The sequence below is a fragment of the Streptomyces albiaxialis genome, assembly GCF_039530985.1.
Taxonomy (GTDB): Bacteria; Actinomycetota; Actinomycetes; order Streptomycetales; family Streptomycetaceae; genus Streptomyces; species Streptomyces albiaxialis.
Genome location: NZ_BAAAPE010000012.1, coordinates 1 through 57,042 on the forward strand (window position 1 = coordinate 1; position 57,042 = coordinate 57,042).

Annotated in this window: 45 protein-coding genes and 2 pseudogenes (1 of these 47 only partly in view); 18 read left to right on the forward strand and 29 right to left on the reverse strand. The window is 73.1% G+C overall.

Annotation, left to right across the window (positions count from 1 at the left end):
- Positions 1–102: 102 nt before the first annotated feature.
- On the reverse strand, positions 103–774 hold the full coding sequence (locus ABD343_RS22295; RefSeq protein ID WP_344530957.1) for a DUF4097 family beta strand repeat-containing protein: 672 nt from the start codon (positions 772–774) through the stop codon (positions 103–105).
- A gap of 234 nt (positions 775–1,008) precedes the next feature.
- On the opposite strand from ABD343_RS22295, the gene ABD343_RS22300 reads away from it, so the two are divergent.
- Together ABD343_RS22300 and ABD343_RS22305 are read left to right on the forward strand one after the other, a co-directional pair.
- A complete protein-coding gene (locus ABD343_RS22300; RefSeq protein WP_344530959.1) occupies positions 1,009–1,749 on the forward strand; it encodes a GbsR/MarR family transcriptional regulator in 741 nt (246 codons plus the stop codon).
- Positions 1,750–1,802: 53 nt separating this feature from the next.
- Positions 1,803–2,060: pseudogene (locus tag ABD343_RS22305) on the forward strand (hypothetical protein); the annotation flags it as partial.
- A 57-nt stretch (positions 2,061–2,117) separates the two neighbouring features.
- Here ABD343_RS22305 and ABD343_RS22310 read toward each other — a convergent pair.
- Entirely contained in the window at positions 2,118–3,077 is a 960-nt protein-coding gene (locus ABD343_RS22310) for a zinc-dependent alcohol dehydrogenase (RefSeq protein WP_344530961.1), read from the reverse strand.
- An 83-nt stretch (positions 3,078–3,160) separates the two neighbouring features.
- Between ABD343_RS22310 and ABD343_RS22315 the strand changes: the two genes are divergently transcribed.
- Complete coding sequence (locus tag ABD343_RS22315; protein WP_344530963.1) at positions 3,161–3,895, forward strand: TetR/AcrR family transcriptional regulator; 735 nt, start codon at positions 3,161–3,163, stop codon at positions 3,893–3,895.
- A gap of 21 nt (positions 3,896–3,916) precedes the next feature.
- On the opposite strand, the gene ABD343_RS22320 is transcribed toward ABD343_RS22315, so the two are convergent.
- Together ABD343_RS22320 and ABD343_RS22325 are read right to left on the reverse strand one after the other, a co-directional pair.
- Positions 3,917–4,108 carry a DUF397 domain-containing protein gene (locus ABD343_RS22320; RefSeq protein ID WP_344530965.1) on the reverse strand — a complete coding sequence of 64 codons (192 nt, stop codon included), beginning with the start codon at positions 4,106–4,108 and terminating at the stop codon, positions 3,917–3,919.
- A gap of 9 nt (positions 4,109–4,117) precedes the next feature.
- Complete coding sequence (locus tag ABD343_RS22325; RefSeq protein ID WP_344530967.1) at positions 4,118–4,969, reverse strand: helix-turn-helix domain-containing protein; 852 nt, start codon at positions 4,967–4,969, stop codon at positions 4,118–4,120.
- 228 nt (positions 4,970–5,197) lie between these two features.
- Here ABD343_RS22325 and ABD343_RS22330 point away from each other — a divergent pair.
- A pseudogene (locus ABD343_RS22330) lies at positions 5,198–5,584 on the forward strand (ATP-binding protein); the annotation flags it as partial.
- A 15-nt stretch (positions 5,585–5,599) separates the two neighbouring features.
- On the opposite strand, the gene ABD343_RS22335 reads toward ABD343_RS22330, so the two are convergent.
- From ABD343_RS22335 to ABD343_RS22350, 4 genes are all read right to left on the reverse strand, one after another.
- Positions 5,600–6,595, reverse strand: coding sequence for an aldo/keto reductase (locus tag ABD343_RS22335; RefSeq protein ID WP_344530969.1), 996 nt, complete (start codon positions 6,593–6,595; stop codon positions 5,600–5,602).
- A gap of 26 nt (positions 6,596–6,621) precedes the next feature.
- Positions 6,622–7,437, reverse strand: coding sequence for a VTC domain-containing protein (locus ABD343_RS22340; protein WP_344530971.1), 816 nt, complete (start codon positions 7,435–7,437; stop codon positions 6,622–6,624).
- Positions 7,434–8,060 carry a DUF4956 domain-containing protein gene (locus ABD343_RS22345; protein ID WP_344530973.1) on the reverse strand — a complete coding sequence of 209 codons (627 nt, stop codon included), beginning with the start codon at positions 8,058–8,060 and terminating at the stop codon, positions 7,434–7,436. Before ABD343_RS22345 ends, ABD343_RS22340 begins: the two co-directional genes overlap by 4 nt.
- A gap of 100 nt (positions 8,061–8,160) precedes the next feature.
- Positions 8,161–8,970, reverse strand: a complete 810-nt coding sequence (locus tag ABD343_RS22350; RefSeq protein ID WP_344530975.1) for a DJ-1/PfpI family protein — start codon at positions 8,968–8,970, stop codon at positions 8,161–8,163.
- Positions 8,971–9,144: 174 nt separating this feature from the next.
- Between ABD343_RS22350 and ABD343_RS22355 the strand changes: the two genes are divergently transcribed.
- Together ABD343_RS22355 and ABD343_RS22360 are read left to right on the forward strand one after the other, a co-directional pair.
- Positions 9,145–11,061: a protein kinase domain-containing protein gene (locus ABD343_RS22355; RefSeq protein WP_344530977.1), complete on the forward strand. Its 1,917-nt coding sequence runs from the start codon at positions 9,145–9,147 to the stop codon at positions 11,059–11,061.
- Positions 11,062–11,110: 49 nt separating this feature from the next.
- A complete protein-coding gene (locus ABD343_RS22360; protein ID WP_344530979.1) occupies positions 11,111–13,273 on the forward strand; it encodes a serine/threonine-protein kinase in 2,163 nt (720 codons plus the stop codon).
- Between the two features lie 97 nt (positions 13,274–13,370).
- On the opposite strand, the gene ABD343_RS22365 is transcribed toward ABD343_RS22360, so the two are convergent.
- Together ABD343_RS22365 and ABD343_RS22370 are read right to left on the reverse strand one after the other, a co-directional pair.
- The gene (locus tag ABD343_RS22365; RefSeq protein WP_344530981.1) at positions 13,371–15,050 is read right to left on the reverse strand and encodes an ABC transporter permease; all 1,680 of its coding nucleotides are present in this window, start codon (positions 15,048–15,050) and stop codon (positions 13,371–13,373) included.
- Entirely contained in the window at positions 15,047–16,015 is a 969-nt protein-coding gene (locus tag ABD343_RS22370; RefSeq protein ID WP_344530983.1) for an ABC transporter ATP-binding protein, read from the reverse strand. The genes ABD343_RS22365 and ABD343_RS22370 overlap by 4 nt, the downstream gene beginning before the upstream one ends.
- A 93-nt stretch (positions 16,016–16,108) precedes the next feature.
- Between ABD343_RS22370 and ABD343_RS22375 the strand changes: the two genes are divergently transcribed.
- Complete coding sequence (locus ABD343_RS22375) at positions 16,109–16,684, forward strand: GbsR/MarR family transcriptional regulator (protein ID WP_425578242.1); 576 nt, start codon at positions 16,109–16,111, stop codon at positions 16,682–16,684.
- Between the two features lie 67 nt (positions 16,685–16,751).
- Here ABD343_RS22375 and ABD343_RS22380 read toward each other — a convergent pair whose 3' ends face one another.
- Positions 16,752–17,339, reverse strand: coding sequence for a TetR/AcrR family transcriptional regulator (locus ABD343_RS22380; RefSeq protein ID WP_344530985.1), 588 nt, complete (start codon positions 17,337–17,339; stop codon positions 16,752–16,754).
- A gap of 58 nt (positions 17,340–17,397) precedes the next feature.
- Complete coding sequence (locus ABD343_RS22385) at positions 17,398–18,339, reverse strand: diacylglycerol kinase family protein (RefSeq protein ID WP_344530987.1); 942 nt, start codon at positions 18,337–18,339, stop codon at positions 17,398–17,400.
- Positions 18,340–18,580: 241 nt separating this feature from the next.
- Between ABD343_RS22385 and ABD343_RS22390 the strand changes: the two genes are divergently transcribed.
- The 3 genes from ABD343_RS22390 to ABD343_RS22400 all read left to right on the forward strand — a co-directional run bounded on the left by ABD343_RS22390 (position 18,581) and on the right by ABD343_RS22400 (position 22,379).
- Complete coding sequence (locus ABD343_RS22390; RefSeq protein WP_344530989.1) at positions 18,581–19,864, forward strand: adenylosuccinate synthase; 1,284 nt, start codon at positions 18,581–18,583, stop codon at positions 19,862–19,864.
- A gap of 86 nt (positions 19,865–19,950) precedes the next feature.
- A complete protein-coding gene (locus tag ABD343_RS22395; RefSeq protein ID WP_344530991.1) occupies positions 19,951–21,858 on the forward strand; it encodes a Uma2 family endonuclease in 1,908 nt (635 codons plus the stop codon).
- Between the two features lie 209 nt (positions 21,859–22,067).
- The gene (locus ABD343_RS22400) at positions 22,068–22,379 is read left to right on the forward strand and encodes a hypothetical protein (RefSeq protein ID WP_344530993.1); all 312 of its coding nucleotides are present in this window, start codon (positions 22,068–22,070) and stop codon (positions 22,377–22,379) included.
- A 60-nt stretch (positions 22,380–22,439) separates the two neighbouring features.
- Here ABD343_RS22400 and ABD343_RS22405 read toward each other — a convergent pair whose 3' ends face one another.
- The 9 genes from ABD343_RS22405 to ABD343_RS22445 all read right to left on the reverse strand — a co-directional run bounded on the left by ABD343_RS22405 (position 22,440) and on the right by ABD343_RS22445 (position 32,396).
- Entirely contained in the window at positions 22,440–23,717 is a 1,278-nt protein-coding gene (locus ABD343_RS22405) for an MFS transporter (RefSeq protein WP_344531310.1), read from the reverse strand.
- 94 nt (positions 23,718–23,811) lie between these two features.
- Complete coding sequence (locus ABD343_RS22410) at positions 23,812–24,525, reverse strand: alpha/beta hydrolase family protein (RefSeq protein WP_344531311.1); 714 nt, start codon at positions 24,523–24,525, stop codon at positions 23,812–23,814.
- Positions 24,526–24,539: 14 nt separating this feature from the next.
- Positions 24,540–25,766: a kynureninase gene (locus ABD343_RS22415; RefSeq protein WP_344530995.1), complete on the reverse strand. Its 1,227-nt coding sequence runs from the start codon at positions 25,764–25,766 to the stop codon at positions 24,540–24,542.
- A gap of 354 nt (positions 25,767–26,120) precedes the next feature.
- Positions 26,121–26,957, reverse strand: coding sequence for a tryptophan 2,3-dioxygenase family protein (locus ABD343_RS22420; RefSeq protein WP_344530997.1), 837 nt, complete (start codon positions 26,955–26,957; stop codon positions 26,121–26,123).
- Positions 26,958–27,135: 178 nt separating this feature from the next.
- Entirely contained in the window at positions 27,136–27,549 is a 414-nt protein-coding gene (locus ABD343_RS22425; RefSeq protein ID WP_344530998.1) for a DUF3151 domain-containing protein, read from the reverse strand.
- A 221-nt stretch (positions 27,550–27,770) separates the two neighbouring features.
- On the reverse strand, positions 27,771–28,928 hold the full coding sequence (locus ABD343_RS22430) for a MalY/PatB family protein (RefSeq protein WP_344531000.1): 1,158 nt from the start codon (positions 28,926–28,928) through the stop codon (positions 27,771–27,773).
- Positions 28,928–30,544 (reverse strand): maltose/glucose-specific PTS transporter subunit IIBC, encoded by a 1,617-nt coding sequence (gene malX, locus ABD343_RS22435; RefSeq protein ID WP_344531002.1) that lies wholly within the window; start codon positions 30,542–30,544, stop codon positions 28,928–28,930. The genes ABD343_RS22430 and malX overlap by 1 nt, the downstream gene beginning before the upstream one ends.
- A gap of 123 nt (positions 30,545–30,667) precedes the next feature.
- Positions 30,668–31,699, reverse strand: coding sequence for a class II fructose-bisphosphate aldolase (gene fbaA / locus ABD343_RS22440; RefSeq protein ID WP_344531004.1), 1,032 nt, complete (start codon positions 31,697–31,699; stop codon positions 30,668–30,670).
- 154 nt (positions 31,700–31,853) lie between these two features.
- Positions 31,854–32,396 (reverse strand): orotate phosphoribosyltransferase, encoded by a 543-nt coding sequence (locus ABD343_RS22445; RefSeq protein ID WP_344531006.1) that lies wholly within the window; start codon positions 32,394–32,396, stop codon positions 31,854–31,856.
- A 113-nt stretch (positions 32,397–32,509) separates the two neighbouring features.
- On the opposite strand from ABD343_RS22445, the gene ABD343_RS22450 reads away from it, so the two are divergent.
- On the forward strand, positions 32,510–33,958 hold the full coding sequence (locus tag ABD343_RS22450) for an arylsulfotransferase family protein (protein WP_344531008.1): 1,449 nt from the start codon (positions 32,510–32,512) through the stop codon (positions 33,956–33,958).
- A 353-nt stretch (positions 33,959–34,311) separates the two neighbouring features.
- Here ABD343_RS22450 and ABD343_RS22455 read toward each other — a convergent pair whose 3' ends face one another.
- The 7 genes from ABD343_RS22455 to ABD343_RS22485 all read right to left on the reverse strand — a co-directional run bounded on the left by ABD343_RS22455 (position 34,312) and on the right by ABD343_RS22485 (position 42,862).
- The gene (locus ABD343_RS22455) at positions 34,312–35,100 is read right to left on the reverse strand and encodes an aldose epimerase family protein (protein WP_344531010.1); all 789 of its coding nucleotides are present in this window, start codon (positions 35,098–35,100) and stop codon (positions 34,312–34,314) included.
- Between the two features lie 21 nt (positions 35,101–35,121).
- On the reverse strand, positions 35,122–36,102 hold the full coding sequence (locus ABD343_RS22460; protein ID WP_344531011.1) for an SRPBCC family protein: 981 nt from the start codon (positions 36,100–36,102) through the stop codon (positions 35,122–35,124).
- A gap of 60 nt (positions 36,103–36,162) precedes the next feature.
- Complete coding sequence (locus tag ABD343_RS22465; RefSeq protein ID WP_344531013.1) at positions 36,163–37,962, reverse strand: polyamine aminopropyltransferase; 1,800 nt, start codon at positions 37,960–37,962, stop codon at positions 36,163–36,165.
- An 84-nt stretch (positions 37,963–38,046) separates the two neighbouring features.
- The gene (locus ABD343_RS22470; protein ID WP_344531014.1) at positions 38,047–38,640 is read right to left on the reverse strand and encodes a DUF2617 family protein; all 594 of its coding nucleotides are present in this window, start codon (positions 38,638–38,640) and stop codon (positions 38,047–38,049) included.
- Positions 38,641–38,957: 317 nt separating this feature from the next.
- Positions 38,958–39,224: a hypothetical protein gene (locus ABD343_RS22475; protein WP_344531016.1), complete on the reverse strand. Its 267-nt coding sequence runs from the start codon at positions 39,222–39,224 to the stop codon at positions 38,958–38,960.
- A 192-nt stretch (positions 39,225–39,416) separates the two neighbouring features.
- The gene (gene sbnB / locus ABD343_RS22480) at positions 39,417–40,424 is read right to left on the reverse strand and encodes a 2,3-diaminopropionate biosynthesis protein SbnB (protein ID WP_344531018.1); all 1,008 of its coding nucleotides are present in this window, start codon (positions 40,422–40,424) and stop codon (positions 39,417–39,419) included.
- A gap of 149 nt (positions 40,425–40,573) precedes the next feature.
- The gene (locus ABD343_RS22485; RefSeq protein WP_344531020.1) at positions 40,574–42,862 is read right to left on the reverse strand and encodes an MMPL family transporter; all 2,289 of its coding nucleotides are present in this window, start codon (positions 42,860–42,862) and stop codon (positions 40,574–40,576) included.
- Positions 42,863–43,157: 295 nt separating this feature from the next.
- Between ABD343_RS22485 and ABD343_RS22490 the strand changes: the two genes are divergently transcribed.
- Positions 43,158–44,126, forward strand: coding sequence for an ATP-binding cassette domain-containing protein (locus ABD343_RS22490; protein ID WP_344531021.1), 969 nt, complete (start codon positions 43,158–43,160; stop codon positions 44,124–44,126).
- A complete protein-coding gene (locus ABD343_RS22495; RefSeq protein ID WP_344531023.1) occupies positions 44,126–45,031 on the forward strand; it encodes an ABC transporter permease in 906 nt (301 codons plus the stop codon). Before ABD343_RS22490 ends, ABD343_RS22495 begins: the two co-directional genes overlap by 1 nt.
- 100 nt (positions 45,032–45,131) lie before the next feature.
- On the opposite strand, the gene ABD343_RS22500 is transcribed toward ABD343_RS22495, so the two are convergent.
- Positions 45,132–46,163, reverse strand: coding sequence for a LuxR C-terminal-related transcriptional regulator (locus ABD343_RS22500; protein ID WP_344531024.1), 1,032 nt, complete (start codon positions 46,161–46,163; stop codon positions 45,132–45,134).
- Between the two features lie 194 nt (positions 46,164–46,357).
- Between ABD343_RS22500 and ABD343_RS22505 the strand changes: the two genes are divergently transcribed.
- The 5 genes from ABD343_RS22505 to ABD343_RS22525 all read left to right on the forward strand — a co-directional run.
- Positions 46,358–46,645: a hypothetical protein gene (locus ABD343_RS22505; RefSeq protein WP_344531026.1), complete on the forward strand. Its 288-nt coding sequence runs from the start codon at positions 46,358–46,360 to the stop codon at positions 46,643–46,645.
- 179 nt (positions 46,646–46,824) lie between these two features.
- Entirely contained in the window at positions 46,825–47,139 is a 315-nt protein-coding gene (locus tag ABD343_RS22510) for a hypothetical protein (protein WP_344531028.1), read from the forward strand.
- 54 nt (positions 47,140–47,193) lie between these two features.
- Positions 47,194–48,192: a 2,3-diaminopropionate biosynthesis protein SbnA gene (gene sbnA, locus ABD343_RS22515; RefSeq protein WP_344531030.1), complete on the forward strand. Its 999-nt coding sequence runs from the start codon at positions 47,194–47,196 to the stop codon at positions 48,190–48,192.
- A gap of 2 nt (positions 48,193–48,194) precedes the next feature.
- Positions 48,195–56,399, forward strand: a complete 8,205-nt coding sequence (locus ABD343_RS22520; protein WP_344531031.1) for an amino acid adenylation domain-containing protein — start codon at positions 48,195–48,197, stop codon at positions 56,397–56,399.
- 41 nt (positions 56,400–56,440) lie between these two features.
- Positions 56,441–57,042, forward strand: the beginning of a protein-coding gene (locus tag ABD343_RS22525; protein WP_344531033.1) for an amino acid adenylation domain-containing protein. It continues 6,628 nt past the right edge of the window; only the first 602 of its 7,230 coding nucleotides appear in the window; the start codon lies at positions 56,441–56,443; the stop codon falls past the right edge of the window.

Here is a 57,042-nt window from a genome sequence, read left to right on the forward strand (position 1 = left end):
CTCGGGCACCTCCAGATCGATACCGTCCAGCACGGCCTTCTCGCCGTACGACTTGCGCAGGCCCTTCGCCAGGATGGCCGGGTTCGTCATGGCAGGTGCTCCTCAGAGGCTGCGGGCGGTGATGTCGCCCTGGTCGGTGGTCGCGTGGAAGGCCAGCTCGGCGTCGGCGCCGGCGCTGTTCTTGAGCGCGTTGCTGACGCGGCCGTAGGAGGTGCCCGCGTCGAGGGAGGCGGAGACGCCCCGGGCGGCGCCGACGGAGATCGAGCCCTGGTGGGTGCGCAGGGTGACGGTGCCGCGTACGGCCTCGGTGACGGTCAGGTCGCCTCGGTCGGCGGTGATCTCGGCGGGGCCGTTGAGGCGGCCGATCTCGACGGAGCCGTCGTGCACGGCGAGCCGTACGTGCGCGGCCTCGTCGATCTTGACCGGGCCCTGCGCGCCCTCGAAGTCGACGTCGCCGAGCCGTCCGACGCCCCGCAGCTCGGCGGCGGCCGTCCGCGCCTCGACGCGGGACCCGGCGGGGAGCTGCACGGTCACCTCGACGGAGCCGGAGGAGCCGAGGACCCGGCTCTTCGCCTCGGGCGCCGCGACCCGCAGCACACCGTCCCCGTACTCGACGGTGACCTGCTCGGCGGCCTTGGCGTCGCGGCTCTTCGCGGGGTTGAGGGGGAGGACCTCGACGGCGGTGTCGGCGCGGTCCGCGGCGATGAGCTGGACGCGGCCGGCGGGGATGTCGAGGACGGCGGTGACGGGGGCGGGGGTGTCGAACTTCTGCATCGTGCTCTCCTGTGCTTCTCGGTTGCTCGCCGGTGTTTCCGACATGAGAAAAGCTACGTTGCGTTCGAGATCTCATCAACACCGTTGTTGCATTGGAGACGCATTCTCGCAGTTCAAAGCGCAGAAATCATTGCAATGGGTCCGAACCTAACGCAACAACAGAGGCCGGTACGTTGCAATGGTTCAGAGAGGAAAGCTACGCTGAGCCCGACGGACGTACGAGAGGAGCGCGCGATGCCAGGGGGCAGGCTCACCCAGCAGGAACGCCAGCGGATCGCGACGGGCCTGGCCGACGGCCTCGCCTACGCGGAGATCGCCCGGCAGCTCGACCGGCCGACGTCGACGGTCACGCGGGAGGTGATGCGGAACGGGGGCCCGACGGGGTACCGGGCCGACATGGCCCACCGCGCCACCGAGCGCCGCGCCCACCGGCGCAGGCAGCCCGCGCCGCGCGGGCCGGAGGCGTCCCCGCAGGAGCACGGGCGGGACCCCGACGCGGTGCGCGACTTCGGGGAGACGTTCACGACGGTCCTCATGGGCCAGGGCCTGCCCAAGATGATGGCCCGGGTGCTGACCTGCCTCACCCTCTCCGACACGGGCAGCCTCACCGCGTCCGAGCTGGTCCAGCGGCTCCAGGTCAGCCCGGCGTCCGTGTCCAAGGCCATCGCGTATCTGGAGAACCAGGGGCTCGTGCGGCGCGAGCAGGACGCGCGCCGCCGCGAGCGGTACGTGGTGGACGACGACGTCTGGTACCAGTCGATGATCGCGAGCGCCCGGGGCACCGCCCAGCTCGTCGAGATCGCCCGCGAGGGCGTCGGCGTCCTCCGGCCCGGCACCCCGGCCGCGGTCCGCCTGGAGAACATCGCCCGGTTCCTCGACTTCGTGTCCGAGAGCATAGCCCGCGCGGCGGAACAGGCCCGGGAGATCCTCCACTCCAACGCGACGGTGGCGAGCGGGAGTTCGGAGGACGCCTAGATGTCGCGGGCCAGGAGGTTGTCGACGCACCTGGCCGGTGTTGACCTTCAAGTCGCGTTCAGGAGCACCACGCCGGCCTTCACATCGCCGGCTTCTATCCGTCCCTGCACCTCGATCTCGCCGACAACTACCGCCGCCTCGGCTCCTTCGGCGCAGCTACCGAGCACACAGCCGCAGCCGAAGAGCACGCCCCCGACCTTCCCCAGGACGCGTACGGGGCCTTCCTCCGTACTGCCCTTGATGAGGTGGCAGAGGCCATCTCCGCGCGGGACATCGCCAAGCGAGCCTCCGCCCCGGGCCCCGCCGCATGACGCACCGGAACGCGCCCCTCACTCGGGTCAACCGGTACCGGCGCCCGCGAGTGCCGTTCAGGGGTGCAGGACGACCTTGAGGGAACCGGCGGCGCGGTCGGCGGCCACGCGGAAGGCCTCGGCGGCCTCGTCGAGGGGGAAGCGGTGCGTGATCAGCGCCTTCGCGATCCCGGGGTCCCCGGCGAGCAGCGCCGCCGCCGCCTCGAAGTCGCGGACGCCGTCGTGCCGTCCGTAGGCCATGGCGTGGACGTAGGTCAGCTCCTTGACGAGGCCCGGGATGCCCGGGAGGGGGACCGTGTCCTGGTACACGCCCAGCAGTACGACGCGGCCGCCGGGGCGGGCGAGTTCGGCGCACCGGGCGAGTCCGGCCGCGCTGCCGGCGGCGTCGATCACCACGTCGTAGCCGCCTTCCGCTTCCACCTCACCGGCTCCGAGGCGTTCCGCCGCGACCCGCTGGTGCTTGTGGCGCACCTCGATGTCGGCCTCGGAGCCGAGCTGCCGGGCCGACGCCGCGGCCAGCAGCCCGATGCTGCCGCCGCCGACGACCGCCAGCCGCTCCCCCGGCGCGAGCGCCGCGCGACGGACCCCGTGCCAGGCCACCGCCGCGGGCTCCACGAGGCAGGCGTCGCGCACGTCGAGCCCCGCCGGGAGCGGGACGAGCATGTCCTCGGGGACCGTGACGGCCTCGCACATGCCGCCGTCGCGGAATATCCCGAGCGTCCCGTGCTCCGGTGCGGCGCACCGCTGGATGTGACCGGCACGGCACTGCGCGCACGCCCCGCAGTGCACCGTGGGCTCGACGGCGTAGCTCCGGCCGTCCGCCGCCGTGCCCGCGAACTCGTGGCCGTACGTGTAGCCCTGAACGCCGCCCGCCGCGAAATTCACGTCCGTACCGCAGATGCCTGCGGAGGCGACGGCGAGACGCGTTCCCGGCACTCCTCCGGGTGCCTCCGGTTCGGCGGCCTCGCCGACCTCGGTGACGAGGATGCCCTGATCGGTGTTGCGTACGGCGCGCATGGCGCTCCCTCCCACTGCCCTTATGCGAACGTGGTTAGCTTAAGGTAAGCGAGCGGTGTTCGCCTTACGTCTACGCTTGTCCGGTGCGCGAACCGAAGACGACAGAGCCCGGGGCCGACCATCCGAAGCCGGGCACGGCGGCATGGTGGCTCGCCCGGGAGAACGAGCCCGCGCGGCCGCGGCGGCGCAGGTCGCTGACCCTCGACGCCATCCTCGACGCGGCCATGACCCTGCTCGACGCGCGCGGGGCGGGCGCGCTGACGATGCGCAACATCGCCGAGGCGCTCGGCTGCACGCAGGCGTCCCTCTACCGCCACGTGCGCAACCGCGAGGAGCTGGTGACCCTGCTGGTCGACCGGGCGGTCAGCGTGGCGAGCGCCGCGCCGCCCGAGGGCGCGGACTGGGCGGAGAAGGCGGCGTGGTCCGCGCGCCGCTTCCGCGAGCATCTGCTCCGGCATCCCGGAGTGGCCTCGCTCCTGCGCGGGACCGAACGGCTCGGCCCCAACTCCCTCGCCGGGATGCAGTACGCCCTCGGCCTGTTCATCGGCGCGGGCCTCAGCCCCCGCCTCGCGTCCGCCGCCGCGTCATCGCTGGCGACGTTCGTCCTGGGCTCGGTCCAGTTCAACCTCGGGCTGGACACGGCGGACCCGGAGGAGAGCCGCCACCGCCGCCTGCTCTACGGCTCCCGCGACGCCGGGGCCCTCCCCCTGCTCGTCGAACACGCCGACACTCTCGCGGCCGTCACCAGCGACGACGAATTCGAGTTCGGCCTCAACGCCCTGCTGACCGGCTTCCGCGCCCTGGCCGCCCCCTCATGAGCCGCACCCCGGCACCGGGGGTCACCCCCGCTCCTCCCCCTTGAGATGTGCCAGCAACCCGGACAGAGCCCGCGCCGACGGGGCCAGTACGTTTTCGGGCTCGTCGCTCTCGCGGAGGTGGAGCGTGTTGCCCGTACGGGCCAGTTCCACGCACGCGTTTCCGTCGTCTCCGCCGGAGAAGGAGGACTTCTGCCAGTGGATGGGAGCATTCATGGCCTGACCTCACAGTTCTTTGGCGACCTGGTGGATGAAGTCGTGTGACTGACGCGGGGTGAGCGCCGCCTCTTCCATCTTATGGAACAGCCCCTGCGCGCGGCGGAGTTGTGCCTCCGCGTCCAGGAAGTAGGTGCCGTGGGGCGTGTCACGAATCACCGTGTCGAGCCTCGGTACCGGGCCGCCCACGTACCCCATCGACCAACCGCCGCCGCCGAATCCCTCGCGTGCGAACGGGATCACCCGCACCGTGATGTGATCCACCGCCGACAAGGTCAGCATCCATTCGAGCTGCCTCCGGGCAGAAGCACGATCGCCGACGCGGATGCGGAGTGCCGCCTCATGGGTGATCGCGTCGTACCGGAGTGGTGCGTCACCCTCGATGAACTCCCGCCGCCGCATCCGGTGCTCCACTCGGGGCTGCAACTCGCTCTCGGGGAGCGGCGGGTACCGGTACCCGAAGATGGCGCGGGCGTACTCCTCCGTCTGCAACAGACCCGGCACGTGCATGAGCACCACATCCGAGCGATACGTCGCGTGATGCTCCAGCTCGGAAACGTCGAGGAATTCCGGGGGCAGCACGCCCCGGTACTCCTCCCACCAGCCCTTCGTGCGGTCCGTCGCCATGGCGACCAGCGCGTCGATGTAGTCGGTGTCGTCGCACGCGTAGTGCGCCGCCAGCCTGCGGACGCGTTCCGCGCTGACGCCTCCGTTGCCCGCCTCCATCTGGCTCATCACCGCGGAGTTGGAACCGAGGAGGCCCGCGACCTCGCGTGCGCTGAGCCCGGCGGCGTCCCGCAGGCGGCGCAGCTCCGCGCCCAGACGCATCTGCCGGGCGGTGGGCTGGCTCCTCAAAGGCATGCGGATCTCCTCGAACTCACCTGAGTAGCTGACCAGTTGAGCGCATCAGATTACGCGCGGAAGTTGCGGCGTAGCAAATTTATCGTCTACATTCGGTGACGCGTCGCACACGCTGCGAGACCGGGGCACCCGGAAGCGCACTGTTCCGTCATGCCATGGCGGAGCGGCCATGCCACCGCCCGAGGAACGCCGCGCCCCCCTGACAGAGACTCTCCTCGGAGTGGCCGTATGTCCGAACCCTGGGACTACACGCTGCACGTTCCCAACGATCCACGGGCCGTGGCGATCTGCCGTCACACCCTGCGCATGGTCCTCATCGCGCACGAGGTCGCCCACCTCGTCCCCGTCGCCGAGCTGCTCGGCACCGAGCTGGTCACGAATGCCGTGCGGCACACCAAGGGGCCCGCCGCCCTGCGGATCTGCTGGGACGTGGGGACCGGCACGCTGCGGATCGGGGTGTGGGACACCGACCCCACGCCACCCGGGCCAGCACCCGCGAGCGCCCTCGCGGAGGACGGGCGGGGCCTCGTCCTCGTACGCGCCTGCGCCGACAAATGGGGCTGGCATCGCCTCGCGTACAGCGGCAAGCACGTGTGGTGCGAGCTGGCCGACGCCGCTGAGGCGCGCGTCCTAGACCGGCACGCGGGAGTCCAGGAGCCCCTCTTCCTTCAGCGACGCCCACAGGGCGGCGGGGATCTCCGTGCGGTGCGCCGCGACGTTCGCCGCGACCTCCTCCGGGGTGCGCATGCCGACGACCACCGAGGCGACCGAGGGGTGGAGGAGCGGGAAGGCCAGGGCCGCGGCCGGGAGCGGGATGTCGTGCGCGGCGCAGACGCGGGCCAGGGCGCGGGCCCTGTCGAGCTGTTCGGCCGTCGCGGGGGCGTAGTCGTACGTGGCGTCCGGGGAGGGGTCGGGGGTGGCGAGGAGGCCGGAGTTGAAGACGGACGCGGCGACGAGCGAGACGTTGTGCTCGGCGCAGGCCGGGAGGAGGTCGTCCAGGGCCGAGTGGTCGAGGAGGGTGAGGCGCCCGGAGAGCATGACGACGTCCACGTCGGCCTCCCGTACGAGGCGGGTCAGCATCGCCGTGTCGTACATCCCGGCGCCGATCGCCCGCACCATGCCCTCCGCGCGCAGCTCGTCCAGCGCGGGGTAGCCGTCGCGGAGGGCCTCCTCGAAGTGCGCCTCCGCGTCGTGGAGGTAGAGGATGTCGATCGCGTCCAGGCCCGACCGGGTCAGGGAGTCCTCGACGGAGCGGCGGACGCCGTCCCGCGAGAAGTCCCAGACCCGGCGGTAGGTGGCCGGGACGCGGAAGCCCTCGGGGTCCTCGCGCCCCTCCGGGTCCTGGGGGACGAGGATCCTGCCGACCTTCGTCGAGACCGTGTACGCGGCGGGGTCGCGGCGGCGCAGGGCCGCGCCCGTACGGCGCTCGGACTGGCCGAGCCCGTAGTGCGGTGACGTGTCGTAGTAGCGGATCCCCGCGTCCCAGGCCGCCGCGAGCGCCGCGGCGGCCGTGCCGTCGTCGAGCGGGGTGAAGAGGCCGCCGAGCGGGCCGCCGCCGAAGCCCAGCTCCGTGACCTCCACCGTGCTGCGCCCCAGGTGGTTCGTCCTCAGATGGGTCGTCTCCATTCGCCGATGGTGCCCGGTACGCGGCCTCACTCCAACTGTTTCGACGGGAAAGTCTCGTGGAGCGAGCGGCGCCAGCGGTGGGCGGGGAGGCCGGGGCACAGCGCGCCGAGGGAGGCGTACTTGGTGAACTCGGCCGCCCGGAAGCCGTATTCGTGCAGCAGCAGGTCGGCCTCGGTGAGGTGGCCCGTCGACTTCGTCTCGACCAGGACCAGGTCGCGGGCCGCCGCCAGCTCGGTGCCGTCCCCGTCGCGGCAGACGAGGCCCGCGTCGCAGGTGACGCGCTGGCCCTCGGCGACGAGCGTCGCCCGGTCGTAGTCCGTGACCAGCGAGGGGCGCAGCTCCTCGGGGACCGGGAAGTCGTCCCCGTACGCCTCGGCGAGCGTACGGGCGAGGAAGTCGCGGTCGCGGCCCGTCAGGCCCTCCTCGTCGGAACGCCTGCGGCACTTCACCGTCTGGCCCCGGTTCCCCTTGACCTTGATCTCGAACTGGCGCTCGCCCGTGTCCGCGTAGAGCCGCGTACGGATCTTGCAGCGGCGCCTGCGGCCCTGCCGGTGGTCGTGGTACGCGCGCAGCCCCGGGGTGTCGTAGTAGACCGAGTGGTAGCGGAACCAGCGGCGCCCGTTGATCGACAGCGCGCGGAACGGCTCGTCGCGGTGCGGGTCGGTCAGCCGGGCCGCGACGGCCTGGAAGGTGTGCGCCGGCACCAGATAGCAGCGGTCGTAGCGGTCGAGGAGCTGGGCCCGTTCCATGACGGCGTCCAGGCCGATGGGGTGCGCGGCGAGCGCGGCCCGCGCGATGGCGCGGACGGCGGGGGCGACGCGGGCGGCTCGGGCGGCGGTCATACGGCGTTCTCCCTCATGCGTGCGGGGACCTGGGGGACGGGCGCGCGGTGGCCGGGGGCCGGCCGCCGCTCCTGCCGGTAGCGGACGTCGACGACCGTGACGTCACGGACGAAGTCGACCTCGGCGACCGACCACGCCAGCGGCTCGCCCAGCCGCGCCCGTACGTGCGCGCGCACGGCCTCGGGGTCGCTGACCGCCGCGTCGAGCGTGACGACGGTGCGGTACGTCCGGGCGAAGAGGCGCGGGTGGTCGGCCACGTAGATCACGGCGATCGGCAGCACGCAGAGCGTGGCCGCGATGCCGAACGGGAGGTGCGGCAGGCCCGCTATCAGCCCCAGGACGAGGGTGGTGAAGTAGTACGCCACCTCCTCGTTCTGGATGGACTCCGAACGCAGCCGGATCATGGACAGCACGCCGAAGAGGCCGAAGCCGAGCGCCATGCCGCCGCCCTCCCCCACCCGGGCGAGGGCGGCGACGACGGCGAACAGCGCGACGTTCAGCGCGAGATACGCCGGGAGCAGGTCTCTGCGCCGGTGCCTCGGGAAGTACACGGCGAACGTGAGGACCGCCACCGCGCCGAGGTCGAGCGCCAGTCGGCCGAGGAGCTGGCTCAGTGATTCCATGCCCCGCACGCTAGGGAGGCGCGGGTTAACGCGACTTCCCCGCGACGTTAAACGTCCCGCCGGACCCCTGGACCCCTCGGCCCCCGGGCCCCCGGGCCCCTCAGCGGGCCGCGTCGTCGATCAGCTTCAGGGCCAGCTTCTCCAGCTCCTCGTCCGCCTTCTCCGGACTGCCCGTGTCGTACGGCGGGTCGGGGTCGTACTCGATGCCGAGCTGCACCGCCTGGGCCGTGCGCGGGTCGGCGATACGGGACGCGAGGTGCAGGGCCATGTCCATGCCCGCCGAGACCCCCGCGCCGGTGAGGATCTTCCCGGCCTCCACGAACCGGCCGGGCGTGTACGTCGCACCGGCCTTCTCCAGATACGGGCGCGAGGCCCAGTACGTCGTCGCGGGCAGCCCGCGCAGCAGGCCCGCCGCGCCGAGGATCAGCGAGCCGGTGCACACCGAGGTCGTCCACCGGGTGTGCCGGTGGAGCGTCCGGATCCACTCGTGGACGCCCTTGTCCTCCATCATCGCGAGCGTGCCGCGGTTGCCCGCGCCCGGTATCAGCAGCACCTCCGTGCGCCGTACCTCGCGCATCGCGCGCGCCGCGACGAGCGACATCTCGCCGGTGTCGGTGAGCACGGGGCCGCGCTCGCGCGCCACCGTCGTGACCTCGACGCCGGGCACCCGGCACAGCACCTCGTACGGGCCGACGGCGTCGAGCGCGGTGAACCCGTCGTAGAGCAGGATGCTCACCCGGGTACGGGGCGGCTCCGCGCCCTTCCGCGCGCCCTCCGCGTGCGCGGGGCGGGCCCCCGCCGCGAGGCCCGTCGTCAGTCCCGCCGCGCCCAGTCCGCCCGCCACCGCGGACCGCAGCACCGTCCGGCGGCGGCTCCCCGGCCGCCCGCCGTCTCCGCTCATCGTCCTCATCTGCGCGCATCTCCCGTCGTGTCCGGTCATGCCGCGTCATCTCCCCGCGTCCGTACGGGAATCGGTCACCGCGGCACGTACCTCAGGGGTCGGGCGGATCCGCACCTGAGTTCCCACGCGGCACGGCCGCCCTCCTATCCTCGTGCGCACGGACATGGGGTGACGGGAGCACGTATGCAGGGACTGACCACCGACGATCCCGCCTGGATCGGCGGGTACCGGCTCCTCGGCAGACTCGGCGAGGGCGGCATGGGCCGCGTCTACCTCGCGCGGTCCGAGCGCGGCCGGACGGCGGCGGTGAAGGTCGTCCAGGCGGAGCTGGCCCGGCAGCCCGACTTCCGCCGCCGGTTCGCGCAGGAGGTACGGGCCGCGCGGCGCGTCGGCGACCGCTGGACGGCGCCCGTGCTCGACGCGGACACCGAGGCCGACACCCCCTGGGTCGCCACCGGTTACGTCGCGGGGCCCTCGCTGACCGAGGTCGTCTCCGAGCAGTACGGGCCGCTGCCGGTCACGTCCCTGCGGGCCCTCGCGCTCGGGCTCGCCGGAGCGCTCCGCGCCATCCACGACGCCGGGCTCGTCCACCGCGACCTCAAGCCGTCCAACATCCTCGTGACGATCGAGGGGCCGCGCGTCATCGACTTCGGCATCGCCCGCGCCCTCGACGCCGCCGTGCAGTCCGCGGGCGGCCTCACCCGCACCGGGGCGCTGGTGGGTTCGCCCGGCTTCATGTCCCCCGAGCAGGTGCGCGGCCAGCGGGTGACCCCGGCGAGCGACGTGTTCTGCCTGGGCACAGTGCTCGCGTACGCGGCGACGGGACGGCTGCCGTTCGGCACCCAGGACAGCGGGCTGCACGCGCTCCTCTTCCGTATCGCCGAGGAGGAGGCCGACCTCGACGGGATCGCCGAGCCCTGGCGGTCGCTGATCGCCTCCTGCCTCGCGAAGGCCCCGGAGGGCCGCCCCGGCGTCGAGGACCTCCGGGCCGCCGTCGAGGAGACGGAGGCGACGCCGGGCACGGGGCTCGGGGAGGCGTGGCTCCCGGCGGAACTGCTGGCCCACCTCGGGCAGCGGGCCGTACGGCTGCTGGACAGCGAGGACCCGCAGCGCTTCGGCCCGCCGGACCAGGGGGTTCCGGGCCCGTCCCCCGCGTCGCCCGCGCCCTTGGCGCCCTCCGCCCCGTCCGCGCCGCCCGCCCCGTCCGCCGTGGGGGCGCCCTCGCCGGTCCCTTCTCCGGCACCGGCACCTTCTCCGGCACCGGGCCCGGGCCTCACGGGCGCGGCGCCGCCCGCGTTCGGCGCCGCGCCGCCGCCGCACTGGCAGGGACCGGGGCCGGGACCCGTGCCGGGTCCGCACCCGGGGCCAGGGCCGGTTCCGGGCCCGGGTCCGGGCCCGGGGTCCGGCCCCGGTCCGCACGGCACGCCGCCGCCGCGCTTCCTCGTCGGGCACGCGGAGTCGCCCCGGGGCCTCGCGACCGCGCTGCGCGTGCTGCTCTGCTGCTACGGCGTCGCCTTGGCCTTCCACCTCTTCGTGCTCTTCGCGGTCGAGGGCTCGCTGAGCAGCGAACTCAGCTCCACCGTCCGGGGCGTCGGCGACTTCGAGGAGATGCGGCTGACGACCGTCGCGGCCGAGGGGCTCGCGCTGATGCTGGAGGTCGTGACCGGCGTCCTCTGGCTGTGCTGGTTCCGCCGTACGCGGCTCAACGCCGAGGTCTTCGCGCCCGGCACGCTCCGCGAGGCGCCCGGGTTCGCCGTCGGCGCCTGGTTCATCCCGTTCGGGAACCTCGTTCTGCCCAAGCGGATCGCCAACGACGTCTGGCGCGCGTCCGAGGGCGAGCACCCCGCCTCCCGGGGGATCCTGCAGGCCTGGTGGATCGGCTGGCTGGCCTACCTGCTGACATACCTGCTGAGCGAGATCAAGGGAAGCTGGTACGACACCGAGCAGGCCGGCTCCGCCTCGACGAGCCTGACGTTCGGTGAGATCAGCGACGTCACGGGGCTCGTCGCCACGGTGCTCACGCTCTTCTACGTCGCCCGTCTCACCTCGCTCCAGCAGGCCCGGCTGTCAAACAGAGGCCCGTTGGCTGCCAGGTCGTGACCTTGGTGACGGACAGTCGGAACACGAAGAAGAAACAGGGGGCGGGCAGATGGCAGACCTGGCACCGGACGATCCGGCTGAAATCGGCGGCTACCGGCTGCTGAGCAGACTCGGCACGGGCGGCATGGGCCGGGTGTACCTCGCACGGTCGGAGGGCGGCCGTACGGTCGCGGTCAAGCTCATCAAGAACGAGCTGGCCCAGGAGGAGCTGTTCCGCACCCGCTTCCGGCTGGAGGTCGAGGCCGCGCGGCGCGTCGGCGACCGCTGGACCGCGCCCGTGCTCGACGCCGACACCGATGCCGCCACCCCCTGGGTCGCCACCGGCTACATCGCCGGGCCCGCCCTCGACCACGTCATCGCCGCGGGCCGGCCGGGACAGGGCCGGGGCCACGGCCCGCTGCCCGCCGACTCACTGCGCGTCCTCGCGTACGGGCTGGCCTCCGCGCTGCTCGACATCCACGGCGCGGGGCTCGTCCACCGCGACCTGAAGCCCTCCAACGTGCTGCTCACCATCGACGGGCCGCGCGTCATCGACTTCGGCATCGCGCGCGCCCTGGACGAGGTGCCCGAGTCGACGCTGACGAGCACCGGCATGGTCGTGGGCTCGCCCAGCTTCATGTCGCCGGAGCAGATCAGGAGCGGCCAGATCACCCCGGCCAGCGACGTGTTCTGCCTCGGCGCGGTCCTCGCGTACGCCGCGACGGGACGCCCGCCGTTCGGCGCGGGCGGCGGCGCGGGCGGGGTGCACTCGGTGATGTTCCGCATCGCGTCCGAGGAGCCCGACCTGGAGGGCGTCGAGGAGCCGCTGCGGGAGCTGATCGCGGACTGCCTCGCGAAGGAGCCGGAGGCGCGGCCCGCGCCCGAGGAGATCGTCGCGCGGGTGCAGCCGGTCTCGTTCGGCGCGGCGGCGCCGCCGTGGCTGCCCGCCGAGCTGATCGCCGAACTCGGTCGGCACGCCGTCCAGTTGCTCGACACCGACACGCCGCCGTCCGGCTCGGGCGGCCTCCCGCCCACGCGTACGCCGGACACGGGCGCCGGGGCAGGGGCCGCCGTGACCGGTGCCGGTGCGGGTGCCGCCGTGACCGGGGCCGGTGCCGGATCCGGTGCCGCCGGGACCGGAGCAGGGGCCGCGGGCGCGGGCACCACGCCGCCGCCCGGACACGCGTACGAGCCCGCGGCGGCGCACGCCGCGGCCCCGGGCCGTACGGGCGGCCCCGGACCCGCTCCCGACCCCGACCCCGACCCCGCCTCGGAGTCCGTCACCTCGCAGGTCCCCCGCTTCCCCGCGCCGGGACCCGACCCGCACGGGGGCCTCGGCACGACGCCGCCGCAGACCCCGGCCCCCTCGTACGCGCACGCGTCGCCCCCGCCGCCCCCGCGCCGTTCGCGCCGGGCGCTGGTGGCCGTCGGCGCGCTCGCCGCCGTCGTCGTCCTCGGCGGCCTCGGCTACGCGGCGACCGGGTCCGAACTCCCCCTCATCGGCAGCAAGACGGGCGGCAAGGAGGCCCACGACACCGATGTGCCGCGCCCGTACCTGGGCACGTGGAGCGGCGCGGTCGAGCGGGACGGCGAGCCCACGGGCCAGTACCGGCGGTTCGTCATCACCAAGGGCGAGGTCGGCGAGGTCGTGGCGACGAGCCTCAGCCTCGGCGCGAAGTACGTCTGCGAGAGCGACGGCAAGCTGGCCGCGAAGCCCAGCTCCTCGGCCGGGCTCCGGCTGGACACCAAGGTCGTGAAGTCCATCCCCGCCGACAAGTGCTCGGCCATCGGCGAGCACACCCTCACCGAGGCGGGCGACGGGGCGCTGAAGTGGAGCGCGGGCGGCCGTACGGCGATGCTGCACAAGGTCGACGGGACCGAGAGGCTGCCCCGCGAGATGGCGGGGGAGTGGCAGCGCCCGCTGCCGGGCGGCGGACAGCAGAAGCTCACCGTCACCGAGGACGCCATGGAGGACGGCAAGGGCCTGACGATGGTCTCGGAGGGCGCCGAGCACTGCGAGGCCAAGGTGACCGTGTTCTCGGCGGGCGGCGCCGGTGAGGACGGCGGGAACGGCGAGGACGGCGCCGTGCGGCTGGCCCCGCCGGACGTCAAGCGCGACCGCTCGAACGGCGCCTGCGTCTCGGGCGGTTCCTCGACGCTGACGATGCAGGGCGCCTCGCTCGTACGGAAGTTCCCCGACGGGAGCACCCGCACGTACACGAGGCTGAGCTGAGTTCAGGGCCGGGCCGTCCGGCTCCGCTCCCCGCCGGGGAGCCGGACGACCGGCCCCTCAGCGGGGGCGCGGGCCGGTCGTCCGGGGCTGGGCGGGGTTACTTCATCTCCAGGTCCCGGCGCCGGAATCCCGCCGCGGCCGCGGCGAAGAGCGCGACGGCGATCAGGGTGAGAAGCAGCATCGGCGTCCAGCTCATGTCCTCGGCCGGAAGCTGCGGGACGTGCCCGAAGGGCGAGAGGTTCTTCATCCAGCCGGGGAAGTCGAAGAGCTGACCCAGATAGCCCGTGACGAATCCGTAGATCGGCACGATCCAGGCCACCGCCCCGGCCCTCGGCACCCAGGCGAAGAGCACCGCAGCGACACCGCCCGTCACCCAGAGCGCCGGTGCGTAGGCGAGGGAGGCGCCGAGCAGCTTGGGCAGCATGTCGGCCTCGCCCACCGAGGCGGCGCCCGAGGCGCCGATGCCGAGGCCCCCGGCCAGCAGGACGAGCGTGCCTCCGACGACGGCCATCGTCAGGTGGCTGAACATCCAGCGGGTGCGCGACAGTCCCGTGGCGAGCAGCGGTTCGGCGCGGCCCCCCGTCTCCTCGGCACGCGGACGCAGCGCGGCCATGACGACGTAGACGGACGCGACGACCGCGAGCACGATCATGACGGTCCCGGCGAAGGAGTCGGTGACCGAGCCGCCGAGCTTCTCGACCGCGTTCTTGAACTGGTCGATGTCCTCGATCATCTGCTCGACGTCGCTGAGCAGCGAGCCGTACATCATGCCCAGGAGCACCAGGCCGGCCGTGAACCCGGCCAGCAGCCCCCGGTGCAGCCGCAGCGCGAAGCCGAGCGGAGTGGTCAGGAAGTCGCTGGCGCGGGGCGCGCCGCGGCGCGCGGGCCGGAGCCCGGCACCCACGTCGCGACGGGCGCTGAGGCGGTATCCCACGGCACCGAGCACGAGCGCGCAGCCGAGCCCGAGCAGCACCGGCCACCAGCGGTCGTCGACGAACGGGTAGGCGCGCTGCGCCCAGCCGATGGGCGAGAGCCAGGAGAGGAACCCGTTCCCCACGTCACCGGCGGCCCGCAGGGCGAAGGCGGCACCGAGCACCGCGAGCGCCATGCCGGAGGCCGCCCGCGTGTGCTCCGTGAACTGCACGGTGATGGCGGCGACGGCGGCGAAGACGAATCCGACGACGGCGTGCACCGCCGCGTAGACCAGAGCACCCTGGGAGTCGATCCCGTCCAGGTTCAGGCCGGGCAGCCCCACGGCGAGGAGCAGCGCGAGGAGGACGTTCGCGGTGACGGCGACGGCGAGCGCCGCCGTGAGCGAGGCGTACCGCCCGACGACCCCGGCGCGGACCAGCTCGGCCCGGCCCGTCTCCTCCTCGGCGCGGGTGTGGCGGACCACCATGAGCACGCTCATCAGACCGACCAGCAGCGTGGTGTAGGCGATCATCTGGTGGCTGAGCATGGCGCCGAAGTCGTACGGCTCTTTCAGATAGTGGCTCGGGCCGGTCATCGCCCTGCCCGCCGGACTGTCCAGGGTCTCCGCGATGTTGGCGCGGTCCTTGGCGTCCGCGTAGGTCGCCTTGAAGTTGTTCGCCGTGCCGAGAGTGCCGAGAAAGAGCGCCAGGACCCAGACGGGCAGGCGCACGCGGTCGCGGCGGAGCGCGAAGCGGAAGAGGACGCCGGTCCCGGCGAGGGCGTTGCCCCCCGCGGGCTCCCGTTCGCGGCCCTGCCCGGCCCGGCGCCCGGTGTCGGGCGCGGTGGTGCGGGTCGTGCCGCTCATCGTCCGTTCCCTCCCGCGTCCACGGCGGTGTCCTCGTCGATCCCGGCCATGCCGTGCCCGTTCGCCGTCAGCTCGTCGCCGTAGTGCCGGAGCATCAGCTCCTCCAGCGTCGGCGGGTGGCTGGTCAGGCTGCGGATGCCGAGCGCGCTGAGGTGGCGCACGGCCTCGTCCAGGTGCGCGCCGTCGACGGCGAAGTGCACGCGGCCCGCGTCCGTACGGACGTTGTGCACGCCCGGCAGCGCGTCGAGGCCCTCGACGGGGCGGTCGGTCTCGGCCTCGATGGTGGTGCGGGTGAGATGCCGCATCTCGCTGAGCGTCCCGGACTGCACGATCTTGCCGAGCCGGATGATGCTCACGCGGTCGCACAGCTTCTCGACCTGGGCCAGGATGTGGCTGGAGAGCAGGACGGTCCTGCCCTCGTTCTTGGCCCGCATGATGACGTCCTGGAAGATGACCTCCATCAGCGGGTCGAGCCCGGCCGTCGGCTCGTCGAGGAGCAGCAGCTCCGCGTCGGAGGCGAGCGCGGCGATGATGGCGACCTTCTGCCTGTTGCCCTTGGAGTAGGTGCGGCCCTTCTTGGTGGGGTCGAGGTCGAAGCGCTCGATCAGCTCGTCCCTGCGCCCGGAGTCGATGCCCCCGCGCAGCCGCGCGAGCAGATCGATGGCCTCGCCCCCGGTGAGGTTCGGCCACAGCTCGACGTCGCCCGGCACGTACGCGAGGCGCTGATGCAGCTCCACCGCGTCGTCCCACGGGTCGCGGCCGAGCAGGGTGGCCTTCCCCGCATCCGCGCGGAGCAGCCCGAGGAGAACGCGGAGGGTCGTGGACTTTCCGGCTCCGTTCGGCCCGAGGAACCCGTGCACCTCTCCGGCCCTGACGTCGAGATCGAGCCCGTCGAGCGCACGAGTCCGGCCGAAGGTCTTGACGAGACCCGAAACGGAAATCGCGGTGGTTGTTGCCGTGGTCATGCTTCTGAAGCTACGCTAGTTTCACAAACTTGTGAAGTTAAGGAACCGTTAGGATCCCTCGTACGAGCGAGTGCACGAGGAGAAGCTGAGAACGTGGCAGCAGAACAGACCGCCGGGGACGACAGCGGGAGCGAGGCCCGCAGCGAGGCCCTGCGGGAGTACGAGGCGAGGATGTCCCCCTTCGTCGAGCGCTTCGCCGCCGACCTGACGGAGGCCGGGATGCAGCGGATGGCCGCCCGCGTCTTCGCCTGTCTCCTCGCCTCCGACGACGGCGCGCTGACCTCGGCGGAGCTGTCCGAGCGCCTCCAGATCAGCCCCGCCGCCGTCTCCGGCGCCGTGCGGTACCTCTCACAGGTGCGGATGGTCAGCCGCCAGCGCTCCCCCGGCTCCCGCCGCGAGATCTACATGCTGCGCCAGGACGTCTGGTTCGCCGCGATGACGGACCGCGAGCCGCTCATCAACCGCTGGACGGCGACGCTCGACGCGGGCGTCTCCTCCCTCGGCGAGGACACCCCGGGCGGCCGCCGCCTCCTGAAGACGACGGAGTTCCTCCGCTTCCTCCAGGGCGAGCTGCGGGATGTCCTGAAGCGGTGGCACGAGACCCGGGAACCGGACGGAGCGGGCTCCGACACCTCCGACACGGTCACGAACCCCGCGCCTTCTCCCTGAACGACTGAACAGGGGCTGCCTCTTGCGGCTTCGTCGCAGACCGCCGCGCAACGGCAAGGGGCAGCCCCTACTCGGGCGAACCGCCGGGCACATGCGCGTCGAGGGCGGCACGCAACAGGGGCTCGGCCTCTTCGGTTCCGGTCGCCAACTGGAGCGCTCCGCGCGACCGGAGCTGGGCGATCCCGTGCAGGTTCGCCCAGAACGCGCCCGCCGCCACCCGGGGGGACGGATGCCCGGGCCGTGCCACGGCCAGCAGGGACACCAACTCGTCGAAGAGCGGCAGGCTGGTCCGGCGCAGTCCCGGCCGCTCGCTCTCCAGCAGGTCGTGACGGAACATCAGCTCGTACATCCCCGGGCGCTCGCGCGCGAAGTCCAGATAGGCCCGGCCCAGCGCGAGGAGCCGGGCGCGCGGGTCGTCGCCGGGGGCTCCGGCGGCCTCCAGCTCGGCCGCGAGCGCGGTGAAGCCCTCCCTGGCCACGGCGGAGAGCAGCGCGAGATGCGTCGGGAACCAGCGGCGCGGCGCCCCGTGGGAGACCCCGGCCCGCCGCGCGATCTCCCGCAGCGACAGCCCCTGCGCGCCCTCCAGCGCGACCAGCTCGACCCCGGCCCGTACGAGCCGTTCCCGCAGCCCCTCGTCCTCGTGCCCCTCGTTCATGGCCACTGTCTACCAGCGAGCGTAGACACTGTCTACTTCAGCCGTCGGGCCTCACGCTTCACGCCCCGGGGAGCACCAGCCGCCAGCCCTCCGGCACCACGGTCCACGTACGGGTGCGCACCGGGCCGCCCACGCGGGCGTCCGCGCGGTAGCGGAACGCCGTTCCCGAGACGGTGACCACCCGCGCCCGCTCCACCACGGGCCCGTCCGGAGCCCCCGCCCCGGACCCCGCCCCGGACCCGGCCCCGGCCCCGGCCCGCACCGTCACCTCCGCGAGCCCCGGGCCCGCGGCCGTACGGACGGAGACCTCCGTCACCGGCAGGTCCAGGTCGGCCAGCACCCGGCCGTCGGCCTCGACGCGGAGCGCCTGGGCGACCTGCTCGCGCTCCGCGGGCTCCGTCAGCAGCTCCCCGGGCCGGTCCTCGCCGCCGCGCATCCCCTGCGGCAGCACCGTACGGGCGAAGGACCGGCACACCCGCCGCCACGGCGAACGGCCGTCCCCGTGCGCGCCCGCGTCGCGGGCGGGCGGCACCCCGCGCCGGCCCGCCCCGGGCGACGCCGGGATGTGCAGGCCGCCGAGGACGACCCCGCCGTCGTCGTCGACCAGCAGGTCGAGGCGGCGCTCGCCGCCGCCCAGCACGGCGCGGGCCGCGGAGACCGCGTCGGCGGGCACGCCCAGGCCCCGGGTCAGCGCCACTGTCGGCGCGGCGCCCACCGGCACCACCGCGAGCGCCGCCTCGGGCAGCCCCCGGTCGCGGTGCAGGAACTGGACGGCGCGCAGCAGCGCCCGGTCGTTGCCGACCAGCACGGGGCGCCTGCTGCCGCGCCGCGCGAGGGCCCGCGCGGTCTCCTCCGGGTCCTCCGGCAGGCACACCTTCACCCCGGGCGCGCCCGCGCACAGCACGTCGCGCGCGATGCGTACGGACTCCCCGTCGGTGAGCCTGGCCACGGGATCGACGACCACGAGGAGCGGTGTCCTCGCGGGATCTGGAGCCGACACCTCGGTCCTTCCTCATCGGAAACGGCGGCTGCGGCACGTCGCGCACAAGTCGCACACACGTTCGCCGCGGGGACTCCCTGTTCGTCACCCGAGAGAATTGTTCGGTAATCTCTCGGTGCAAGAGCCCCTGTCGCTGTTGCGCCAGGGGCTTCCTCTATCTGGGGCACCGGTCCGCGGCTCTTGCGATGGCGAAAAGCGCCATGCACGTGGGACATGCCCCGCCCGGAAGGGGTGTACGCCTGTGCCCGCACTCGTGCTGCTCGGTGCTCAGTGGGGTGACGAAGGCAAGGGAAAGGCCACCGACCTGCTCGGTGGGTCCGTGGACTACGTGGTGCGCTACCAGGGCGGCAACAACGCCGGTCACACGGTCGTCGTAGGCGACCAGAAGTACGCGCTCCATCTCCTCCCTTCCGGAATCCTCTCCCCGGGGTGCACCCCGGTCATCGGCAACGGTGTCGTCGTCGACCCGCAGGTCCTGCTCTCCGAGCTGAGCGGACTGAACGAGCGCGGCGTCGACACCTCCAAACTCCTGGTCAGCGGTAACGCGCACCTGATCACGCCGTATCACGAGACGCTCGACAAGGTGACGGAACGCTTCCTCGGGAAGCGCAAGATCGGCACCACGGGGCGCGGCATCGGCCCGTCCTACGCTGACAAGATCAACCGCGTCGGCATCCGCGTCCAGGACCTCTTCGACGAGTCGATCCTGCTGCAGAAGGTCGAGGCCGCGCTCGACTTCAAGAACCAGGTCCTCGCCAAGCTCTACAACCGGCGCGCGATCGTCGCCGAGCAGGTCGTCGAGGAGCTGCTGGGCTACGCCGACCAGATCAAGGGGTACGTCGCCGACACCACCCTGATCCTCAACAACGCGATCGACGAGAACAAGGTCGTCCTCTTCGAGGGCGGCCAGGGCACGCTGCTCGACGTCGACCACGGCACGTATCCCTTCGTGACCTCCTCGAACCCGACCGCGGGCGGCGCCTGCACGGGCTCGGGCGTCGGGCCGACGAAGATCAGCCGCGTCATCGGCATCCTCAAGGCCTACACGACGCGGGTCGGCGCCGGCCCCTTCCCGACCGAACTGTTCGACGAGGACGGCGAGGCGCTGCGCACCATCGGCGGCGAGTTCGGCGTCACGACGGGCCGCAACCGCCGCTGCGGCTGGTTCGACGCGGTCATCGCGCGCTACGCGACGCGCGTCAACGGCCTCACGGACTTCTTCCTCACCAAGCTCGACGTGCTGACGGGCTGGGAGCGCATCCCGGTCTGCGTGGCGTACGAGATCGACGGGCGGCGCGTCGAGGAACTCCCCTACAACCAGAGCGACTTCCACCACGCGAAGCCGGTCTACGAGTACCTGCCGGGCTGGACCGAGGACATCACGAAGGCCAAGACCTTCGACGACCTCCCGCCCAACGCCAAGGCCTACGTGAAGGCCCTGGAGGACATGTCAGGGGCTCCGATCTCCGCGATCGGCGTCGGCCCGGGCCGCGACGAGACGATCGAGGTCAACTCCTTCCTGTGACCCGCGCGTTCGGCCCCGGGCACCCTTCCGGGTGACCTGGGGCCGAATCGTGTCCGGGCGCCGCCCACCAGCCACACGCTCGCTCCATGGACGAGCGCACGTCTCACATGCGGGTCGAGGACTTCGAAGAGATCGCCTCCAGGGCCCCTGAGACCGTCACCCTGGAGTTCCTCGACGGCCGCATCACGGAGAAGGCCGCCCCGGACGGGAATCGCAGCACCATCCTCGCGTGGTTGACCAGGCGCTTCCTGCGGGCTCGCCCGGAGCTGTGGCTCCAGTCGGCCCCACGGGTCAAGGTGGGTGGACTCCGCAGGGCGAGGGCACGTCCCGACGGAGCGCTGACACCCGCGAAGTCTCTCGTCGAACAGGGCCCCTGGGCCGACCCCGACAGCGTCCTCCTGGTCGCCGAGGTCACCTCGTACGACGCCGACACCGACAAGCAGGACCGTGTCGAGAAGCCGCGGGCCTACGCCGAGGCCCTCATCCCCGTCTATCTGCTGATCGACCGGGACGCCGGTGAGGTCATCGTTCACAGCGAACCGGACGGAGTGCGTACGAGCGCATGGCGCGTATCCCGTTCGGGAAGAACGTCGAGCTGCCCGACCCCGTCGGCATCACCCTGGAAACCGAGCAGCTCAAGGAATGGGCGCGCTGAAGGCGCCTACGCTGCGGGCATGCCGCACCGAGGATCTCCGCACCCCGCACCGGAGGCGCCCGCCAGGGAGTGGGTCGCCCATGACGAGGCCGTACGCCGTGACACGTACCGGCTCCCCGCGCGGCCCGAGGACCCCGCCCTCGCGCTCTGCCACGGGAACGGGCGGGTCCGGGAAGCCGCCCTGCGCGGGCCCGGGGTGCCCCGCGCGCTGCTGCCGCTCGTCGTCGTGCGCTGCGCCGACTGGGCCGGGCCCGTGCGGGAGGCGGCGCGGGAGGTGCTGGACCGGAGCGGGGCCGGGGAGCTGGCCGCCGTCGCGCACGTGGTGCTGCGGCTCGCGGGCCGGCGGCACGGCGGGTACGCGGCGGAGCTGCTGGCGGCCCGGCTCGACGAGGACCCCGGGGTACGGGAGGCCGCGCTGCGGCACTCCGCGCGCGAGGTCCGCCGCTGGGCCTGGCGGCGGGCCGAGGAGCGGTGGGGCCTGCCGACGGAACGGTTCGCCGAGGGGGCGCTCCGCGACCCCGACGTCCTCGTCCAGGTGCGGTGCGCCGAGGCGGCGCTCCGGGCCGGGGCGCCCGTGCCCCCGGACGTCCTCGACCGGCTCCTCACCGCACGGGGCGCGCGCGTACGGGCCGTGGCCGTCACGGCGCTGCGGCGGCACGGCGAACCGGGCCGGGCGAGGGGTTGGCTCGACGACCGCTCGTCCCACGTCCGCGCGTGCGCGCAGTGGGCGGTACGGCAGGCGGGCGAGGACCCGCTCCCGCACTACCGCGAGGCGCTGGAGCACCCGGCCGCCCCGCCGAGCGCCGTCGCGGGGCTCGGGGAGTGCGGAGGCGCGGAGGACGTCCCCGTGGTACTGGCCTGCCTGGACGATCCGCGTCCCGCCGTACGCGGCGCCGCCGTCGGGGCGCTGCGGGCGCTCGGGGGCGTGTCCGTGGCGCGGGTGCTGCCGCTGCTGGACGATCCGTCGCCGGGCGTGGTCCGGCGTGCCGTCGAGGCGCTGCTGCCCGAGGCGGGGTCGCTGCCGGAGGCCGTGCTCGTGGCGCGGGCCGCGCCGGGGCGGGAGCCGCGTGCGCGGCGGTACGCGCTGCGGCTGCTCGACGCACGCGGCGGTCTCGCACCGCTGCGCGTGGCCCTCCGCCAGGCCCACGACCCGGACACCGGCCCCCACGCCCGTACGGTCGTCCGCCGCTGGACCCCGCGCGACGCGGGCGCGCTGGTGGCGGCGCTGCCCCCGTCCGAACGGGCCGCCCTGAACGCCGAGATCACCCGGGCCGGACCCGCGCTGACCCCCTACACGGTCCGCTACCTCCGCTGGATCACCGGCCTGCGCGACGCCTGACGACCCGTCGGTCTGACGGGCTGTCAGCGACCCCGGGGCCGCGCGTCACTCATGTGCAGGAGTCTGCCAGTGCCCCTCGTGCCCCCGGCCGGGCTAAATCCCACCACTTACGGACTATTCACGATCACATCCGATCAGATCGTGGGAATGGTTGGCCTCGCAAGGGCGCACTCCCTCCCGAGTGCCTCGACGAGCAAGGAGCACCACACATGCGATTCCGTACCGCCACCGCTGCCGCCGCCCTCGCCGCCGCCGCCGTCCTCGGCTCGGCCGGCAGCGCCTTCGCCTGGGGCAACAACGGCAACGACGGCCCCGGCCACGACGGCAACAGCAAGAGCCGCATCGCCACCATCAAGGACTACATCGACAACTACGAGGACGCGATGATCACGCGTATCTCGGAGCGCAGCGACAACGACTCCTCGGTCTCCTCGGAGTTCGAGAGCGAGTCGACCAACGTCGTCGGCAACGTCAGCAACGACCACAGCGGCGCCCGCACCGGCGGCATGTACTTCGGCTGACCCGCAGCACGCGCCACTCACGCGCCCGGCCCCGCCCGCACAGCGGGGCCGGGCGCGCGGCTATGCCGGGACCGAGGCGGTCCTCGGCTCCGGCCGGGTGTCCGGGAGCAGCGCGAAGCAGCCCAGGCTGAACAGCGCCAGCACCGTCAGATACGCGGCCACGCCCCACGGCGGGCCCTCGCCCGCGCCGTCCGTCAGCGCCGTCGCGACGAGCGGGGTGAGCGCGCCGCCCAGCACGCCCGCGAGGTTGTAGCCGACGGCGGCGCCCGTGCAGCGCACCCGGGGCTCGTACAGTTCCGGCAGATAGCCCGCGACCACCGCGAACATCGTGACGAACGCCAGCATCGCGCCGACGAAGCCCGTGACCATCCACACCGGCTCGGCCGTGTGCAGCAGTCCCGCCATCGGGAACATCCACAGCGCGCTCGCCGCGCAGCCCGCCAGGCACAGCGGCCGCCGTCCGTAGCGGTCGCCGAGCAGCGCGACCAGCGGGGTCGCCGCGCCCTTGAGCGCGACGGCCGCCATGACGCAGGCGAGCATGACGGTACGGCTCACGCCCAGCCGTTCCGTCCCGTAGGCGAGGGACCAGGTGGTCACCGCGTAGAAGACCGCGTACCCCGTGGCCAGCGCGCCCGCCGTCAGCAGCACCAGGCGCCAGTGGCGGCGCGCGACCTCCGCGAGCGGCGCCCCGGCGCGGGTGTCCGACTCGGCCAGCGCGGTGAACTCCGGGGTCTCCGCGACCGAGGTCCGCAGCAGCAGCCCGGCCACGGCCAGCAGGCCCGCCGCCCAGAACGGCACCCGCCAGCCCCACGAGGCGAACTGGGCGTCCGTCAGCGCGGCGGACAGGGCCAGCGTCACGCCGTTGGCCAGCAGGAAGCCCACCGACGGGCCGATCTGCGGAAAGCTCGCCCACAGGCCCCTGCGGTGGGGCGGCGCGTGCTCGGCCGTCAGCAGCACGGCCCCGCCCCACTCGCCGCCGAGGCCGAGCCCCTGGAGGAAGCGCAGCACGAGCAGCAGCGCGGGCGCGGCGATGCCGAGCGTCGCGTACGTCGGCACGCAGCCGACCGCGACCGTCGCCGCGCCGGTGAGGACGAGCGAGGCGAAGAGGACCGGGCGGCGTCCGTAACGGTCGCCGATGTGACCGAAGACGACCGAGCCGAGCGGCCGGGCGACGAAGCCGACGCCGAAGGTGCCGAACGCCGCGAGGGTGCCGGCCAGCGGCGAGAACGTCGGGAAGAAGAGCGGCCCGAGGACGAGCGCGGCGGCCGTCCCGTAGATGAAGAAGTCGTAGAACTCGATGGCCGTGCCCACGAGGGACGCCGAGGCCAGGCGCAGCAGGGTGGGGGGTTTGTTCGTTTTGCGCATGCCGCCGCCCTACCCCCGTACGCCCCCGCGAGCCGTGGCCCACGGGGGCGTACGGGAGTGCGCGGCGCTACTTCAGCGCTGTGACCAGCACCTCGAACGCCGGGGTGCGAGGCGTGAAGGGCGCGAAGTGGCCGACACCGGGCAGCAGATGGAGCCTGCCGCCCCAGTTGTTGCAGTACCGCCGGGACTGCTCGATCGGGACGTCCGTGTCCGCCGTGCCGTGCAGGATCTCGACGGGGATCCGCGGCAGCAGCCGCATCGGGTCCGCGTCCCACATCAGCGAGGACACCTGCTCCTCGCCGCCCAGGAACTCGGCGACGGCCCCGTCGCTGAGCCGCTGCTCGTGCGCCAGCGCCAGATCGGCGACGGGCGCGACCACGACCGCGCGGCCCGCCGCGCGCTCCCGCCTGGACGCCGCCCACAGCGCGAGGTGCCCGCCCGCGGAGTGGCCGAGCAGCACGCTCGGGGGCGTGCCGAGGTGTTCGAGCGCGGCGTCGACGTCCTCGACGGTCGTGGGCCAGCCGCCGCCCCCGCCCACCCGGCGGTACTCGATCAGGTCCACGCGCATCCCGCGCCCCGCGAGCGCGGCGGCGAACGGCGAGAGGTGCGTGCGGTCCCACGCCTCCCGCCAGTAACCCCCGTGCAGCAGCGCGATCCTCGGGCCCGTGGCCTCCGCCCCGTACACGTCGACGACCTGGGACGGGTGCGGTCCGTACCGCTCCACGGCCTCCGGGCGCACCGGCTCCAGGGTCAGCAGTGCCTTTTCCTCAGCGTCGCTCATCATGGCCCCCCGCCTTAAGTGAGCGTGTCACGCAGAATCTCCCCCAGGACGCGTGCGGCTCGCTCCACGTCCCTGAACGCAGTGTAGAGCGGGGTGATGCCGAAGCGGAGTACGCCGGGACGACGGAAATCCCCGACCACGCCGCGCTTGACGAGCGCGTCCATCACCGGGCCCGCCGCGTCGGCCGGTTCGCACAGCAGCGAGACCTGGCTGCCGCGCCGCCCGTGCTCCACGGGGGTGAGCGGGGTGACGGCGCCCTCCGGGACGTACGTACGCACGCAGCGCAGGAAGAAGTCGCCGAGCGCGAGGGACTTGGCGCGGACGGCGTCGATGTCCACGCCCTCCCACACGGTCAGCGCCTCTTCGAGCGCGGCCATGGAGAGGATGTCCGGCGTGCCGACCCGGCCCCGCGTCGCGCCGTCCGCCGGGACGTAGGCGGGCGCCATCGCGAACGGGTCGGCGTGCCCCGTCCAGCCGGGCAGCGGCGAGTCGAAGCGGGGCTGGAGGCCGCGCCGTACGTAGAGGTACGCGGGCGAACCCGGCCCCCCGTTGAGGAACTTGTACGTGCAGCCCACGGCGAGGTCCACGCCGTGCGCGTCGAGCCCGACGGGGAGGGCGCCCGCGCTGTGGCACAGGTCCCACACGGTGCGGGCGCCCGCGGCGCGGGCCGCCGCGGTGATACCGGGCAGGTCGTTCAACTCGCCGGTGCGGTAGTCGACGTGGTTGACGAGCAGGGCCGCCGTCGCCGGGCCCAGCGCGTCCGGCATCGCGGCTGCGGGCAGCGCGGTGAGGGTGGCGCCGGTCATTCTCGCGGCGGACTCCGCGAGGTACCCGTCCGTGGGGAACGTCGCCTCGTCCACGAGGAGTTCGGTACGGGCCGGGTCGTCGGCGGCGGCGAGGCGGAGGGCCGCGACGACCGCCTTGAAGACGTTGACGCTGGTGGAGTCGCCGACGACGATCTGGCCCTCGGCCGCGCCGACGAGAGGGGCGATCCGGTCGCCGATCCGCTCCGGCGCCGTCCACCAGCCGGACTCCTCCCAGGAGCGGATGCGGAGTTCGCCCCACTCGTGGGTGACGACGTGCGCGAGCCTCGCGCCCACGCTCTTGGGCAGTGCGCCCAGGGAGTTGCCGTCGAGATAGACGGTGCCGTCGTCGACCTCGAACGCGCCCCGCTTCGCCGCGAGCGGATCGGCGCCGTCCCTTTCCTGAGCCTCTCGTACGAGTTCATGCTCTGTGGTCACATCAGCCCCTTCCGCTGGTCCGGCGAACCATGCCGCCCCGGCATGGGGGCCTGCGCTTGCCAGCCCTGCGCCTTGCGCAGACCTCCCAAGCGCAGCAGGGAGAAGCGAACGTGCCCCGTCAGGGAGTGCCCCGTCAGGGGCGCGGGACTGTGTCCACGTGCGGCTCCGCCACGCGGGCGCGAGCGCGCGCAGCGCAGCGGTTCCGGGTGCGGGAGGTGCCCCGTCAGGGGCGCGGGGAACTGCGCGATCAGCCACGACGCAGGCGCGGGCTGCGATGCACATGGCCGGGCAGACGGGTTGCAGCCCCGAGGGGCGGCGGGGTCGGAGGGGGCGCAGCGCATAGGTGCGGTGCGGTCAGACATGGCTGCGGGCCGTCCACAGCTCCGGGAACACCTGCTTGGCGGCGCGCTTCTCCAGCCAGGCGACCCCGGCGGAGCCGCCCGTGCCGGTCTTGGCGCCCATCGCGCGGCGCGTCGCGACCAGGTGGTCGCTGCGCCATCGCCACACCAGCTCGGCGACCTCGGTGAGTCCCTCGCCGAGACGGTGCAGGACACCCTCGGAGTCCCCGGTGTAGATCGCCACCCACGCTGCCTCGACCGCCGGATCCGGCTCGTACCGCTGCGAGACGTCGCGGCGCAGCACATGCTCGGGTATCTCCGCGCCCTGCCGGGCGAGATAGCGCAGCGCCTCGTCGTAGAGGCTCGGCTCGTGCAGCGCCTTCTCCAGCTCGGCGTGGACGCGGGGCGCGCCCCGGTGCGGGACGAGCATCGACGCGGACTTCTCGCCGAGCAGGAACTCCATGCGCCGGTACATCGCCGACTGGAAGCCGGAGCCCTCGCCGAGCGCGCTCCGGTACGAGTTGAACTGGACGGGTGTCAGGTGGGCGAGCGGCTCCCAGGACGCGTTGAGCGACTGCATCTCGTACGTCGAGCGCTTGAGCGCGGCGAGCGCGGTGTGCGGGTCGTCGTCCCGCAGGGCCTCGGCCGCCGTGTGCCACTCGTGCACGATCACGGTGAACCACAGCTCCATGACCTGGGTGGTGACCAGGAAGGCCATCTCTCCGGGATCGCTGGAGAGGGGGTGCTGGAGGTGGGTGAGGACGTCCGCCTGTACGTAGTCCTCGTAGGGGGTGGTGCCTGCGAAGTCCAGATTCGGCGCCTGGGCGGGCTGGACATCGGAGTCGTGCGACATCGCTGTCTCCATCGACGTGAGCTACCGGGTAGCGGTCCGCTCCTTCCTGACGGCGTCGGAGCCCCGGTCCCCTCGGGCCCTCATGGGGGCCCACAGCGATGATGCGCGAGGCCCGCTCGCGGCGGCAAGCGGGCCTTCGGCATATGCCCCGGTGATCAGGACGTGATCAGGGCGGGGATCAGGACAGGGTGGCGGCCGCGGTCGGCGAGCTGTCCTTCAGGAACTGGGTGCAGCGCTCGTGCTCCTCGTCCTCCCCGATCTCCCCCGCGGCGCGCGCGAGGGCGTGCAGGGCACGCAGGAAGCCGCGGTTCGGCTCGTGCTCGAACGGCACGGGGCCGTGCCCCTTCCAGCCACTGCGGCGCAGCGCGTCGAGGCCCCGGTGGTAGCCGGTACGGGCGTACGCGTACGACTCGACGGTGCGGCCCGCCTGGAACGCGTCGTCGGCGAGCTGCGCCCACGCCAGCGAGGACGCCGGGTACCGCGCGGCGACCTCGGCGGGGTCCGTGCCCGCCGCCAGCAGCTCACGCGGCTCGGGGTCGTCGGGGAGATGGGTGGGGGGCGGTCCCCCCAGGAGGTTCTCGTGAATGGACATACCCCCAAGTGTGCCGCTCGCTACCACGGGGGTGTCAGCCGGATCATGGCTCGCCCCCCGCTCCGGGGTGCCCGGCGCCCGCCCCCGGGCAGGGGCTGCCCCTTGCCGTCCCGCTGCGGGCCGCACGTGCGTCGTGGCTCGTCGCGCAGTTCCCCGCGCCCCTGAAGCGCCCCTTCGGGGCTGCTTCCGGGCGCGGAGCGCCCCCACGGGGCAGTCTCTGGTCAGGCGAGTCTGCCGAGTGAGTGGACCAGGGCGGTCACGCCGGCCTCGGCCTTCGTGCGGGGGCAGCCCACGTTGAGGCGGACGAAGCCCGGCGCACCGTACGTCGTACCCGGCATGATCGCGACGCGCTCGCGCTCGATCAGGTCGCGCTGGAGCGCGTCGTCCGCGACGCCGAGGGCGCGGACGTCGATCCAGGCCAGGTAGCCCGCCTCCGGCGGGACGAAGGCCAGGCCGGGGAAGGCGGACTCCAGGCGGTCGGCGACCATGCGCAGGTTGCCGTGGACGTACGCGCGGAGCGCGTCGAGCCAGGGCCCGCCCTCGCGGTACGCGGCGATGTGGGCGACGAGCGAGAGCACGGCCGGGGAGGAGAGCCCGTCGGCCTCCTTCAGCGCCCGCAGGTAGGCGTCCCGTGACTCCGGGTCACCGACGATCCCGTAGCTGCCGGTCAGCGCGGGGATGTTGAACGACTTCGACGCGGAGGTCAGCACGGCCCAGCGCCCGCCGGGCGCCCCGTGCAGCGTCCACGGCCGGTGGACGTACGGCGGGTGGGCGAGGTCCGCGTGGATCTCGTCGCTGATCACCGCGACGCCGTACCGCGTGCAGAGCGCGGCCATGCGCTCCAGCTCCTCGCGCCGCCACACATGCCCGGTCGGGTTGTGCGGCGAGCACAGCAGCAGCACGGAGGTGTCGGGCAGGGCCAGCAGCCGTTCCAGCTCCGCGTCGTCCCCGAGGGGGCAGCCGCGCAGCTCGCGGCCGTGCGCCGCCAGCACCTTCGGGAACGCGTCGTACGACGGGGTGTGCACCACCACCCCGTCGCCCGGCTCCGACCACAGCCGCAGGAGCTGCGAGACCTGGTAGACCACCGAGGGGCCGTAGACGACCGAGCCGGGGTCCACGTCCGCGTCGTACCGGTGCGCGAACCATCCCGTCACGGCCGACAGGAAGTCGTCGTGCCGCCACCGGGAGTAGCCGAGGACTCCGTGGCCGAGGCGGGCGCGGAGCGCGGCCAGGACCTCGGGCGCGGTCTCGAAGTCCATGTCGGAGATCGTGAACGGCAGCAGGTCCGGGACGCCGAAGCGGTCCTCGACGTAGTCCCACTGTGTGCACCAGGTGCCGTGCCGGTCGACCGTACGGTCGAAGTCGTAGCCCCCGCCCATCAGTCCGCCGCCGGGAGCAGCGCGTCGATCGCGTCCTTCACCTGCTGCACCTGGGGCCCGATGACGACCTGCGCGGTGTTGGCGTCGAGCTTGACGACGCCGACGGCGCCGAGCTTCTTCAGCCGGGCCTCGTCGAGCTGTTCGGCGTCGTCCACGGTGAGGCGGAGGCGGGTGATGCAGTTGTCGAGGGTGCGGATGTTGGCGGGGCCGCCGAGCGCTTCGAGGATCGCGACGGGATCGTACTTCCCGGCCACCAGGGCGACGGGTTCGGCGGGAGCGGTCTCGGCCTCGGCCGCGTCCTCCTCCGGCTCGTCCCGCCCCGGCGTCTTCAGGTCGAAGCGGCGGATCGCCCAGCGGAAGAGGAAGTAGTACGCGGCGAACCAGACGGCCGCGATCACCGGGACCAGATACCACTTGGTGGTGCTGCCCTGGAGGACGCCGAAGACGAGCCAGTCGATGACGTTGCCGTCGGTGTTGCCGATGAAGACGCCGAGGACGGCGGCCGTGAGGAAGCCGAGGCCGACGAGGACGGCGTGGATCAGGTAGAGCCAGGGCGCGATGAACAGGAAGAGGAATTCCAGCGGTTCGGTGATGCCGCCGACCACGCAGGCGACGACGCCGGAGACGAGCAGCGCCTTGATCTCGGGCCGCATCGCGCGCCGCGCGCAGTGGTACATCGCGAGCGCGGCGCCGGGCAGCCCGCCGAGGTAGGCGGCCATCTTGCCCTGGGAGAGGAAGTGGGTGGCGCTGGTGACGTCGCCGTTCGGCGCGGCGTCGCAGTTGATCTGGGCGTAGAACATGTTGAGGGCGCCGGAGACGTGCTCGCCGCAGACCGCGCCCGAGCCGCCGACGTCGGTGAAGCGGAACATCGCGACGAGGACGTGGTGCAGCCCGACCGGGCGCAGCAGGACCTCGCCCATGCCGAAGAAGAACGGGCCGAAGACCCCGGCGTGCCCGATGGCCTCGCCGATGTCCTTGATCCAGCCGTTGAACGTCGGCCAGACGAGCGGGATGAGCAGCCCCGCGGCGCTCAGCACCAGCGCCGAGATGATCGGCACGAAGCGGAGCCCGCCGAAGAACGCGAGCGCGTCCGGCATCCGCTGGGTGCGGAAGCGGCCGTGCAGCCAGGCCACGACGATGCCGACGGCGACGGCGCCCAGCAGCCCGGTGTCGATGGACTGGATGCCGAGCACGTCGGCGATCCCGTAGTGGGCGATCTCCTTCTTGTCCTCCAGGTCGACGCCCTTGGTGGTGAGGAAGAAGTTCACCGCGAGGTTCATCGCGACGTAGCCGACGAAGCCGGAGAAGGCCGCGACGCCCTTGTCCTCGCGGGCGAGGCCGAGCGGGATGGCCATCGCGAAGAGGACGGGCAGGAAGGTGAAGGCGACCTGCCCCGTGTTGGCCATCCATGTGAAGACGACATGGAAGCCCTGGCCCTGGAGGAAGGTCAGGTTGTCCGTGACGGCCTCGCTGGAGAGCGAGGAGCCGATGCCGAGCATGATGCCGCAGAACGCCAGCAGGGCGACGGGGAGCATGAACGTCTTGCCGAGGCCCTGGAAGAACTCCCAGAGGGAGGACTTGGCCTGCCGTATCCGCTGTGTCCGCGCGCTCGTCATCGGGCCAGTCTGCATGTCCTGACATCAGGATGTGCAGGGGGCAACGAGTTACGAATTCATAGCGGAGGGCCTGGTTCCACGGGCGGGAACCAGGCCCTCACACCAGGTGACGGACGGACGCGGTTACTTGAGCTTCGTGCCCGTCGAGCGCAGGTTCGCGCACGCGGTCAGCACGCGCTCGGCCATGCCCTTCTCGGCGGCCTTGCCCCAGCTCCGCGGGTCGTAGACCTTCTTGTTGCCGACCTCGCCGTCGATCTTCAGAACGCCGTCGTAGTTGCTGAACATGTGGTCCGCGACGGGACGGGTGAAGGCGTACTGGGTGTCGGTGTCGAGGTTCATCTTCACGACGCCGTTGTCCAGCGCGGTGGCGATCTCCTCCTCCGTGGAGCCGGAGCCGCCGTGGAAGACGAAGTCGAACGGCTGCGCGCCGGCGGGCTTACCGAACTTCGCGGCCACGCCCTCCTGGAGGTCCTTCAGCAGCTCGGGACGGAGCACGACGTTGCCCGGCTTGTAGACACCGTGGACGTTGCCGAACGAGGCGGCCAGCAGGTAGCGGCCCTTGTCGCCCAGGCCCAGGGCCTCGGCGGTGCGGATCGCGTCCTCGACCGTGGTGTACAGCTCGTCGTTGATCTCGTGGGTGACGCCGTCCTCCTCGCCGCCGGTCGGGGTGATCTCGACCTCAAGAATGATCTTGGCGGCAGCGGCGGCGGCCAGCAGCTCCTGGCCGATCTCCAGGTTGTCCTTGAGCGTCTCGGCGGAGCCGTCCCACATGTGGGACTGGAACAGCGGGTTCTCGCCGCGGTTCACGCGCTCCTGGGAGAGGGCGATCAGCGGGCGCACGTACCCGTCGAGCTTGTCCTTCGGGCAGTGGTCCGTGTGCAGGGCGATGTTGACCGGGTACTTCTTCGCGACGATGTGCGCGAACTCGGCCAGCGCGACCGCGCCCGTGACCATGTCCTTGCTGTACTGGCCGCCCAGGAACTCCGCGCCGCCCGTGGAGATCTGAACGATGCCGTCGCTCTCCGCCTCGGCGAAGCCGCGGAGCGCGGCGTGCAGGGTCTGCGACGAGGTGACGTTGATGGCGGGGTAGGCGAACGTGCCTGCCTTCGCCCGGTCGAGCATCTCGGCGTAGACCTCGGGGGTTGCGATGGGCATCAGACCGCTCCTTGGGTGTGTGGTTCGTCCGGGTACCGGCTCGACGTCATCGTCGGCCCCATCTTTCCAGACAGGGTCGAATGCTCCAGCCCCGGGGTTTCACAAGTTCACGAGAGGGGACTCTGGGTGGTTTCACGTGAAACCGGCCGGAGTCTCAGTCGAGCCCCAAGTCACCGAGATCGAACGCATGTACGTACGGGACTCCGGCACGCTCCATCGCGGGGGCCGCGCCGCGCTCGACGATCGTCGCCACCGCGACGACCTCGGCGCCCGCCTCGCGCGCCGCCTCCACGGCGGTGAGCGGCGAATTGCCCGTCGTGGACGTGTCCTCGACGATCAGCACCCGGCGGCCCGCGATGTCCGGGCCCTCGATGCGGCGCTGGAGGCCGTGCGCCTTGCCGGTCTTGCGCACCACGAACGCGTCGAGCTTCCTGCCGCGCGCGGCGGCGGCGTGCAGCATCGAGGTCGCGACCGGGTCGGCGCCGAGCGTCAGCCCGCCCACCGCGTCGTACTCCAGATGCGCCGTGGCGTCCAGCATCACCTGGCCGGTGAGCGGAGCGGACTCGCCGTCCAGCGTGATGCGGCGCAGGTCGATGTAGAAATCGGCCTCCGCGCCGGAGGAGAGGGTCACCCGGCCGTGCACCACGGCCTTGTCCTTGATCTGCCGCAGCAGCTCACTGCGCACGTCATCGCTCATGGGTCCCGAGCTTATGCGGTGTGCGGGGACGCTCACCCACATGCCTTCCGCCTCGCACGGCCACGTCCTACGATCCGCCCCTCACCGGCCTCACCCCCACCATGGAGGTCCCCATGAGAAGACGTACGACGCCGACGGCCCTGACCGCTCTGGGTGCCGCCGCGTTACTCGTACCGCTCGCGCTGGTCGACGGCGCGAGCGCCGCCGACGACGAGGGGCCGTCCCGCGCGCCCCGCCCCGAGAAGACGCACGAGACCTTCCTCTCCCGCCCCGGCCTCGCCGCCGAGGCGCCCGCGCTCTCCACCATCCGCACCGGCAAGGAGGACCCGCGCCCCCTGCTCACCACGCCGGGCACCACGGCGCAGGGCGGCATCGGGATCTACGACAACAGCGGCCAGTTGATCTACTGGAAGGACGGCAAGTACGCCGACCTCAAGGCGGCCACGTACAAGGGCAAGCCCGTCCTGAGCGTCTTCACGGCGACGTCGGAGAACGACGGGAAGTACGTGCTGCTGGACAGCTCGTACCAGCAGGTCGCCGAGTTCGCGGTGAAGGGCTACACGACCGACCCGCACGACTTCCAGATCAGCCCCGACGGCAAGCGGGTGCTGCTGCTCAGCTACCACCCCGTGAAGAAGGACCTCAGCGAGTACGGCGGGCCGAAGGACGCGACCGTCACCGACGCGGTCGTCCAGGAGCAGGACATCGAGACCGGCGAGGTCACCTTCGAGTGGAGCGCGCTCGATCACATCCCGCTGACCGAGACCCAGGTCCGGCTCGACGAGAAGGACGTCGACTACGTCCACTTCAACTCGCTCGCCTACGAGAAGGACGGCACGCTCCTCGCCAGCGCGCGGCACAGCAGCACCGTCTACAAGATCGACACGGCCGACGGGAAGATCAAGTGGCGGCTGGGCGGCGAGAACAGCGACTTCGCGCTGCCGAGCCTCGGTGACGCGTTCAGCTTCCAGCACGACGCGCGGCGGCTGAAGGACGCTCCCCCTGGGCCTGGCGGCCCGGGAGGTGCCCCCCGCATCTCCGTCTTCGACAACGGCAACCTCGCGAATCCCCAGCGGTCGCGCGGCGCCGTCTACACCCTGGACGAGGCCGCGAAGAAGGCCACCCTCACGCGCGACCTCCAGCCGGACCCGCCGCAGTACGGCTCGTACGTCGGCTCCAGCAACGAGATGGCGAACGGCAACCAGCTCGTCAGCTACGGCAACACGGGCGAGATCGCCGAGTTCCAGGGCGAGGCCCCGGTCTGGGCCGGGGCGTTCCCCGAGAACTACCTCACGTACCGGGCGCAGCGCGCGGACTGGAAGGGCACGCCGTCCTCGAAGCCCTCGGCGGTTCTCCGGGGCGACCGTGTGGCGATGAGCTGGAACGGCTCCACGGAGGTACGGCGCTGGCGCGTTGTTGCCGGGGGCAAGACCGTGAAAGAAGTCGAGCGAATGGGCTTCGAGACCCGCACGACGGTCCCGGAGGGCACGAAGAAGGTCCGGGTCGTCGCCGTTGATGCGAAGGGCGAAGAACTGCGGGCCCGCACGGTCACAAGGCACTGAGCCAGCTCACCCGGCATGGGGGGCTGCCCTTGCCCACCCTGCGCCCCTGGCGCAGACTGCCCAAGCTTCGCGGAAGAGCTAAGGGGCGCGGGGAACTGCGCGACCAGCCACGACGCTCGCGCGCCCCGCGAACCACAGCCCGGGGCACCCCGAACCCGGCTCTTGTGCCGGGGCACCCGGCGAAGGGGGCTGCGCTTGCCAACCCTGCTCCCCCAAGCTCTTCGAGCAGGGGGTACCCCCAGTGGCAGACTTCCCAAGCACAGTGGGGGGAAGAGCGGGGCTCGCCCTTTCAGGGGCGCGCAGACCTCCCACGCTTCGCGGGAGGGAGGAGCAAGGGCCTGCCCCCCTGGGGGTCAAAGGCGGCGCCAGGTCCAGGTCGTCGAGAGCTCCAGCGGGTCCACCGGAGTGACAAGGCGGGGGTGGGAGTTGAGGCCGTTCGGGGGGCCGGACTGGGGTTCCACGCAGACGCCCTCGCGCTGCTCGTCGTAGATGACGACCCATTCCGCCCGGCTCCTGACGCGCAGCGACAGCTCCTCCGGCCACGTCAGGGTGACGTCCACACCGTCCGGCATGCCGAAGCAGTCGTCCCACGGCCCGGGGCGCGGGGCGATCCGCTTGCCCGTCGGGATGTGGTCCTCGCCCCGCTCCTCCTGCCACTCGGCGGTGAAGTCGATCCGGACGTCCTCGCCGCCCGCGCCGAGGTTGCGGAGGAACCACGGGTGCCATCCGGCCTGCGCGGGGAACGACGCGTCCGGCGTCTCGACACCCAGCGTCAGCGTCACCCCGCCGCCGTCCTCGGCGAGTTCGACGACCTGGGTGACCCGGCCCTCCCAGGGCCAGGGGTCGGTCAGGTCCAGGACGAAGGACGCCGTGCGGCCGTCGCCCCGCACCGTCCGCCACGCCGCGTGGCGGACGGTGCCGTGGATGGCGTTCGGGCCGTCGTTGACGGGGAGCTGGAAGAGTTCGCCGCCGTTGCGGAAGCGGCCCTCGGCCGTACGCCCGCACCAGGGCACCATCACGAACGAGCCGTACTTGTCGCCCTGGCGCAGCAGTTCCGTGCCGCCCACCTTCAACGAGGCGATCCGGCATCCGTGCTCGGGCTCGACGGTCAGCTCGGTGTCTCCGGCGCGCAGAACAGTCATACGGCCGACCCTAACCGCGCCTCAGCGCCGTCGCCGCAGGACCCGGCCGATCACGACGGCCCCGGCGACGACGACGGCCGCCGCGGGCGCCGCCCAGCGGAGCGTGGCGGTGGCGGTCGCGGGCTCGGGGGCGGGGACCGGCGCGTACCGTCCGCGCGGCGGCGCGTGGTCGACCTCCTCGGCGCTGCGCCCGATCATCGTGCGGCGGGCGTGCGCGGCCTCGGCGGCGAGCGGGTCCTCCGGGTCGAGCGGGTCGCGGCCTGGACCGTCCCCGGTGCCGGTGCCGGCGGCGTCCTCCGCCTCCAGCGACGACGGCGGGATCTCCGTCTCGAAGACGCTGGCGTGCTCGGTCTCTCCGGGCCGTTCCCCGGACCGCTCGCCGGACCGGCCCTCGGGCTCGGCCCGTTCCTCGGGCTCGGGGATGCCGGGGATCGCGCGCTCGTTGTCGCCGGGGGCGCCGATGCCGCCGGTGACCGGCGGCGGGTCGTCGCGCAGGCTGTCGGTGAGCGCGGCGCCGAAACGGTCCAGCAGCCGGATGCCCGCGGACGCCGCCGCCTTGGCGTCGGCGTCCCCGATCCGGCCCGTGCCCGTCACGGTGCCCGTGCACAGCAGGTGCGAGCCCTCCTCGCCCTCGGTCTCCGGGCTCTCGGCCGGTCTCGGCACGACGCTGAGCACCAGCTTCACCGAGCCGCTGCCGCGCGCCTCGCTGCCGGTGCCCTCGACGGAGAAGCCGTCGGCCACTCCGCCCGCGGCCTCGCGCGGGGTCAGCGTCAGGCTGCCCCGGTACGTGATGGTCGAGCCGCCGATACGGACCCTCATCCGGCCCGCCACGGTGCCGGGGTCCGGGGCGCCCGCGCCCTCGGTACCGCTCTCGGCACCGCTCGCGGCACCGCCCTCGGCGTCCTGCTGAAGGCCCGGTACGCAACGGGCCACGCGCTCGCGGTCGGCTAGTGCGGCTCGTACAGAGCCGATGGGAAACGGAACGTACACCTCGTGCTCCATGGTGCGGAGCCTATTACTGATGCCTTCAGCGCACATATGACTGGGCCCGGATCGGTCCCGTCAGCCGGGATCGGCCGCCAGGTAGCGGGGGTGCATCAGGGTGGAGGCCGGGAGTCCGCTCAGCCGACCGGCCTCGGCGCGCTGCCGGGCCTCGGCGAAGCGGCGCGGGGTCAAGACCCGTGCCGGGGGGAGCTGTTGTCCCGTTCCCGCGAGCCGCAGGGCCGAGGTGCCGCCGCCCGCGCCCACGCCGCCGCCCATGCCCCCGCCGGTTCCACCGCCCGTACCGCCGCCCGTACCGCCGGGCGCGCCGGGCTGCGGCGAGGCGAGGACGAAGCCCCAGCCGTGCGGGCCGCCGCGCCCGCCGTCCTCGCGCTGGGCGGAGCGGTCGGGCCCGGAGGTGAAGCGGGTGCGGTGGCCGTCCACGACGTACGGCCGGGTGTGCAGGCCCGCGGAGCGGAGGGTGGCCTCGACCGTCCAGTAGACGCGCGGGCGGCTGCCGGGCGACCCGGCGTGGACCGCGAGCCGCCCGTCGCGGGTGAGGGCGCGCGACGCCAGCCCGTAGAACTCCTGCGAGTAGAGCTTCGTGCTGGTGGTGATGCCGGGGTCGGGGAGGCCGGAGATCACCACGTCGTACGGCTCGCCCTCGCGCTTCCTCAGCCACTTCCTCAGCCAGGCGAAGGCGTCGCCGGTCTCCACGCGCACCCTCGGGTCGTCCAGCGAGCCGCCGTTGAGCGCGCGCAGCCCTGGGTCGGTGCGGCCGAGCCGGGTCAGGCCCGGGTCCCGCTCGACGACGGTGACCTCACGGACGCCGGGGAAGCGCAGCACCTCGCGGACCGCGAGGCCGTCGCCGCCGCCGAGGACCAGCACCCGGCCGTGCGGCAGGCCCTCCGCCATCGCGGGGCGCACGAGCGCCTCGTGGTAGCGCGCCTCGTCGGCGCCCCGCACGCGCAGCCGCCCGTCGAGGAAGAGCCGCAGCTCCTCGCCGCCGCCCGCGCCGTCCGCGAGGTCACCGGCCCCGTCGCCCGCGCCGCCCGTGCCGCCGACGTCCCCGGTGAGGACGATCTCCTGGACGCCGGTGCGCACGGCGACCCGCAGTTCGTCCCCGTAGACCGCGTTCCGCGCGGCGCGTTCGAACGGGTCGACGAACGCGGTCCCGGCGAGCAGCACCAGCGCCACCCCGCCGTTCGCCGCCAGCACCCACCAGCGGCGGCGAGGGCTCAGGTCGCGGTGGAAGAGCCACAGCACGACGACGCCGCCCGCCAGCGCGTTCACGACGCCGGTGAGCAGCCCGCCCGTCAACTGGCCCAGCAGCGGCAGCAGCAGAAAGGGAAAGGCGAGGCCGCCGACGAGCGCGCCCACGTAGTCGGCGGCGAACAGGTCGGCGACGGCGCCGCCCGGGTCCTGCCTGCGGATGCGCTGGATGAGCGTCATCAGCAGCGGCATCTCCGCGCCGATCAGCACCCCGATCGCGAACGAGATGACCACGAGCGCGATCCGGGCCTCGCCGAACCAGGCGAACATCGCGTACAGCCCCATGGCCGAGCCGCCGCCGACGAGCGCGAGCAGCGCCTCGACGTACCCGAAGGCGGAGGCGGCGTGGCCGCGCAGCCGCTTGGCGAGGAGCGAGCCGACGCCCATCGCGAACACCATGACCGACAGGACGACGGAGGCCTGGGTGACCGAGTCGCCCACCAAGTAGGAGGCGAGGGCGACCAGTTCCAGCTCGTAGACCAAACCGCAGGCGGCGCACATGAAGACGGAGGCGAGGACGAGCCAGCGCCCGACCGCGGCCGGGACGGGCAGCCGGACACGGTCCTCGTGCGACTCGTGGCCGAAGCGCTCGTAGGGCCGGTCGATCATGCGTGCACGCTACGTGACATTGATGGAACCCCTGGTCACCCACACGAGTGCTCTCGGAGGACGAAACGCCCCGCGCGACCCCTTTCAGGCCAACGCGCGGCCCCGCCTCCCGGGGTCCGGGGACGGAGCGGGGGACGGTGCGGGGGACGAGGAGGACCGTTCCGGCGGGTCGAGCGCGCGGACGCCCACCCGGGTACGCGTCGCCACCAGCCGGCCCTCCTGCGGGTACGAGTGCCAGGTACGCCAGTGCACCTGCCCCTCGTGCCGCTGGACGAGCAGCGCGGTGAACGCGTGCGGGGCGCCGGGGAAGGTGCCCGCGAGTCCGTTCGGATGGTCGGAGACCAGTGCGAGCAGCTCCGAGGCGCGCCCGGCGAACGAGCCGCCGGACAGCGTCTCGACGCGGGCCGCGAACTCGTACTCCCACTCCCCGAACCGCTTCGACACGCCCAGCGGGAGCGGGGTGCTGCTGCCCGGCATGCAGGCCACGGTCTCGGAGCAGCTTCCGTACTCCTCGTCGAGGAGCACCTGGTGGGAGGCGCCGAGCAGCCGCAACTGCACGTGTGCCCCCGCGAGTTCGAGATCGAGGGCCGCGAGCGCCGGGAGCGGCTCTCGGCCCAGCGCCCAGGCGAGGTCGCCCGCGCGGGTGTCGGAATAGGCGGTCTTGAGTGTGGTGAGCATGGGTCGGCTCCGCAAACACGCAGTGGAGGGTGGGCCGGCCCACCCCTCGACAAGGGACCAGAGCCCGGGGACGCGAAATCACCGAATCATGGAATGCGCCGCGTCCTCAGCGGTTTTACCCAACTTCTCCGGATTTCCATCCCATAGGTGCGGGACAGGTCATGTGTTCACCCACAAAGCCCACGGGAGAGGAACGGAATCCCCACGAAACATACGGAAGTTGAGCCCCCGCGCGCAGCAGGCCGGCCCCCGGCGGAGTGCCGGGGGCCGGAGAGAGGTGTGATGTGTGCGCCGTGGCGCGGGGCTCGCGCGCGGGCTCAGCCCCCGCCGCCACCACCGCCACCACCGCAGCCGCCGCCCCCTCCTCCGCCGCCGCCCCCGCACGAGGAGCCGCCGCCGCAGGAGTGGCCGCCGTGATGACCGCCGCCGCAGGACGAGCCGCCGTCACCGCCGCCCGCCCACCAGGACGCACCGTTGTTCGGTCCGCCGCCCGCCGAGCCGCCTCCGCCGCCGGTCTTCGCGACCGCGACGATGAGCACCACGATGACGGCGATGACGAGCAGAGCTACCAATGTGATCGCCATGTGCGGTTCCCCCTTTGGTCAATTGCTGTTCCGCACACTTGTGTTGACGCCGTAGCGGCGTGAACGGCTCCTGCCCGGGGGGAATCCGTTCCAAAGCGGAGTTGAGGAACTTCAGAGGTTCGGCGGCCCGAACGGTTCCCGGCGCCGCTCACCGGCAGCTCACCGGCAGCTCACCAGCGGCTCACCAGCGGCTCACCAGCGGCTCGTCTCTCCGAAGAAGCCGTCGACCGTGAGGGCCTCGTTCGCGGTGGTGGCCGCGTGGTGGACGTGGAGGCCGACCGCGAGGTCGAGGACGCCCAGGCCGAAGGGGGAGAAGATGACGGGCTTCGTGGTGTCCGTGCGTACGGCGCCGGTGAGGTGCTGGGCGAGGGTGCCGGTGATGAAGTCGCGGTTGCCGTACTTCTGTTCGGCCAGGTGGGGCGAGGTATTGGCCTTCAGGCAGTGCTCGACGTCGTCGACGATGTTGTGGGCGCCGTGGACGATCTCCGGGCCGATGTCGCGCAGCGAGATGTTGAGGACGGTCTGGCCGGGCGCGAAGGCCGCCGGGTCGAGGATGTACGGCTCGCCCGCGGTGGTCGCCAGGACCACCAGGTCGGCGCCGCGCACCGCCTCGTCCAGCCCGCCCTTCAGCTCCGCCGGGCAGCCCAGCGTCTCGGCGGCGTGCGCGGCGAGGGCCTCGCCGTAGGCGGGGACCCGGTCGTGGACGTCGAGGTGGCCGAACGTCCAGCCGTCGGCGGCGAAGAACTCCAGGATGTTGCGGGCGATGATCCCGGCGCCGACGACCGCGACGCGCTCCGCCGTACGGCCGCCCGTCAGCTCTCGGGCGGCGAGCACGGCGGACGCCGCCGTACGGGCCGCGCTGATCTGGGACGCCTCCAGGAGCGCGAAGGGGTAGCCGGTCGCGTAGTCGTTGAGGAGGAGGGCGGCGGAGGCGCGCGGGATGCCCTCCTCGATGTTCGCGGGGAAGCTGCCGATCCACTTGATGCCCGCCACGCCGTGGCCGCCGCCGAGGTAGGCGGGGAGCGCGATGATGCGGGCGTCGGGTTTCTCGGGGAAGCGCAGGAAGTAGCTGTCGGGGTTCACGGAGTCCCCGGCGTCGTGCGTGAGATAGGTCCTGCGGACCTCTTCGATGATCTCCGGGCGGGTCCGGTCGATCACTGCGCGGGCGGTGGTGCCGGTGATGACGCTGAACTCGAACACGTCGGTCCTCTCGGTATACGCGGATACGGGTGGCATGCGGGCGCGTGCGGGGGGCGTGCGGAGAACGGAGGGGCATACGGCCCGGCCCCGCCCCTCGCCCGCCCCGGCCGGGTGCCGGGGGAGGTGAGGGGCGGGGCCGGGTGCCGCGCTCAGTGGGTGACGGGGACGCGGTCGCCGCCGGACGGCTCGGCCGGTGCCGGGGCCGGGGAGGTGGCCCCGGACGCCGCGGGCGCCGCCGGGCGGCGCTTGCGCGGGAACCAGTTGGCCTCGCCGAGCAGGGCCATGACGGACGGCAGCAGGATCGCCCGGACGACCGTGGCGTCCAGCGCGACCGCGACGGCCAGGCCGACGCCGAGCTGCTTGAAGTCCTGCATGGACAGCGTGCCGAAGACCGCGAAGACCGCGACCATGATCAGGCCGGCGCTGGTGACGACGCCCGCCGTGGAGCGGATGCCGTGCGCGATGGCCTGCCGGGTCGGTGCCCCGTTGTCGTACGCCTCGCGGATCCGGGAGACCACGAACACGTGGTAGTCCATGGACAGTCCGAACAGGACGACGAAAACGAACAGCGGCATCCAGGACTCGATCGCGCCCGGTGCCTCGGTGCCGACCAGGCCCGCGCCCCAGCCGTGCTGGAAGACGGCGGTCATGACGCCGTAGGCGGCGCCGACGGACAGCAGGTTGAGGACGATGGACGTGAGCGCGATGACGGGCGAGCGGAACGAGACGAGCATCAGCAGGAAGGTCACGCCCATGACGAAGGCGAAGACCGGGACGATGCTGTCGCTGAGCTGGTCGTTGTAGTCCTCGGAAAAGGCCAGGTCGCCGCGGACCAGCGACTCGGTGTCCTTGAGCTTGCCGAGGGTGTCGGGCACGGTCTCGCCGCGCAGGGTCTCCAGCGCCTTCTTTGAGGTGCTGTCGGTGCCGTTGCCGATCAGCGGGACGCTGATCTCGGCGATGTCCTCCTTCTTGTGGACCTTGACGTCGATCTGCTTGCCGGTCCGGCCCGAGGCGAGCGCGGCCTTCTTGAAGTCGGCGATGGCGCCGGTGACCTCGGGGCCGGTGATGTCGTCCGCCTTGACGACGACGCCGGCGGGCGCGGGCGCGCCGGGGAACTCCTTTCCGATCTTCTCGGAGACGGTGACCATCGGGCTGTCCGGCGGGAGGAGCTTGTCGGTGCCGAGCTTCTCGGTCTTCATGCCGAGCGCGGGCGCGGCCAGGACGAGCAGCAGCGCGGCGCCGAGGGCGGCGAAGAGCGCGGGGCGCCGCATGACGCCGCGCAGCAGCGCGTTCTCCTTGCGCGGGGTGCCGGACGCGGAGGTGCCGGAGGCGGAGGTGCCGGACGCGGCGGCCTCCTGCGCGGCCTTGGCCGCCGCCGCCTCGCGGCGCTTGCTCAGGAACGGGACGCGGCCCTTCTGGACGCGGTCGCCGAGCCAGGCCATCGCGGCGGGCAGCACCGTCATCGAGCCGATCACGGAGATCAGCACGACCTCGATGGTGGCCATCGCGAAGCCCTCGAAGACCGTCAGGCCCGACAGGAACATGCCCGCCATGGCGACGACGACGGTCAGGCCGGAGATCATCACCGAGTGGCCCGAGGTGGTCGCGGCGATGTGCAGCGCGGTCGCCCGGTCGCGGCCCTTGGCCCGCTCCTCGCGTTCGCGCCGCAGGTAGAAGAGGCAGTAGTCGACGCCCACGGCGAGGCCCATCAGGAACATCACCGAGTTGGTCATGCCGTCGACGGGGACGAACTGGCTGGAGACGGCGAGCAGTCCCATCGCTGCCACGCACGCGGTGACGGCGAGCACCACCGGCAGCAAGGCGGCGACGAGCGCGCCGAAGACGATGAACAGGATGCCGAGGGCGACGGGCACGGCCGTCAGCTCGGCGCGCATCAGGTCCTCGCCCAGGCTGTCGTTGATGCCCTTGAGGCCGGTCGCGGCGCCGTACTGGCCGAGGGTGACCTCGCCCTGGGCCTTGTCGGTCTTCTCGACGGCGTCGATGACCGGCTGGATGCGGTCGGCGGCGGTGTCGGGGTCGCCCTTGACCTCGTACTGGATCAGGGCCGAGTGCTTGTCCTCGGAGTAGAGGCGGGTGGTGTTGGGGTCCTTGAGGTTCTGCGCCAGGCCGGTCTTCTCGATCGCCTCGACGGTCGCGGCGACGGCGGACCGGAAGGCCGGGTCGTCCGCCGTGAGCTTGCCGCCCTCGACGAGGACGAGTTCGCCGGCGGGGGGCGCGAGTCCGGCGTCCTGGAGGATGCGCTCGGCCTTGCCCGAGTCACCCGTGCCGTAGTCGGCGTTCGTCATGGTCTTCTGGCCTGCCGACCCGCCGAGGACGGTGACGAGCACGACCAGGACCAGCCAGCCGAAGATTGCTGTCTTGCGGTGCTGCGCGCTCCAGTCACCGAGCGCGGCGGCGAAGTTCCGTTTGCTTGCCATTACCTCTCCTGCGGTCATCGGCAACCCCGGGTTCGAAGCGGTCAACCGGGGATCGCCTTCGACGCTAGGGGCGGTTCGGAGCCCTTGGGGGAATGGGCGCGTGCAGCTTCCTGCAGGGGCAAGCTACTGCCACCGCAGAACGGACATACCGGGCACCGGGCCGGGGATTTCGCTGCTACGTTTCCTGGGCAGTAACGCTCCACCCGTACCGCCGAAGTGCGGAATTCCCGGTCCTTTTCGCAGTGTTCGCACGCACCCCGGAATTCCGCCGTCATGATCCAAGGGAGGGAATTTCGTGGAGATCGCGATACAGGCTGAAGCCCTGGAGAAGCGGTACGGGGAAACCCGAGCGCTGGCCGGAGTCGGCCTTGAGGTCCGGGCAGGAACCGTCCTCGGTCTGCTGGGCCCCAACGGGGCGGGAAAGACCACGACCGTACGCACCCTGGCCACGCTGCTGGAGCCGGACGGGGGCTGGGCCCGCGTCGCCGGCTACGACGTGGTGCGCCAGCAGCGTGAGGTACGGCGCCGGATCGGCCTCGCGGGGCAGTACGCCGCGGTGGACGAACTGCTCAGCGGGCGCGAGAACCTGACGCTGCTGGGCACGCTGCTCAAGCTCGGCCGCCGTGCCGCGCGCGGCCGCGCCGACGAACTGCTCGCCTCCTTCGAGCTGGAGCACGCGGCCGACCGGCCCGTACGCACGTACTCGGGCGGCATGCGCAGGCGCCTCGACCTCGCGGCCTGTCTGATCGCGGCGCCCGAGGTGCTGTTCCTGGACGAGCCGACGACCGGTCTCGACCCGTCGAGCCGGATGGTGCTGTGGCAGATGGTCCGCCAGCAGGTTGCGCAGGGCGTGACGGTGCTGCTCACCACGCAGTATCTGGAGGAGGCCGACTATCTCGCCGACCGGATCATGGTGTTCGGATCCGGCCAGGTGCTCGCGGAGGGCACCGCCGACGAGCTGAAGCGCAAGGTCGGCCAGGAATGGCTGGAGATTGCCGTGCCCACCGACGAGGACGTGCCCCGCGCGCTCGCCGCGCTGGCGCCCGTCACCGTCTCCGTCGAGGCGCCGACCGTCGACGCGCAGCGCCGGACCCTCGCCCTGCGCGTGACCGACCGGATGACCGCCATCTCCCACTGCTCGGCGGCGCTGGAGGCCCAGGGTGTCGAGGTCACGGACTTCGCGCTGCGCAGGCCCTCGCTCGACGACGTCTTCTTCCAGCTCACCGGCGAGAAGACCACCGCATCCACCCCGGAGGAGAAGTGATGAGCGGCCTGATGGCGACCCCCGCGCCCCCCGCGGCACCCGGTCCCGGTCCCGGTCCCGGCGAGGGCCCCGGCCCGGCCCCCGGGCCGGCCCCCGTGGCGGGCCGGGGCGGCGGCCCGGCGGCCGCGCTGAGCGACGTCCTCGCCCTGACGGGGCGGCACCTGCGGCATCTGCGACGCACCCCGGAGAAGATCATCGCCGTGGCGCTGACCCCCGTCGCCATGGTGGTGATCCTCGGCTATCTCTTCGCCAGCGTCGTGAGCGTCGGCGAGGGCGAGTACCACGACTACGTGATGGCGGGCGTGTTCGCGCAGGTGGCGCTGACCTGCGTGGGGATCACGGCGCTGGGCGTCGCGGGCGACATGGGCAAGGGCCTGATCGACCGCTTCCGTTCGCTCCCGGTGGCGCGGCCCGCCGTGCTGGTCAGCCATACGGCGGCCGACCTGGTGCCCGCGCTGTGCAGCATGGCCGCCGTCGGCGGCGTCGGGCTGCTGGTGGGGTGGCGGATCGACCGGGGCGTGCTGCCCGCGCTGGGCGGCTTCGCGCTGCTCATCGCCTTCGCCTACGCGATGCTGTGGCTGGGCGCCCTGCTCGGCCTGGTCATGCGGAACGCCGAGGCCATCAACGGGATTTCCGCGCTGGTCCTCGTCATCGCGTCGTTCCTGTCCAGCTCCTTCATGCCGCTGAACGGGCTGCCCACGTGGCTGCGCACCGTCACGGAGTGGAGCCCGGTGAGCACCGTCTCCGAGTCGTGCCGGGTGCTGTGGGGGAACGCTCCCGCGGCGCACGGCAGCGGCCTGCCGGTGGAGCATCCGGTGCTGGTCGCTTCCCTCACGGTCGGCGCCATGATCGTGGTCCTGGTCCCGCTCTGCCTGCGGACCTTCCGCACGGCGGCCGTGCGGTGACGTCGTGGAGGCCACCGAAACCCGGCGACCCGAGCACCGACGGCCCGAGCGCCGACAATCCGGTCACGGATCACCCGCGCACCGGCGACCCGGTCACGGATCACCCCGGTGCGGGCCCCGTGCCCTCGGGAACGTCCTGCGAGCCCTGGAGCCAGCCGAGTTCACCGGCGATGACGCCGGCCTGGAAGCGGCTGCGCGCCCCGAGCAGCGTCATCAGCTCGGCCGTGACCCGGCGCGACGTACGCACGGAGATGCCCAGCTTGCGGGCCACGACCTCGTCGGTGTGCCCCTGCGCGAGCAGGCTCAGCACCGCGCGGGCCTGGCTGCTGAGCCCGGTGCTGTCATCGCGGGGCGCGGCCCCGCCGAACGGGAGCGACGCCTCCCACATGTGCTCGAAGAGCGCACAGAGAGCGGAGACCAGGCCGCTGCCGTGCAGCAGCAGCGCCCCGACGGAGGTGTTGTCGGGGTTGCTGGGGACGATCGCCGTGCGCTGGTCGAAGATGATCATCCGGAGCGGCAGCGAGGCGGTGACCCGCACGCGGGCGCCGAGGCCGGTGAGCCACTCCAGGTAGCCGGTCGTGTCGGGGTGGTTGGAGACGCTCTCCAGATAGAGCGAGCGCATCCGGACGCCCCGTTCGAGGAGCTGCTGGTCGATGGGCTTGCTGGCCTGCCGGCTCGCCTCGGACTGGCCGCCTCCGGTTGTGAACTCCATGACCTCGGCGGAGCACTCGTGCGCCAGCTCCACGAGCCGGGTCCGCACGGTGTCGATCCCGCTCAGCTCCTCGACGTCGAGGCGCCGCTGGTGCTGCACCGAGTCGACGTACTCGGCGACGATCTGGCTCACCGCGAGCCGCCCGGAGGTGATCTCCTGCTGGCGCTGCGTCAGTTCGGTCTCCTGCCGGGCCAGCAGTGAGACCAGGCTGACCTCGGGGTTGACCAGCATCAGCCCGCCGGGCCGCTGGTCGGACTGGCGGATCAGCGAGAGCCTGGCCAGCTCGTCCAGAGCGGCGCGGACCTCGTCGGACGGCCAGTCGAGCTGTTCGGCCAGTTCGGCCACACCTAACTCGGGCTTGGCCACCATGGCCCGGTAGACGGTCTCCGCTCTGGCACTGACTCCTAGTACTTCCAGCACGTGGTCTCCCCCATGAGTGCTCCGAGTACCGCTGCGGCCCCTCCACGGTCCGGCCACACCCCCGACATATTACGACTCAACCGCGCGTATGACATGGCCGGTTAATGCCAGTCACGTCAACGCACCGTGCACAGCTCCCCCGTACACAGCCGACCAGGGGCGCCCCCGGCCCCGGGAAGGGCAACGTCATGTACATGCTGATCGGCCGCGTCGTCCGCGGCCGTACCGTCCTGGACGCGGATCAGGTGCGGAAGCTGATGTACGCGGCGGCGGAGGCCGAGGACGGCCTCGAACACGTCTACGCGGAGACGGACTTCGAGGGCGCCAGCGCGATGCTCTTCCTCACGGCGAACTCGGCGCCGCACGCGGAGCAGGCCGCTTTCCGGATCATGAGGAGATTCCTCGACTACGAGGAACTCAACGGCTGGGAATGGGAAGGCCGCGATCCGGGTCGCGATTCCGGGCACCAAGCCGGTAAGTGACCTTCCGGTTTTCCGGCTGGCAAACAGTTGCCCGTGCAGTTCCCTGCCAACGATTTCGCGTGACACCGGATATCCCGACCGACAGTATTTGAGTCAGCGGAAGACGAAAGGGAGTTCCAAAACTCCCCGGAATTCATTCCTTCCGCTTTCCGAATCCACTGTCCTGAAAGGAAAATCCGATGCGCTACGCCCACGCCTTCGCCGCCCGCACCTTCGCCACCGTCGCCCTCTCCTTCTCCGCCGTCCTGGGCCTCGCCGTCACCGCCTCGGCCACGGGCAACGGCGACGGCGTCGGCTGGGACTTCGCCCCCAAGTCCCCCGCCTCCGCCTCCTCCGCCGCCTCCTCCGCCGTCTCCTCCGCCGTCTCCGCGCCGGCCTCCGCGCCGCAGAGCGGGGACGAGGGAGACGGCGTGGGCTGGGATCTCGCCCCCGCGTCCCGGGGAGCCGCGGACGGTGCGGCAGGCCTGAACTCCCCCGGTGTCGGCTGGGACTGAGCCACCGCGACGCCACGGGGAACCGGACATCACACCAGAACGGGGGCGGGCATCGTGCCCATCATCTCCACGCCGCAGGAGTTCAACGAGGACGACCTCTTCGTGGACCTCCGCGCCATGTACGGATATCCGCTGTATCTGAAGTGCGAGGGCTTCAACTTCGCCGGCTCCGTGAAGCTGAAGGCCGCCTCCTCCATGATCGACGCCGCCGAGCGCGGCGGTCTCCTCCGCCCCGACTCGATCCTGGTCGAGTCCTCCTCGGGCAACCTCGGCATGGCCCTCAGCATGATCGCCGCCGCCAAGGGCTACCGCTTCGTGTGTGTGGTCGACCCGCGCACCAACCTCTCGACGCGGCAGGTCATCGAGTCCCTCGGCAGCGAGGTGCACGTCGTCACCGAGTCCTCGTCCGTCGGCGGCTTCCTCGGGGCCCGCCTGGACCACGTACGCCATCTGTGCGCCTCCGACCCGCGGTACGTGTGGCTGAACCAGCACGCGAACCCGAACAACTGGCGGGCGCACTACACCACCACGGCGCCCGCCATCGAGAAGCAGTTCCCCGGCCTGGAGCTGCTGTTCGTCGGCGCCGGCACCACCGGGACCCTCATGGGCTGCGCCCGCTACTTCAAGGACCGGCCCGGCAGCCCCGTCACCGTCGTCGGCATCGACAGCGTCGGCTCCGTCACCTTCGGCGGCCCGCCCGGCACCCGGATGATCCCGGGGCTCGGAGCGGGCGTACGCCCCGCGCTCTTCGACGAGTCCTACGTCGACGACCTCGTGCTGGTCTCCGAGACCGACACCGTCCGCACCTGTCACACCCTGGCCAGGGGCGGCTTCCTCTTCGGCGGCTCCACCGGAACCGTCGTGCACGGCGCGCTCACCTGGCTCGCCGACCACCGCCCCGGCGAGGACGTCACCGCCGTGGCCATCTCGCCCGATCTCGGCGACCGCTACCTGGACACGATCTACCGGGCCGGCTGGGTCCGGGACCTCTACGGCCTGGACGCGCTGGAGCTGTCCGCGCCACCGGACACCGTCATCTCTGGAGTGCACTGACGATGCGTGAAGAAACCCCCTTCGAGCTGCCGCTCTCCGGTGCACAGCGGGAGATGTGGTACGCGCAGCAACTCGACCCCGGCAACCCGGTCTTCACCATGGGCGACCACCTCGACCTCACCGGTCCCGTGGACCCCGCGCGGCTCGCCGCCGCCTGGGCCGCGCTGGTGGCGGAGACCGAGTGCCTGCGCGCCCGGTTCACCGAGCGCGACGGCGAGCCCGTGCAGACCGTGCACCCCGCCCCGGCGGACGGCGTGCCCCTGCCCGTACGGGACCTGACCGGCACCGACGAACCCGACGCGGAGTCGCGGCGGCGGATGCGCGAGGGCATGGAGCGGCCGTCCTCGCTCGGCGAGGGCGCGTACGGGGCCGAGCTGCATCTTCTCGGGCCGGAGCGCGTACGGCTGTTCACCCACGCCAACCACATCCTGATGGACGGCTTCAGCCGCTCCCTCTTCTACCGCAGGCTCGCCGCGCTGTACGCGGCCGGGCCCGGCGGCAGCGACGCCACCGCCGCCCAGGGCCCGCTGCCCCCGCTGCGGCTCCTCGCCGAGGACGAGGCCGCGTACGAGGGCTCCGGGCGGCAGGAGAAAGACCTCGCCTTCTGGGAGAAGCGCTTCGACGGCACGCCGCAGCCGACGCTGCTGTCCGCCGGCCGCCCCGGGCCCGCGCGGCACACCCTGCGCAGGACCGCGCCGCTGCCGCCCGAGACGTCCGCGCGGCTGCGGGCCCTGGCCTGGGAGGACCGCGTCACCTGGCCCACCACGCTGATCGCCGCCACCGCGGGCTACCTCTCGCAGATCACCGGCGAGCGCGGCGTGCTGCTCACCCTGCCGGTGCCCGCCCGTACGGGCGCGACCGCGCGGTCCGTACCCGGCATGCGCGCCAACTTCCTGCCGCTGCCGCTCTCCGTGCCGCCCTCCGCGACCCGCCGCGCGCTGCTGCGCACCACCGCCGAGGGGCTGCGCTCCACGCTGCGCCACCAGAACCACCGGGGCGACCGCCTCCGCCGCGAACTGGGCCTCACCGGCGACGCCGCGCACACCTACGGGCCGACCGTCAACGTGCTGGAGTCCGGCGCCGAGTTCACCCTCGGCGCGGGCGTCACCGGAGCGCTGCACAACCTGTCCACGGGGCCCGTGCCCGACCTCCAGGTCATCTACCTCGACGCGCCCGGCGAGGGCTGGACCCTGCGGCTCGACGCCCACCCCGACCGCTACACCGAGGAGCAGCTCGACACCCACCTCCGGCGCCTCCTCGGCTACCTGCGCGCGTTCTCGCTGGCCGAGCCCGGACTGCCGCTGGCCCGCGTCGGCGCCGTGACCCCCGACGAGCTGCGCGCGCTGCGCGAGGCCGGGCAGGGTCCCGTACGCCCCGCGGACGAGGACGCGTTCGCCGACGTCGTCACCCGGGTCCGCGCGCTCGCCGCCGCGCACCCGGAAGCGGCGGCCGTGGACGACGGCACCGAGCGCCTCTCGTACGCCGCGCTCGCCACCCGCGCCGCCGCGCTCTCCCAGCGCCTCGCCGCGGCGGACGTGGGCCCCGGCTCGCTGGTGGCCCTGGCCGCCGAACCCGGAGCGCCGTTCGTCACGGCGGTGCTGGGCGTGCTGGGCGCGGGCGCCGCCTGGGTCCCGCTCGACGTGCACGCCCCCGTCGCCCGCGCCGCCGCGCTGCTCGGCGACAGCGGCGCGGAGGTCCTGCTGTACGGCCCGGGCCAGGAGGAGTACGCCCACGAGGCGCTGGCGGGCTGCGGGGGCTGGCCACGCGTCGTCGAACTGACCGCCGCGGGCGCCGCCGAACCGGAGCTTTACGGGCCGGAATCGTCCCTGCCGGACGCGACGGACACGTCCGTGGCGTCCGCGTCCGGGGCGGAGACGTCCGCGACGGGGACGTCCGCCGACAGCACGTCAGGCTCTCAGTCGCAGGCGACGGCCCCGGCAGGGGCGGGTGCCGCTGACGCGGCAGCCCCGCAGGCGGGCGCGTACCCGACCCACGTGTCCGACGCCTTCGAGCCCGTCGTGCCCGAGGGCGACGAACTCGCGTACGTGATCTTCACGTCCGGGTCCACAGGCCGCCCCAAGGGCGCGATGGTGCACCGGCGCGGGATGGTCAACCACCTGCTCGCGAAGGTCGAGGACCTGGGGATGGGCGAGGGCGACGTGCTGGTGCACAACGCGCCCGTCACGTTCGACATCTCCGTGTGGCAGATGCTGACGGCACTCGTGTCCGGGGGGACGACGCGCGTCGTCGGCCGCGAACTCGCCGCCGACCCGGCGGCCCTCTTCGGGCTGGTGGACGACGAGGGCGTCACCGTCCTGGAGGTCGTACCGTCCCTGCTGCGGGCCGCGCTCGACGGCTGGGAGAGCGGCGACCCCGCGCCCACGCTCCGTACGCTGCGGCGCCTCGTCGTCACCGGAGAGGCCCTCCCCGCCGACCTCGCGCGGCGCTGGCTCGCGCGCTTCCCCGGCATTCCGCTGGTCAACGCCTACGGGCCGACCGAGTGCGCCGACGACGTCACCCACGCGACGATCGCCACCGCCGACGACCTGACCCCGGCCCGCGCCCCCATCGGCCGCGCGGTGCGCAACACCGCGCTCTACGTGCTGGGCGAGGGCCTCCAGCCCCTGCCGCAGGGCACGCCCGGCGAGCTGTACGTCGGCGGCATCGGGGTCGGGCGCGGCTATCTGGACGACCCGCGCCGCACCGCCACCGTCTTCCTCGCCGACCCGCACCACCCGGCGCCGGGCGCGCGGATGTACCGGACGGGCGACCGGGTGCGGCAACTGGCCGACGGGCGGCTGGAGTTCCTGGAGCGGCTCGACCACCAGGTCAAGATCCGCGGCCACCGCATCGAGCTGGGCGAGGTCGAGGCCGCGCTGCGCGCGCTGCCGGGCCTCACCGACGCCGTGGTGGACACCGCCCTCGACCCGGGCGGCCACACGCGCCTCGTCGCGTTCCTCGCCGGGGACGCCGAGCCCGCCGGCGTCCGTACGGCGCTGGCCGGCGTCCTGCCGGACTACATGGTGCCCTCCGCGTTCGTCGTCCTCGGCGAACTCCCCCTCACCGCCAACGGCAAGGTGGACCGCAAGGCCCTGCCCGCGCCCGACCTCGCGCACGCCGGTACGGGGCTCGCGCCGCGCACCCCGCACGAGGAGCTGCTCTGCGAGATCTTCGCCGAGGTGCTGGGCCAGGAGCGGATCTGGGCCGACGACCACTTCTTCGACCTCGGCGGGCACTCGCTGCTCGCCAGCAAGGTCGTCAGCAGGCTCCGCCAGGAGCTGGGCGTCGAACTGCGCCTCAGGGACGTGTTCGAGGCGCCCACCCCCGCCGAGCTGGCCGCCGCGCTGCCCGCCGCCGGGGAGGCCAGGGCCCGGCCCGTGGCCGTACCGGCGGACGAGCGGCCCGAGGAGGTCCCGCTCTCCTTCGCGCAGCAGCGCATGTGGTTCCTCAGCCACCTGGAGGCGCGGGCCGCCACGTACCACCTGCCGCGCGCGCTGCGGCTCACCGGCGAACTGGACCCCGCCGCGCTCGCCCGCGCCCTCGGCGACGTCGTCGACCGGCACGAGGCGCTGCGCACCGTCTACCCCGACGACGACGGACGGCCCGTACAGCTCGTCCTCGACGCCGGGACGGCGCGCCCCGACCTGCCGCTGACCCGTACCGGCGCGGCGGAGCTGGACGCGGCGCTCGCCGAGCGCGCCGCGCGCCCCTTCGACCTGGCCAACGAACTGCCGCTGCGCGCCGAGCTGTTCGAGCTGGCCGAGGACGACCATGTGCTGCTCGTCGTGCTGCACCACATCGCGGGCGACGGCTGGTCCGTACTGCCGCTCGCCCGGGACCTGTGCACCGCGTACGAGGCGCGGCTGCGCGGCGAGGCGCCCGCGTGGGAGCCGCTGCCACTGCAGTACGCCGACTACACGCTCTGGCAGCGCGAGCTGCTCGGCGACCCCGCCGACCCCGGCAGCCTCGCCGCCCGGCAGCTCGGCCACTGGCGCGAGGCGCTGGCCGGGCTCCCCGACGCGCTCGACCTGCCCGCCGACCGCCCCCGGCCCGCGGCCTCCTCGCACCTCGGGGGCACCGTCGGCTTCGAGCTGGACCCCGAGCTGCACGAGGCCGTCGCCGCGCTGGCCCGCGCCAACGGCGCCAGCGTCTTCATGGTGCTGCACGCCGCCGTCGCCGCGCTGCTGTCCAAGCTCGGCGCGGGCGACGACATCCCCGTCGGCACGCCCGTCGCGGGCCGTACGGACGCGGCCCTCGACGACCTGGTCGGCTTCTTCGTCAACACGCTGGTGCTGCGCACCGATCTGAGCGGCGACCCGACCTTCCGCGAGCTGGTCGGCCGCGCCCGGGACACCGACCTGGCGGCCTTCGTGCACCAGGACGTGCCGTTCGAGCACCTGGTGGAGGCCCTGGCGCCCACCCGTTCGCTGGGCCACCAGCCCCTGTTCCAGGTGATGCTGGCCTTCCAGACTCCCCCTGGGCCTAGCGGCCCGGGAGGTGTCCCCAACGAGGGGTCTGGATTCTCCCTCCCCGGCCTGACGACGACCGTCGCGTCCGTACCGACCGGAACGGCCCGCTTCGACCTGGCCTTCGAGCTGACGGAGCGGGCGGGCGGCGGGGTGAACGGCGTCCTGGAGTACAGCGCCGACCTGTTCACCGAGGCCGGCGCCCGTACGCTCACCGAGCGGCTGACGCTGCTGCTGCGGGCGCTGACCGCCGCGCCGGACCGGCCGCTGAGCGCGTTCGACGCGCTGCTGCCGGGCGAGCGGGAGCGGGTGCTGGGCGCCTGGGCCGGCGAGGCCGACACCGAGTCCTCCTCGGTTCCGGAGCCCCTCCCCGCGCTCTTCGCGCGCCGCGTCGCCGCGCACCCGCACCGGGTCGCGCTGGAGACGGCGCACGGCGAAGGCGAGTCGAGCGCGCTGAGCTTCACCGAGCTGAACGCCCGCGCCAATCGCCTCGCCCACCACCTCGCCGCGCGCGGCGCGGGCCCCGGCGACACCGTCGCGCTGGTCCTGCCCCGTTCCGCCGAGGCCGTGGTCGCGCTGCTGGCCGTGCTCAAGGCGGGCGCCGCGTATCTGCCGGTGGACCCGGCGTATCCGGCGGACCGGGTGGCGTACATGATCGAGGACGCGCGCCCCGCCGCCGTCCTCACCACCCGCGCGCACGCCGCCCGCGTGCCGGATTCCGCGCACGGCGTCACGGTGACGCTCGACGACGACGGCACGGCCGCCGCGCTCGCCGCGTCCCCCGCGCACGACGTCGCCGACACCGACCGCGCGCGCCCGCTGAGCCCGCGTGACCCGGCGTACGTCATCTACACCTCGGGCTCGACGGGCCGCCCCAAGGGCGTCGCCGTCCCGCACGCCGCCGTCGCCCGGCTGGTCGCGGAGAGCGGCCGGTTCGGGGTGCGGGAGGGCACACGGGTGCTCCAGTTCGCGTCGTTCAGCTTCGACGCGGCGGCGTGGGAGGTCTGCACCTCGCTGCTGACCGGCGCCGTCCTCGTCCTCGCCGACGACGCGCTGCGCGCCCCCGGCGAGCCCCTGGCCCGGCTGATCGCCGAGTCCCGCGTGGACGTCGTCTGCCTCCCGCCGACGGTGCTCGCCGCCTGGCCGGAGGAACTGCCCATGCCGCACGGCCTCACCGTGATCACGGCGGGGGAGTCCTGCCCGCCCGAACTCGTCGGCCGCTGGGCCGAGGGCCGCGCGATGCTCAACGCGTACGGGCCGACCGAGGCCACCGTCTGCGCCACGGTCAGCCCGCCGCTGGAGCCCCTCGCCGACGGCGCCCGGCCGCCCATCGGCCGCCCCCTCGCCGGTACGCGGCTGCGCGTCCTCGACACGGCGCTGCGGCCCGTCCCGGTGGGCGTCCCCGGCGAGCTGTACCTCGCGGGCGCCGGACTGGCCCTCGGCTACCTCCACCGCCCGGCCCTCACGGCCCAGCGCTTCACCGCCGACCCGTACGGCGCCCCCGGCGACCGCATGTACCGCACGGGCGACCTGGTCCGCTGGAACCCCGACGGCACCCTCGACTACGTCGGCCGCGCCGACGAACAGGTCAAGATCCGCGGCTTCCGCGTAGAACCCGGCGAGATCGAAACGGCCCTCCTGGCCCACCCGTCCGTCTCCCAGGCAGCGGTAGTGGTCCGCGAGGACCGCCCGGGGGTAAGGCAGTTGGCGGCCTACGTGGTCCCGGCCCCCGGTCCGCACGCACCCGGCACTCCGTCGTCCGCCCCGAGGACGGACGGCCCGGCGGACGCCGACCCCGGCGCGGTGCCGGGGAGCGTCCCCTCCGGTCCGGGCGCGGACGCGCTGAGGGCGCATCTCAAGGAGCGGTTGCCGGAGTACATGGTGCCGGCGGCCTTTGTCGAGCTGGGGGTGTTGCCGCTCACCGGCAACGGGAAGCTGGACCGGAAGGCGTTGCCCGCGCCCGACTTCGGGACCGTCTCGACGGGGCGGGCGGCGGCGACGCCGCGCGAGGAGACGCTGTGCGGGATCTTCCGCGAGGTGCTGGCGCTGGACGAGGTCGGCGCCGACGACAGCTTCTTCGACCTCGGCGGCGACTCGATCAGCTCGATCCAGCTCGTCAGCCGCGCGCTCCGCGCGGACCTGCTGATCACCGCGCAGGACGTGTTCACGCACCGGACGCCCGCCGCGCTCGCGGCCGTCGCCCAGGCTGCGGGCAGCGCGGCGGCGCGCGAGGTCGTCGGGACCGGCGACGGCGTGGGCGACCTCGCGCCGACGCCGATCGTCCACTGGCTGCGCGGTCTCGCCGCGCCCGTCGGCGCCCCCGTCGACGGCTTCCACCAGGCCGTGGTCGTCCACACCCCGGCCGGCGCTTCGCTGCCGACGCTGACCCGCGCCCTCCAGGCCGTACTGGACCACCACGACGCCCTCCGGATGCGGCTTCTCCACGAGGACAGCGGCGCATGGACCCTGCGGATCGCCGAGCCCGGCGCCGTGTTCGCCCGCGACCTGCTCTCCCGTACGGGCATCTCCTCGCTCGACGAGGAGGCCGTCGGAGAGGTCGTCACCGGCTCGGCCGTCGCCGCGCGGCAGCGGCTGGCGCCGCGCGAGGGCGTGATGGCGCAGGCCGTCTGGTTCGACGCGGGGCCCGGGCGCCGGGGGCGGCTGCTGCTGACGCTGCACCACCTCGTCGTGGACGGCGTCTCGTGGCGGATCCTCCTGCCCGACCTGGCCCGCGCCTACGAGGCGGCCGTGTCCGGGGAGCCGCCGGCGCTGGAACCGGTCGGCACCTCGTACCGGCACTGGTCGGGGCTGCTCGCACGGGAGGCCGTCAGCGCACGCCGTACGGCCGAGATCCCGCTGTGGCGGGCGCAGTTGAGGACCGGAGGGCCGCTGCTCGGCGACCGTCCGCTCGACCCGGCGCGCGACACCGTCGCCACGGCCCGCGAGCTGCGGCTCGTCCTGGACACGGAGACCACGCGGACGCTGCTCACCGAGGTCCCGGCCACGTTCCACGCCGAGATCAACGACGTGCTGCTGACCGGACTCGCGCTGGCCGTCGGCACGCCCGGCGGGGTGCTGGTCGAACTGGAGGGCCACGGCCGCGAGGAGTGCGCGGACGGTGTGGACCTGAGCCGCACCGTCGGCTGGTTCACCAGCACCTGCCCCGTACGGCTCGACCCCGGCGACATCGACCGGGACGAGGCGTGGGCGGGCGGGCCCGCGGCGGGGCGGGCGCTCAAGCAGATCAAGGAGCAGCTCCGCGCGCTGCCCGACCACGGACTCGGCCACGGCCTGCTGCGCCACCTGGCGCCCTCGGCCGCGCCCGACCTGGCCGGGGCCGCCGCGCCCGAGCTGGGCTTCAACTATCTGGGCCGGCTCCCCTCGTCGGCGGGCGGACCCGAGGACTGGGCGACCGCGCCCGAGTCCCCGGCGGTCGCCGCCGGGGCCGACCCGGAGCTGCCGCTCCCCCACGTGCTCGGCGTCAACGCGCTGACCGAGGACGGGCCCGAAGGGCCGCGGCTCGTCGCGACGTGGACATGGGCGGGCGAGGCACTCCCCGAGGCGACGGCGGCCGGGGTCGCCGAGGCGTGGTTCCGCGCCCTGCGGGCGCTCGCCGCCCACGCGCGCGACCCCGAGGCGGGCGGCCACACCCCGTCCGACGTGGACCTGCTGGCGCTGAGCCAGGACGAGATCGACGAGTTCGAGGCGGACATGTCCGAGATGGGTGAGTGGTCACTGTGAGCAGCGGAACAGCGCAATCGAGAAAACCCAACCTCAGCGACGTGCTGCCCCTGACGCCCCTCCAGGAAGGGCTGCTGTTCCACGCGGTGTTCACGCAGCCCGACAGGACGAGCGGCCTGGACGTGTACGCGATCCAGCTCGTGCTGGACCTCGCGGGCCCGCTCGACCCCGCCCGCCTCAGGGGCGCGGCGGAGGCGCTGCTGGAGCGGCACCCGAACCTGCGGGCCGCGTTCCGCTACCGCAAGAACGGCGAGCCGGCCCAGCTCATCCCCCGCGCCGTGCCCCTCCCCTGGACCGAGGAGGCGACCACGGACCCGGCGGAGGCCGACCGGATCACGGACGCGGACCGCGTCCGCCGGTTCGACGTGGGACGCCCGCCGCTGCTCCGCTTCACCCTGATCCGTACGGGCCCGGAGGCGCACCGCTTCGTCCTCACCGCGCACCAGCTCCTCTTCGACGGCTGGTCGATGCCGCTGCTGGTGCGGGAGCTGTTCGCGCTGTACGGCGCGGACGGCGGCGCCGCCCTGCCGCGCGTCACCCCGTACAAGACGTATCTCGCGCATCTCGCCCGGCAGGACACGGACGCGGCCGAGGCCGCCTGGCGCACCGCCCTCGACGGGCTGCCGGGGCCCACCCTCGTCGC

Excerpts from the sequence above, each read along its gene's own strand:
- ABD343_RS22295 (WP_344530957.1), bottom strand. The coding sequence starts at position 774 with ATGCAGAAGTTCGACACCCCCGCCCCCGTCACCGCCGTCCTCGACATC.
- ABD343_RS22300 (WP_344530959.1), top strand. The coding sequence starts at position 1,009 with ATGCCAGGGGGCAGGCTCACCCAGCAGGAACGCCAGCGGATCGCGACG.
- ABD343_RS22310 (WP_344530961.1), bottom strand. The coding sequence starts at position 3,077 with ATGCGCGCCGTACGCAACACCGATCAGGGCATCCTCGTCACCGAGGTC.
- ABD343_RS22320 (WP_344530965.1), bottom strand. The coding sequence starts at position 4,108 with ATGAATGCTCCCATCCACTGGCAGAAGTCCTCCTTCTCCGGCGGAGAC.
- ABD343_RS22325 (WP_344530967.1), bottom strand. The coding sequence starts at position 4,969 with ATGCCTTTGAGGAGCCAGCCCACCGCCCGGCAGATGCGTCTGGGCGCG.
- ABD343_RS22335 (WP_344530969.1), bottom strand. The coding sequence starts at position 6,595 with ATGGAGACGACCCATCTGAGGACGAACCACCTGGGGCGCAGCACGGTG.
- ABD343_RS22340 (WP_344530971.1), bottom strand. The coding sequence starts at position 7,437 with ATGACCGCCGCCCGAGCCGCCCGCGTCGCCCCCGCCGTCCGCGCCATC.
- ABD343_RS22345 (WP_344530973.1), bottom strand. The coding sequence starts at position 8,060 with ATGGAATCACTGAGCCAGCTCCTCGGCCGACTGGCGCTCGACCTCGGC.
- ABD343_RS22350 (WP_344530975.1), bottom strand. The coding sequence starts at position 8,970 with ATGAGGACGATGAGCGGAGACGGCGGGCGGCCGGGGAGCCGCCGCCGG.
- ABD343_RS22355 (WP_344530977.1), top strand. The coding sequence starts at position 9,145 with ATGCAGGGACTGACCACCGACGATCCCGCCTGGATCGGCGGGTACCGG.
- ABD343_RS22360 (WP_344530979.1), top strand. The coding sequence starts at position 11,111 with ATGGCAGACCTGGCACCGGACGATCCGGCTGAAATCGGCGGCTACCGG.
- ABD343_RS22365 (WP_344530981.1), bottom strand. The coding sequence starts at position 15,050 with ATGAGCGGCACGACCCGCACCACCGCGCCCGACACCGGGCGCCGGGCC.
- ABD343_RS22370 (WP_344530983.1), bottom strand. The coding sequence starts at position 16,015 with ATGACCACGGCAACAACCACCGCGATTTCCGTTTCGGGTCTCGTCAAG.
- ABD343_RS22380 (WP_344530985.1), bottom strand. The coding sequence starts at position 17,339 with ATGAACGAGGGGCACGAGGACGAGGGGCTGCGGGAACGGCTCGTACGG.
- ABD343_RS22395 (WP_344530991.1), top strand. The coding sequence starts at position 19,951 with ATGGACGAGCGCACGTCTCACATGCGGGTCGAGGACTTCGAAGAGATC.
- ABD343_RS22400 (WP_344530993.1), top strand. The coding sequence starts at position 22,068 with ATGCGATTCCGTACCGCCACCGCTGCCGCCGCCCTCGCCGCCGCCGCC.
- ABD343_RS22410 (WP_344531311.1), bottom strand. The coding sequence starts at position 24,525 with ATGAGCGACGCTGAGGAAAAGGCACTGCTGACCCTGGAGCCGGTGCGC.
- ABD343_RS22420 (WP_344530997.1), bottom strand. The coding sequence starts at position 26,957 with ATGTCGCACGACTCCGATGTCCAGCCCGCCCAGGCGCCGAATCTGGAC.
- ABD343_RS22425 (WP_344530998.1), bottom strand. The coding sequence starts at position 27,549 with ATGTCCATTCACGAGAACCTCCTGGGGGGACCGCCCCCCACCCATCTC.
- ABD343_RS22430 (WP_344531000.1), bottom strand. The coding sequence starts at position 28,928 with ATGGGCGGGGGCTACGACTTCGACCGTACGGTCGACCGGCACGGCACC.
- malX (WP_344531002.1), bottom strand. The coding sequence starts at position 30,544 with ATGACGAGCGCGCGGACACAGCGGATACGGCAGGCCAAGTCCTCCCTC.
- fbaA (WP_344531004.1), bottom strand. The coding sequence starts at position 31,699 with ATGCCCATCGCAACCCCCGAGGTCTACGCCGAGATGCTCGACCGGGCG.
- ABD343_RS22445 (WP_344531006.1), bottom strand. The coding sequence starts at position 32,396 with ATGAGCGATGACGTGCGCAGTGAGCTGCTGCGGCAGATCAAGGACAAG.
- ABD343_RS22450 (WP_344531008.1), top strand. The coding sequence starts at position 32,510 with ATGAGAAGACGTACGACGCCGACGGCCCTGACCGCTCTGGGTGCCGCC.
- ABD343_RS22455 (WP_344531010.1), bottom strand. The coding sequence starts at position 35,100 with ATGACTGTTCTGCGCGCCGGAGACACCGAGCTGACCGTCGAGCCCGAG.
- ABD343_RS22460 (WP_344531011.1), bottom strand. The coding sequence starts at position 36,102 with ATGGAGCACGAGGTGTACGTTCCGTTTCCCATCGGCTCTGTACGAGCC.
- ABD343_RS22465 (WP_344531013.1), bottom strand. The coding sequence starts at position 37,962 with ATGATCGACCGGCCCTACGAGCGCTTCGGCCACGAGTCGCACGAGGAC.
- ABD343_RS22470 (WP_344531014.1), bottom strand. The coding sequence starts at position 38,640 with ATGCTCACCACACTCAAGACCGCCTATTCCGACACCCGCGCGGGCGAC.
- ABD343_RS22475 (WP_344531016.1), bottom strand. The coding sequence starts at position 39,224 with ATGGCGATCACATTGGTAGCTCTGCTCGTCATCGCCGTCATCGTGGTG.
- ABD343_RS22485 (WP_344531020.1), bottom strand. The coding sequence starts at position 42,862 with ATGGCAAGCAAACGGAACTTCGCCGCCGCGCTCGGTGACTGGAGCGCG.
- ABD343_RS22495 (WP_344531023.1), top strand. The coding sequence starts at position 44,126 with ATGAGCGGCCTGATGGCGACCCCCGCGCCCCCCGCGGCACCCGGTCCC.
- ABD343_RS22505 (WP_344531026.1), top strand. The coding sequence starts at position 46,358 with ATGCTGATCGGCCGCGTCGTCCGCGGCCGTACCGTCCTGGACGCGGAT.
- ABD343_RS22510 (WP_344531028.1), top strand. The coding sequence starts at position 46,825 with ATGCGCTACGCCCACGCCTTCGCCGCCCGCACCTTCGCCACCGTCGCC.
- ABD343_RS22520 (WP_344531031.1), top strand. The coding sequence starts at position 48,195 with ATGCGTGAAGAAACCCCCTTCGAGCTGCCGCTCTCCGGTGCACAGCGG.